This window comes from Streptomyces sp. NPDC002845 (assembly GCF_053591955.1).
Genome location: NZ_JBSFUU010000048.1, coordinates 1 through 54,496 on the forward strand (window position 1 = coordinate 1; position 54,496 = coordinate 54,496).

Sequence of the window (54,496 nt, forward strand, 5' to 3'; positions counted from 1 at the left end):
TGCCGTGCGGGCGCTCGGGGGTGCCCTCGGAACGCGGGAAGAACTCGTACCAGGAGCCGTACAACGCCCGCTCCCGCTCCACCAGCAGCGGCAACGTCTCCGAAGCCGTCACGAGATCCCGCAGCGGATACCGGGTGAGCACCGCGTCCACCCGCGGCATCAGCGCGGCGGCGAAACGGGCCGCGGGCGGCAGGGAGTCGTCGCGCATCGCCCGCACGGCGGCCAGCACCGTGTGGCGTGCCGCGCGCTCGGGCACGTGCGCGGCGGCCCGCTCGTACAGATCGGCGCCCTCCTCCAGGACCAGCCCGGTGTCGATGCCCGCCGGGATCTTGATGCCTGCCGTCCGGCGCCAGGTGGCCAGGGGGTCGCTCCAGGCCTCGACCCGGTATGTCCAGAGGCCCACCGCGCCCGGTGTGACCTCGGCGCCCCAGCGGTCGCTGCCCGGGGCCAGTTCGCGCATCGGTGTCCAGGGGCCGGGGCGGCCCTCGGGATCCTCCAGTACGACATTGGCGGCCACCGCGTCATGGCCCTCGCGGAAGACCGTGGCGGTGACCTGGAAGGACTCGCCCGGAACGGCCTTCGCCGGGCGTCTGCCGCACTCGACGGCCGGGCGGACATCCCGGACAGGAATGCGGCCGATGGCCGGTCTCGGGCTCATCGGGCTCATGGGTCTCACCTCTGCTGTTCTCGGGCCGGCGCTGGGCCGGCGGGTCACTGCCTCCCTCTCGTGGAACGCCGGCCCGGCGGCGGACCGCGTCGGGAGGCGCGGCTCTTGTGGACCTGGCGGCTCTCCTCCCGGAGGTAGGTGAGCAGGTTGGTCCGCAGATAGAGTTCGGCGGCCTCGACCGCCTCCCGCGCGCAGCGTTTCCCCATCAGGACGCACAAGGTGTAGCCCGAGTCCTCGAAGCCGTCCCTGGCCGTGCGGTCGTCCGGTGACGCGAGCATCACGCGTTCCCACGCCCGATACCGTTCCAGGTGCCGGGCGACCTCGGCTTTGGCGGGCAGCAGCATGGCGCTCGTCACCTTCTCGACGCTGTCGGTGGGGCACGCTCCCGGAACGGGGCGTGCACGAAGGAGGTATCGGCCCGTACGGGGGCCAGAGACCTTCACTCATGGTGCACGTGTGACGACCCAGCGTCCTGTTGGATCTTCAACTACCCGCCGACCGGCCGCGCTGAGCTGCCTCGATGAGCGCGGTCGCGCTCTCGTGTTGCACGAATGGACCAGCACTCCCACCCTGGAGCTGACTCAGAAGCGATCAGCGCTCACGCTTCGTGCTCGGGGCTCGGCCCGCTCGGACGACGATCCGCTCGGACGAGGAGGAGCGAGAGCTTCGCAGGTGAGGAGCCAACGACGATGAAGACCGCAGTGCCCTGCTACTACCACCTCGACGTGGAGGTCGGCCCCGAACGGGTCGGACAGGTCAGGCGCATCCTGGCCGCTTACCTCCGCCTCTGGGACCTGGAAACCCTCGTCGAACCCGTCTGCGCCAACGCCGAGCTGCTGCTGCGCGCGATCGACGAGCACACGACGGACAAGAACACGTCGATCGAGCTGTGGTGGAACGGACAGCACCTCATCACCGCCGTCGGGGAGAACGACCGGAACCTGCGCCCCGACCAGGACCTGCGCCCCTGCCTGACCCGCATCGCCGCGCTGAGCGACGGCTGGGGCTGCTGCGGGACGGAGAACGGCGGCAAGGTGATCTGGTTCTCCCAGCGCGCCCGTGCCGGCGAACGCGTCCCGCTGGTGCCGATCGCGCCCTCGCCGACGCTGCGGGAGGTGCTTCAGGTGCCCCGCGAGGTACCGGCCGCCGTCCTCGCCAGTACGCCGGACACCCGGTCGGGCGTACTGGAGGACACGCGGTGACCGTGCGGCCGCGCCGCAGAGGGGTGCCCGCCCGGAACGGGCACCCCTATCCGCTGGGCGCGTCCTTCGACGGCGAGGGCACCAACTTCGCGCTGTTCAGCGAGGTCGCCACACACGTCGACCTCGTCCTCGTCGATGACGACGGCCGCCACCACACCGTCCCGCTGACCGAGTACGACGGCTTCGTGTGGCACTGCTACCTCCCCGGCGTCGGACCGGGGCAGCGCTACGGCTACCGCGTGCACGGGCCCTGGGACCCGGCCGCCGGCCACCGGTGCAATCCGGCGAAGCTGCTCCTCGACCCGTACGCCACCGCCGTGGACGGGCAGATGGACAACCACGCCTCGCTCTACGAACGCGCGCCCACGGGGCCCGACCCGGCCGACAGCGCCGGCCACACCATGCTCGGCGTGGTCACCGACCCGGCCTTCGACTGGGGCGACGACCGCCCGCCCCGGCGGTCGTACGCCGACACCGTCATCTACGAGGCCCATGTCCGCGGCCTCACCCGCACCCACCCGGAGATCCCCGACGAACTCCGGGGCACCTACGCGGGGTTGGCCCACCCCGCGGCCGTCGAGCACCTGACCTCGCTGGGGGTGACCGCGGTCGAGCTGATGCCGGTGCACCAGTTCGTCCAGGACGGGGTGCTGCGCGACCGGGGGCTGTCCAACTACTGGGGCTACAACACGATCGGCTTCTTCGCGCCCCACAACGCCTACGCCGCCCACGGCACCCGCGGCGAACAGGTCACCGAGTTCAAGGCCATGGTCAAGGCGCTGCACGCGGCCGGGCTGGAAGTGATCCTCGACGTGGTCTACAACCACACCGCCGAGGGCAACGAGAAGGGCCCGACCCTCTCCTTCCGGGGCATCGACAACGCCTCGTACTACCGCCTGGTGGACGGCGACTGGGCCCACTACTACGACACCACCGGCACCGGGAACAGCCTGCTGATGCGGCACCCCTACGTGCTCCAGCTGATCATGGACTCGCTGCGGTACTGGGTCACCGAGATGCACGTGGACGGCTTCCGCTTCGACCTCGCGGCCACCCTGGCCCGGCAGTTCCACGAGGTGGACCGGCTGTCGGCGTTCTTCGACCTGATCCAGCAGGACCCGGTGATCAGCAGGGTCAAGCTCATCGCCGAACCGTGGGACGTCGGCGAGGGCGGCTACCAGGTGGGCAACTTCCCGCCGCTGTGGTCGGAGTGGAACGGCAGGTACCGTGACGCCGTACGGGACTTCTGGCGTGCCGGCGAGCACACGCTCGCCGAGTTCGCCTCCCGTCTGACCGGCTCCTCGGACCTGTACGAGCACAGCCGGCGCCGCCCGCGCGCCAGCGTCAACTTCGTCACCGCGCACGACGGTTTCACCCTGCGCGACCTGGTCTCGTACAACGACAAGCACAACGAGGCCAACGGTGAGCAGGGCCGGGACGGCGAGAGCGTCAACCGCTCCTGGAACTGCGGGGCCGAGGGCCCCACGCGCGATCGGCGCGTCCTCGCGCTGCGCGCCCGCCAGCAGCGCAACCTGCTGGCCACCCTGCTGCTGTCCCAGGGGATCCCCATGCTGTGCCACGGCGACGAGCTCGGCCGCACCCAGCGCGGCAACAACAACGCGTACTGCCAGGACAACGAGGTCTCCTGGATCGACTGGCGGCTGACCGGTGAGCAGCGCGAGCTGATGGACCTCACACGGCGCCTGATCGCCCTGCGCGCCGCCCACCCCGTACTGCGCCGCCGCCGCTTCTTCCGCGGCGAGACGGCGACGCACGCGGACCAGCCGCTGCCCGACCTGGTGTGGCTGCTGCCGGACGCGCGCGAGATGGCCGACCTGGACTGGCAGCGCTCCGACGCGCACGCCGTCGGCGTCTTCCTCAACGGCGACGCCATCGCGGAACCCGACCCGCGCGGCCGCCCGGTGGTCGACGACTCCTTCCTGCTCCTGCTGAACAGCTACTGGGAGCCGATGGTCTTCCGCCTGCCCGACGCCACGTACGGCGAGTGCTGGACGACCTGCATCGACACTGCCGAGCCGCACGGTGACCCGGACGAGTCGGAGCACAAGGCGGACACGGAGCTGTGTGTCGAGGCACGGAGCCTGGTGCTGCTGTCGCGGCCTTCCCGGCCCCGGCCGCACAGGACCAGGGCGTCGACCAAGCCGGCCAGGCAGACCAAGCCAACCAAGCAGACCGAGCCAGCCAAGTCGTCCAAGTCGTCCAGGACGGCTCGGAAAGCGTGACGACAGGGGAGCCGGTCAGTCCGCCGGACGCCAGGTCACCGTGAACTGGGCTCCGTCCGGGTCACGGAGCACGGCCTCGTCCTCGCTCTGCCGCAGGACGGTTCCCCCGTGGGCCTCGGCGGTCTTGGCGCAGGCCGCCACATCGGAGGTCGGGAAGTGGACCTGCCAGTGGGGCCGGATCGTCGGATCGGGCGCCGCCTCCAGCGCCCCGGAGCTGATCCGGGCCACGACGTCGCCCTCGCTGCGCAGCACGACCTCGTTGCCCTCGTAGTGGACCTCGCAGCAGCCGGGACGGTCCGAGGCCCACTCCAGGACCTCGCCGTAGAAGATGGCGGCGTCGAAGGCGTCGCGGGTGTGCAGCCGGATGAAGACCGGGGCGGCCCGCCGCCAGGCCTCCCAGTCGGTGAGGAGCTCCCCCTCCCAGATCCCGAAGGAGGCTCCGTCCCGGTCGGCCAGCAGGGCCGCACGGCCGGGCGGGAAGGAGATCGGCCCCACCGCTGCCGTACCCCCGCGCTCCCGGGCCCTGGCGGCGGCCTCGTCGGCGCTGGCCACGGCGAAGTACGGGGTCCAGGCGACCGCCATCTGCCACATGGAGGCCACCGCGGCGATCCCCGCGATGGGAGTTCCGTCCGACACGGCGATCCGGAAGTGGTCGCCGAGCTTGGCCGAGCGCCACTTCCAGCCCAGTACGGCCTGATAGAAGGCCTCGGCGGCATCGAGGTCGCGGGTGGTCAGACTCACCCAGCACGGGGCACCGAACACGGAATGGGTGGAGACGATGGTCTTCGCACCGCTGGGGGGTGTCATGTCGTGGTTCATGGCAGTCGCGTCCTGGTCTCGTCGGCCGACACACACACCGGTCGGACACCAGTGTCCAACCGGACCCGCGCCCCGTGCCTGTCGAGTACCCGGACGGCGCCCCCGAAACGGACGGCGGATCCGCGCCTCCGGCCCGCGAGGTCGCGCAGCCCCCGCACGGCCGTACGGGTGACGCCTGAGCCGGGCGGTCCCCGAAACGGCCACGCGGACTCCCCGCGCGAACGGATCGACGGGCCGGGTCGGTGAGGAGCCTCACGCCGAAGGGCGCCCGCCGTAAACCTCTCTCCGGCCGATCGGGATTTTCCTGAGGGCAGAACGCCGGTCCCTTCCCGTGGCGTTCCGCGATCCTAGGCTGAAGGGGTGAGCAATCAAGCGCCGAACGAAGCCCGCGTCATTCCCCTGCGCCCGGCGGCGAACGCCCCGGCCCCGACCCCCGCCGCCCCGGCCGCCAAGGAACCCCTCTGGCGCGACCTCGTCGGTGACGTGCTCCGGCGTGAACGGCTCGCACAGGAGCGGACGTTGAAGGACGTGGCCGGGGCGGCGCGGATCTCGATGCCGTACCTCTCGGAGCTGGAGCGGGGCCGCAAGGAGGCCTCCTCGGAGGTCCTCGCGGCCGCCGCCCGCGCCCTCGGTCTCGGCCTGGGCGATCTGCTGTCCCGGGCCCACGGCGATCTCACCCGGCGGCACGCGCAGCCGCGGACGACGACCTCGTCGCCGTACAACGGGCTGTGCCTGGCCGCGTAGCGGTCACACCCCCACGGGCCGTCGGCTGATCACCTCGTCGGCGAGCCCGTACGCGACGGCCTCCCGCGCGGTGAAGACCTTGTCGCGGTCCATGTCCGCGCGGAGGGCCGCCGTGTCGTGGTGCGTGTGCCGGGAGAGGACCTCCTCGATCTGGGCGCGGATGCGGACCATTTCCTTGGCCTGGAGCGAGAGGTCCGACACCGTGCCCTGGCGGCCGCTGCTCGCGGGCTGACCGAGCAGCACGCGAGCGTGCTCCAGGACGAAGCGACGGCCCGGGTCCCCGCCCGCCAGCAGCACCGCCGCCGTGGAGGCCGCCTGGCCCACGCAGAACGTCGCGATCGGCGCCTGCACGAAGGTCATCGTGTCGTAGATCGCCATGAGCGAAGAGATCGAGCCGCCGGGTGAGTTGATGTAGATGGCGATCTCGTTCTCCGGGGCCGACGACTCCAGATGGAGGAGCTGGGCGATGACGACATTGGCGACCCCGTCGTCGATCTCCGTGCCGAGGAAGATGATCCGCTCGGACAGCAGCCGGCTGAACACGTCGTACGACCGCTCGCCCTGCGGGGTGCGCTCGACGACGTTCGGAATCGTGTATGTCCCCATGGCTACAGTCCCATCCGTCGCCTTGACGAGGCCGGCCGCACGTCGTCGAGCGACTCGACGACCCGGTCGACCATCCCGTACTCGCGTGCCTGCTCGGCCGTGAACCACCGGTCGCGGTCGCCGTCCCGGGCGATCGTCTCGGGAGACTGCCCGGTGTGCTCGGCCGTGATCCGTTCGATCGCCTGCTTTGTGAACTCCAGGTTCTCCGCCTGGATCTCGATGTCGGCGGTGGTCCCGCCGATGCCCGCCGACGGCTGGTGCATCATGATCCGCGCGTTCGGCAGCGCGAACCGCTTGCCGTGCGTGCCCACACTGAGCAGGAACTGCCCCATGCTCGCGGCGAAGCCCATGGCGAGCGTCGACACGTCGTTGGGGATCAGCCGCATCGTGTCGTAGATCGCGAGCCCGGCCGTCACCGAACCGCCCGGGCTGTTGATGCAGAGACTGATGTCGGTGCGCGGGTCCTCCGCCGACAGCACCAGCAGCTGGGCGCAGACCCGGTTGGCCGACACCTCGTCGACCTGGGTGCCCAGGAAGACGATCCGCTGCGCGAGCAGTTGCGCGGCCAGATGGTCGTCGAACCGCGACGCCGGGGTGTCCCCCTCCTCGGCCCGCGGTGCCGGGCCTGCTGCCCAGCCGGTGATGAGTGGAGTCATCGGTCCTCCCAGTCGTTGACGCGGCGGTGGTCGCCGCGCACTCCACTCTTGCCCCGGAGCGGCTGTCACCTGGGCTTTCTCTGCCCGCGGCAGATCTGCCACGGGCAGACGGCGCTCAGGGACGGGCGGCCGGGCCCGCGTCCCGCAGCTGCCGGAAGAAGGCCCGTACGTCCCCGACCAGCAGGTCCGGCACCTCCAGGGCCGCGAAGTGCCCGCCCCGGTCGAACTCCGTCCAGCGCGCGATGAAGTTCGTACGGTCCGCGATGTGCCGCATCGGTATGAAGTTCTCGCGGGGGAAGACGGCCAGGGCGGTCGGCGTCGTCGACGGCTCGGGCGCGGCACCCCACCCGTCGGCGTGCGCCCGCTCGTAGTAGATGCGGGCGGACGATCCCGCGGTGCCGGTGAGCCAGTACAGCATCACGTTGGTGAGCAGCAGATCCCGGTCGACGGCGTCCTCCGGGCGGTCGGCGGAGTCCGTCCACTCCTTGAACTCCTCGGCGATCCAGGCGAGTTGGCCGACCGGCGAGTCCGCCAGCGCGTACGCGAGGGTCTGCGGCCGGGTGGACTGGAGCACACCGTAGCCCTGCTGTTCGCGCACCCACTCCTGCGTGCGCTCCCAGGAGGCCAGCGCCCGCTGGCGCTCGGCCGGGCTCAGGGCGGCCGGCTCCTCCTCGCTCGGCGGCGTGGTGACGGCCGCGTCGGGCAGCAGGTTCAGGTGGACGCCGATGACGTGCTCGGGGCGGGTGCGGCCCAGCTCGCGGGAGATGACCGCGCCCCAGTCCCCGCCCTGCGCGCCGTACCGCCGATAACCGAGCCGTTCCATCAGCTCGGCCCATGCCGAGGCCACCCGGCGGTACTCCCAGCCGGGCTCCCGCGTCGGCCCGGACAGACCGAACCCCGGAATGCTCGGTATCACCAGATGGAACGCGTCGGCGGGGTCCCCGCCGTGGGCCCGGGGGTTCGTCAACGGGCCGGCGATGTCGGTGAATTCGACGATCGAACCCGGCCAGCCGTGCGTGATGACCAGCGGGGTCGCGTCCGGTTCGGGGGACCGGACATGGGCGAAGTGCACGGTCGCGCCGTCGATCTCCGTGGTGAACTGCGGCCAGGAGTTCAGCCGCGCCTCGGCGGCACGCCAGTCGTAGTCGTGCCGCCAGTAGTGCACGAGGTCGCGCAGATGGCCGAGGGGGACGCCGTACGCCCAGCCCACGCCCGGCAGCTCGTCCGGCCAGCGGGTGCGGTCGAGGCGGGTGTGCAGGTCGTCGAGGTCGGCCTGGGGGATGTCGAGGCGGAACGGGCGGATTTCGTGCGGGTGCGTAGGGGCCATGTGCGCGGATGGTAGTTCCGGTGGGCGGTTCGGCATCCCCGGTTTTTCGGCCGCGCGGCATCCGGTGGGGTCCTGTGCGCGTGCCACCGATGAGTTTCGGGTCGAGGATCGGTCGATACAGGTGACGACACTCTCGCGACCGAGGAGGCACCCATGCCCGCGAACGGATTCACCACCTGTCTGTGGTTCGACGGCCAGGCCGAGGAAGCGGCCGCCTACTACGTCTCGGTCTTCAAGAACTCCCGGCTCGGCCGGATCAGCCGCTACACCGAGGCCGGGCCCGGCCCCGCCGGTTCCGTGGTCACCGCCGAGTTCGTGGCCAACGGCCAGAAATTCGTCGCCCTGAACGGCGGCCCGGAGTTCACCTTCAGCGAGGCCATCTCCTTCCAGATCCTCTGCGACGACCAGGACGAGGTCGACCACTACTGGAACCGGTTCATCGCGGACGGCGGCGAGGCCGGTCCCTGCGGCTGGCTCAAGGACAAGTACGGCCTGTCCTGGCAGGTCGTCCCCGCCAGGCTCATCGAACTGGTCAGCGACCCGGACCCGGAGAAGGCCGCCCGCGCCACCCGGGCCATGCTCTCCATGACCAAGCTCGACATCGCCGCCCTGGAGAAGGCGTACGCGGGCGAGTGACCCCCGGACCACGGCCGGGGCCGTCACCCCGTACCCGTACGGCCTCTTCGAGTCCATCCCCGCCATCCACGGGCTCACCCGGCTGCGCGCTGGGTGACGTGGTCCGCGATCGTCCGGGTGATCTCCCGGGCGATCCGCAGGATGCCGGGGGAGCGGACCGGGCACGGCTTCGGCTCGGACGTCGTGGGGGCCAGGCAGAAGCGGAGGTAGTCCTCGTCGTGGTGCAGGGCGGTGCGGCCCTGGTCCGGCTGGGTGCAGTACGCGGTGTGCTCGCGCTCGTACTCCGTGCACGGCAGGTACTGGGTCCAGGTGTAGCGCGCCGAGTCGGGGCTCACGGTGCTGCCCGCGTCCGCGACGAGGTCGCCCGAGGCCTTGGCCCGCTCCTTGCAGAGGGCGTTGACGCGGCGCACCCGGTCCGGGGTGATGGGGTCGGGACCCTGCAGTACCCACACGACGGTCGGCCGGTGCGAGCCGCCGGCGCCGGCGATCTGGTCCGTCAGCCGTTCGGCGTCGGCGGCGTACCGCGCGAAGTACCTGTCCTCGTCCTGGTCGTACGTGGTGCCGTCCATGCAGGGCGTGTAGTCCCAGGCGTTGCTCCGGAACTGCAGTACCACGTAGTCCGGGCGCAGCCGGTGGACCAGCGTGGCGGCCTTGTCCCGCGCCGGCGCGAGCGACCGGTCGGCGGTGTCCTCCAGGTAGTCGCAGAGCGTGGTGCCCGAGTAGGGGGCGCTGGTGTAGCGCGCGTTCAGGCCGGCCCGCAGCTGCTGCCCGAGGACGTTCTGGTTCTCCATGGCGAGGGAGTCGCCGAGGCAGAGCACCGTGGGCGCCTTCTTCGGGGCGGCCGAGGGGCTCGGGTAGGCGGCTGCCCGCTGACGTGTGGTCGCGGAGGGCTCGGGGGCCTCGCGCGTGGGTGCAGGCGCGGGTGTGGACTCCGGGCCCCCGCACGCGCCCAGCAGCAGCCCGGCCGGCGACGCCGCCATGACCACGTTCCGCGGCTTGCGCATGCGGCGCAACTCCCGCCCCGGTCACCGAAACGGCTCCCCAGGCAAGCAGAGGCGGCCTCAAGGGGGAAGACATGCGTCAGCCACGGGGGCGGGCGTCCGGCCGTACGCCGAGCAGGCGTGCGACCGGACGCCCCGAGGACTCAGGGGGTCATGCCCCCGGTGCACGCGGCACCCGGCTCCGGGGTCTGCTCGCCCTGCACGTACTTGTCCAGGAACTTCTGGACCCGCGCGTCCGACGCCGAGTCCACCTTCAGCTGGTTGCCCCAGGCGCTCAGCACGATCGGCGAGGACTGGTCCTCGTACGGGCTCATGAAGGTGTACGTCGTGTTGGTGACCAGCTCGGACAGGTCGTCGACGTCCGCCTTGGAGGCCTTGTCGTTGTATGTGACCCAGACGGCGCCGTGCTCCAGCGCGTGCACGGCGTTCTCGTTCGGCACGGCCTTCGTGTAGACCTGCGCGTCGCAGTTCACCCAGACCTGGTTGTGGTCGCCGCCGACGGGCGGGCTCATCGGGTAGTCGACGGTCTCGGCCACGTGGTTCTGGCTGAGGTCGGACCAGGTCTGCACGCCCTCGACCGGCGCGGCCTTCGCCTCCTCCTTCTCCTGGGCGGCGTCGACCAGGTACCAGCCGCCGCCGACCAGTCCGGCGAGGATCACGGCGGTGGCGCCGAGGGTGAGCAGGCGGTAGCGCCGCTCACGGGCCTGCTCGGCGCGGCGCAGCTCCTCGATGCGGGCGCGACGGGCCGCGCTCTGTGCCTTGGCGTTGGATTTGCCCATGGGAACGTCCTTCTCCCCGCCGTGTGTTCGGAGCACGGCGGTACTGCGTGTGGTGGTCGGGATCGGAAATGCGGTGAGGCGGGGCGGTGCGCGGCTGTCCGCCCTGGACCCGGACTAGACCCGGAGGAGCTGCAGTTCGTGGAGATCGGGAGGACGGGCCGCGCCAGGTTCCCGGGACGGGGCGAGCGCCGCGCGGGCGGGGGCGGCCGGGGGCTGTCCCGGGGCGCAGGCCCGGTCCGCGCCGAAGAGGGGCGTGTGGCCGAGTACGCCGTGGTGGCGTTGCGCGCCGTGGCAGTGGTGATCGCGCGGGCCCTTCTCGCACGGATCCCGGTCCGCGTGCTGCGGCACCCCGGCGTCCAGGCGTTCGTCCGCCGTCGCGGAGGGCGCCCGGGGCGCCGGCGTGACGGCGGACGTGGATGTGACCGCCGAGGGCTCGGCGGCCCGCGCCGGAGGAGCGCTCACACAGAACAGCGCGAAGGTCGCCGACCCCACCAGGAGCGCGAGGAACAGGCGCGCCCACCGGCCGCGGGCACGCGACAGCGTCGTACGCCTACGACGGAACCGCGGACCGGACATGAGGACGCCTGTCGACTCAAGGGATTCGGGACAGTGAGCGCCGCTGAAATTATCAGACCGACGGCGAACGGCTGTGCGCAGGATTGACACCGGCTCACTTTGTCGTGTTCTCGACATTGGCGTCCGGGGTCCGCCCAGGCCCCATGCCTGAGGGCGCCGTTCCGGTGTCCCCGTACGCCTCCGTTCTCACCTGCAAGGGGTGACGTCCGTGTTCAGAGGCGCCAAGGCACTCTGTGCCAGCTTCATATCCGTCACGCTGACCCTCGGCCTGTGCACACCAGCGGTGGCCGCCGACAGCGCCGACAGCACGGCACCGCCGCGCGGCTGGGTGGGCACCTGGGAGTCCCCGGCGGCGGTCGGCGCGAGCACCGACGAGCTCGCCCCGGGCGACTCCGTGCGCCAGGTCGTGCCCGTCGGCGTCGGCGGCCCTCGGGTCCGCGTGCGGCTCTCCCACGAGTTCGGCACCGCGCCGCTGCCGCTCGGCCGGGTGACCGTCGCCGTCCGGGGGGACCATCTGCACCCGAACGACGCGGGATGCGAGGCGATGGCGGCCGCGGTCGACCTGACGACCTTGTGACCGCCTCCCGTGAGGACCGGCGTCTCCGTGATCCGCCTACGGTGCGGGAGGGAAGCGCCGCTCCGTGAGGTCGTTGACCAGCACCGCCGCCCCGTCGAAGCGCCCCGCCTTGAGGTCCCGCAGGGCCTGCTGGGCCTGGGAGAGCGGGTAGGTGTGCGTGGTGGCGCGTATGCCGTGGCGGGCGGCCAGGGCGAGGAACTCGCGGCCGTCCTCGCGGGTGTTGGAGGTGACGCTGCGGACTTCCTTCTCGTAGAACAGGTCGGTCTCGTAGCGCAGCGGGGGCGTGTCGCTCAGGTGGATGCCGGCGATCGACAGGATTCCGCCGCGGTCGAGGGCGCGCAGGGCGACGGGGACGAGGTCGCCGACCGGGGCGAAGAGGATCGCGCTGTCCAGGGGCTCGGGCGGTGGGTCGTACGCGTCAGCCGCGGAGGCGCAGCCGAGGTCCAGCGCGAGCTGTCGCGCATCCGCGCCCCGGGTCATCACGTGCACGGTGGCGCCCTCGGCGAGGGCCAGCTGCGCGCACAGATGGGCGCTGCCGCCGAAGCCGTACAGGCCGAGCCGTCCGCCCGGCGGCAGTGACGCCCGCTTCAGCGCGCGGTAGCCGATGATGCCCGCGCAGAGCAGGGGTGCCACGGTCACGTCGCCGACGTCGCCGGGCAGGGGGTAGGCGAAAGCGGCCGGGACGGTCGTGTACTCGGCGTAGCCGCCGTCGGCGTCCCAGCCGGTGTACGCCGAATCGGGGCACAGGTTCTCGTTGCCACGCACGCAGTACGCGCAGGTGCCGTCGGCCCGCCGCAGCCAGGCCACGCCCACCCGGTCGCCGGGCGCGAAGCCGCGTACGTCCTCGCCCATGGCCGCGACCGTGCCGATGACCTCGTGCCCGGGTGTCACCCCCGGCCGGCGCACGGGCAGATCGCCCTCACTGACATGCAGATCGGTCCGGCACACGCCGCAGGCGCGGACATGCACCAGCAGTTCGTCGGCCCCCGGCACCGGCACCGGCTTCTCGGCGAACCGCAGGGGTCCGTCCTCGACCGGGCCCGGCCGGGTCACCTCCCACGCGCGCATCAGTGCGTGCTCCCGCGCCTGCGTCATCCCGTACCCCGTCCCGTCGACGACCGACCGTCCCCGGGCAACCAGTCTCGTACGGTCCGTCCCCTTCGGCGCGCGGCCGGGCGAAAGGCTGGCTAGCGTGAAACGGGGGCACACCACCCGTCGAATCGAGGAGAGCCGCAGCCATGGCCGCATTTCCCGAGGGATCGCCCTGCTGGGCCGACGCCATGTTCAGCGATGTCGAGGGGGCGAAGCGCTTCTACGGCGACGTCCTGGGCTGGACGTTCGGCGAGGCGTCGACCGACTACGGCAACTACACGCAGGCCTACGCGGATGGCAAGGCGGTCGCCGCCGTCGTACCGCCGATGCCGGGGCAGGAGGGCCAGTCCGCCTGGTGTCTGTACCTCGCCTCCCCGGACGCCACCGCCACCGCCGCCAAGATCCGTGCAGCCGGCGGCGAGGTGCTGATGGAGCCGATGCAGGTCGGCGAGTTCGGCACCATGCTGCTGGCCCGTGACCCGGGCGGCGTCGTCTTCGGGGTCTGGCAGGCGGGCGCCCACACGGGCTTCGAGGCGGTGGCCGAACCCGGCGCGTACTGCTGGGCCGAGGTCTTCACCCGCGAACCGGAGAAGTCCGACGCGTTCTTCCCGGCCGTCTTCCCGTACCGGAGCAAGCAGATGGAGGACCCCGAGAACCCCGAGATGGACTTCCGGGTCTACGAGGTGGGCGAGAACATCGCCCTCGGCCGCATGAAGATGACGGACGACTTCCCGCCCGAGGTACCGCCGTACATCAACGTCTACTTCACCGTCCCCGACTGCGACGAAGCGGTCACCACGGCCGCCGAACTCGGCGGCATCCTCCGGTTCGGCCCGATGGACACCCCCTTCGGCCGCTTCGCCGCCCTCACCGACCCCCAGGGCGCGCCGTTCTCCGTCATCGACGTCACGACGACGAAGGGCGAGATGCCGAAGATGACGGAGGCCTGAGCCCACGCTCCGGTCACGGCCGGGACGCGGGCCCCCGGAACCGCCCGCGTCCCCGTCCGTGGCATGATCGGGCACATGCTGGAACGCGTTGTGGCCGCCTGTGACGGGGCGTCGAAGGGAAATCCCGGACCCGCCGGATGGGCCTGGGTGGTCGCCGACACCGAGGAGACCCCCACCCGCTGGGAGGCCGGCCCGCTGGGCACGGCCACCAACAACGTCGCCGAACTCACCGCGCTGGAGCGGCTGCTGACGGCGATCGACCCCGCCGTACCGCTGGAGGTCCGGATGGACTCCCAGTACGCGATGAAGGCCGTCACCACCTGGCTGCCCGGCTGGAAGCGCAAGGGCTGGAAGACGGCCTCCGGCAAGCCCGTCGCCAACCAGGAGCTGGTCGCGCGCATCGACGAACTCCTCGACGGGCGCTCCGTCGAATTCCGCTACGTCCCCGCCCACCAGGTCGACGGCGACCGCCTCAACGACTTCGCCGACCGCGCCGCCAGCCAGGCGGCCACCGTCCAGCAGCCCGCGGGCAGCGACCTGGGCTCCCCGGTACCCCCGCCCTCACCCGACGTGGTCCCGGCCCGCAAGGCCGCCTCGAAGAAGCCCGCGCGCACGGGGAGCTCGTCGCGCACGATCAAGGCCAAGTTCCCCGGACGCTGCGTGTGCGGCCGCCCGTACGCGGCGGGGGAGCCCATCGCCAAGAACGCCGAGGGCTGGGGGCACCCGGAATGCCGTACGGCTCAGACGTCCGGGGTCTAGCGGAACGTCGGGGCGGGACCGGCCGGACCGCTCAGTCCGTGTCGAAGGTGTAGTGCGCCGTGTGGTCGAGCAGCGCCGCTGGCGTCGTGTCGTGCCACGGCTTCATCGTCTCGTGGAGGTCGACCACGTTCGGGGTGCCGGCGGCCGGAGCGTACGGGGAGCCGGGGTGGCGGCGCTGCCAGTCGGACCAGAGTTTGTCGACGTAGGCGTGGTGCAGCCAGAACACCGGGTCGTTGGGGGAGACGCCGGTGGCCATCTGGCCGCCCACCCAGACGTGCACACGATTGTGGAGGTTGACGCCCCGCCAGCCTTCGAGATGGTTGCGGAACCCGTCCGAGGCGCTGTTCCAGGGCGCCATGTCGTACGTGGACATCGCGAGCACGGACTCGACCTCGGCCCGGGTGGGCAGTTCCCGCACCGCTCCGCCGAGTGCGCGCCGCAGATACGTCCGGCCGTCGACCCGGACACTGACCGGCCAGTTCCCGGTGGCCGCCGCGAACGCCCCGTCCATCACCCGCCCGTCCCGGCTGCGCCCGGTGCCGCCGAGAAAGTCGGGCGCCCACAGGGAGGAACGTATCGAGCGGTCGGCGGTCCAGTCCCAGTACGGCAGTGCCACGTCGGGGTCGACGGCCTGCAGGGCCTGTTCGAACTCCAGGAGGAATCTGCGGTGCCAGGGCAGGAAGGAGGGCGAACGGTGGCCCGTCCGCTCGCCGTTGTCGGTGTCACTGAGGATGAACGCGTTGTGGGTCGTGACGAAGGCGTCGTAGCGGCCATCGCGCTTGAGCTCGATCAGCGCGTCGACGAAGCGGTGCTTCTCGGCGGCGGTCAGATGCGCCTGGTTCTTGCGTACGGTCATGGGTGTGCGGCTCGCCAATCTGCTTGCTGAAGCGGTGAGGTGAAGGCGGGTCAGTCGAACGGGAGGAGTGGAGCGCCCTGCAGCTCCACCACCGCGGCACGGGCGGCGGCGCGCGATGTCGGCACGGGGTCGTAGTGGCTGACGACGCTGATCCAGCTGCCGTCGGCGTTGCGCATCACGTGCAGTTCGACCCCGTCGATGAACACGGCGTACCCGGCGCCGTGATGGTGACCGCCCCCGTTCGCCGGGCGGCCCACGATGCGGCGGCCCCGGTAGACCTCGTCGAAGGCCTCGGGCCCGTCGTGCCGCCCGGTGGCGGACGACCGGGGTGCGACGACGGTCTCGGCGCCTGCCGCGGCGGTCAGCGCGGCCGCGGTCCCGAGGGCGCGGCGACGGGTGATTTCGGGCATGCGGAGTCCTCCTGCGGGACGGAGTGGCTGATGACTCGGCATGCCTATCGGCTCGGCGGAGAACGGGAGAAGTCGCGGATGTCCGGTTGGCCGTGATCAGGACAATTGGCCAAATGTCGTGCAAGTTTCAACGGCGATGATCTTGCTGTACCGGATCTTCACCGCTCGGCGGAGGCGGAAATTCCGCACCGAGTGCCGGGCTGGCGCCGATGATCTTGCGGTGCGACCCCGGGGCGAGTGGTCCGGCTCACGCCCGCAATGTGACGCGAAGTCCATGCGTCGCCTCGGCGGGAGGCGGCCGGGGCGCTGCTACCCTTCGTGCCCAATTGATCGCACTGCGCAACGAACGGGAGTGTGCGTGAGAATCGCATGCGTCGGCGGCGGACCCGCGAACCTGTACTTCTCGATCCTGATGAAGCGACAGGACCCGTCCCACGACATCACCGTCCACGAACGGAACCCGGCCGGATCGACGTACGGCTGGGGCGTGACCTACTGGGCCGCCCTGCTCGGTGAACTCCGCGCGAACGACCCCGAGTCCGCCCTCGCCATCAGTGAGAGCTCCCACTGCTGGAGCGACGGGGTCGCCCACGTCCGCGACCTCCGTACCGTGCACCACGGGGACGAGGGCTTCGGCATCGGCCGGCACCGGATGCTCGAACTGCTCGCCGAGCGTGCCGCGTCACTCGGTGTGCGCCTGGAGTTCGAGCACGAGGTCGAGCCCGACGCGATCCCGGACGCCGACCTGGTCGTCGCGGGCGACGGCGTCAACAGCCGGCTGCGCGAGCGGTACGCCGACCACTTCGGCACCGACATCAGGCTCGGCCGGAACCCCTACATCTGGCTCGGCACCACCAAGGTCTTCGACTCCTTCACCTTCTCCTTCCAGGAGACCGACCACGGCTGGATCTGGGCCTACGCGTACGGGTTCGGCGACGAACAGAGCACCTGTGTCGTCGAATGCGCCCCCGAGACCTGGACCGGCCTCGGGCTCGACCGGGCGAACGAGGCCGACGGGCTGGCCCTGCTGGAGAAGCTCTTCGACGGCATCCTCGACGGGCACCCGCTGATCGGCCGCGCCCAGGCCGACGGCAGCGCGCAGTGGCTGAACTTCCGCACCCTGACCAACCGCACATGGCACCGCGACAACCTCGTCCTGCTCGGCGACGCCGCCCACACCACGCACTACTCCATCGGCGCGGGCACCACCCTCGCCCTGGAGGACGCCATCAGCCTGGCCGGAGCCCTGCGCGACCACACCGAACTGCGGCCCGCCCTCGCCCGCTACGAGCGGGAGCGCAAGGCCGCCCTCCTGTCCGTCCAGAGCGCGGCCCGCTACAGCGCCCGGTGGTACGAGAACCTTCCGCGCTACATCGACCTGCCCCCGCACCAGATGTTCGCCCTGCTCGGCCAGCGGCACTCCCCGCTGCTCCCGTACGTCCCGCCCCGGCTCTACTACCGGATCGACCGCGCCGCCGGCCAATTGGAGGCGCTGCGCCGGTTCAAGCGCCGGCTGGGACCACGGCTCGCGCGCACGGCCCAGTCCCGCACGCTCGCGTCCCGCAAGGAGTAGGCCCCGGGCCTCAGTTCACGCCCCGCGGCCGGAACTGGACGCTGATGCGCGGTCCCGCCGCACGGGCCGTCTTGGGTACGGCGTGGTCCCAGGTGCGCTGGCAGGAGCCGCCCATCACGATCAGATCGCCGTGCCCGAGCGGGAACCGCAGGGTGTCGCCGCCGCGGTGCGGCCGCAGGGCCAGATCGCGGGGCGTGCCCATGGACAGGATGGCCACCATCGTGTCCTCCCGCGCACCCCGCCCGATCCGGTCACCGTGCCAGGCCACGCTGTCCCGGCCGTCCCGGTAGTGGCACAGCCCCGCCGTGACGAACGGTTCGCCCAGCTCGGCGGCGTAGTACGAGGAGAGCGCGGCGCGCGCCTCGTCGAGGACGGGGTGCGGCAGCTCCTCGCCGGCGCCGTAGTAGGCCAGCAGCCGGGGTACGTCCACGACGTGCTCGTACATCTGCCGCCGCTCGGCCCGCCAGGGCACGTGCTCGGCGAGGTGCGCGAAGAGCGCGTCGGCCCCGCCGAGCCAGCCGGGCAGCAGATCGATCCAGGCCCCGTCGCCGAGCTCGCGCCGGCGCACCCCGTCGAGCGTACGCAGACGCAGTTCGTCCGACTGGTCGAAGAGCGAGCCCTGGAGGTGCGTGGCCATGCGGCCAGCATACGCCGTATTCGAAAAATTGTTCGTACGGTGTAGGGTCCGCGAGTGGCCGTCAGCGCTGCTGCGGCTTCTGCGGTGTCGCCTCGCTCGGCCGTACGACCACCAGCCCCTCACCCTCCAGCTTCAGCTGTACGGCCTCCCCGGAGCCGCCGCGGATCATCGAGCCGAAGGACTGCGAACGGTGCAGCGAGGTGTGCAGATTCGCGGTCCAGCCCACCACGGCGTCGGTGTCCACGAACACGGGCATCTGCGGCGAGACCGGGATGACCAGCGGACTGCCCTCGCACATCAGCCCGAGCCTGCCGTGCCCGGTGAACACGCTGTTGAACAGGCCGCCGCCGGTCATGCCCGCACCCTTCACGGTCTTGATCTCGTACGCCAGGGTGGCATCGAAGCAGAGCACGTTCCGGCCGTTGACGGTGAACACGTCCCCGGGCTCGACATCGACGACGAAGACGTTCTGCGCCTCGTGCGCGAACCACGCCTCACCTTGCCCGCGCACCGCCATCAGCGGCAGCCCCTCCCCGGTGACCGCGCGCTTGAGCATGCCGCCCACGCCCTGGCCCTTGCGCTCGAACTGCAGGTTCCCGCGATGCGCGATCATCGCCCCCTGCCGCGCGAGCATCTCCCCGTTGACGGCGTACTTGATCGACTTGGAGTTCTGCACGCTCATCCCCGGCGCGTACGCCGGTTGCACCATGTGCTCGCTCGAAAAAAGATCACCCTTCATGCAGGCATGCTGTCCCGGATCGGCCGCTTCCGCCAAGCATCCGGTTCATCACGATCGCGGTGTCGCGACGCTTGAGTGCTCGCCGAAGCAAACCAGTCATTTGCCGGCTCGTTAAGGCGGTGTTTCGGGGGAGTTGGCGGATCGACGTCGGGCAGCGGTTAGGATCACGGCATGATTACGGCTCGGTCGTTCCGGCACCTGGTGCGGACTCGCGGTGCTGCGGCTCCGCTTCCGCGTGTGCTGGCCCTGGCCGTGCTGCTCTTCGGTGTCCTGTTCACGCACGGCGTGAACGTGGAGAGCGTGAAAGGGCACCTGGCGACGAGCGCCGTGGCGCCCACCGCGACGACGGCCGAGGGCGTGGGCGTACAGATTCCGCTTCTCGCCGTGACGGAACATGGCGGGCAGACGGAGAACCACCCGGCGCACTCCGCCGAGCACTGTGCCTCCGGACAGCCGTACCAGGGATCGCCGCTGACGGTGCCGTGCTTTGCAGCGTCGGTTCGTGAAGCGGTCGTGTCCGCGGATGCCGGGGCGAAGCGTGTCTCCGGCGCACCGGAACGCTCCGGGGCAGCGTCGGCGGACCTGAGAGCGTCCGTGGTCCGGCAGGTCTAGGACAGGGGGTTCTCCCACCCTTCTGTCCTGCCCCACCCATGCCTGCCGCTCCCGCCCCGGCCATGACCTCTGCCATGGCCGGGAGCAGAGGCGGCCGCACGGAGGACCTGTGCCCGCACACCCCCGCACGACCGCGCACGCCCGGCTGCGCCCGCTCGTTTTTCTTCTCCTCGGCTGCCTGCTGCCGTTCGCCGCCCTGTGCACCGTCGTGCACGAGACGCCCGAGGAGCCACGCCGGACGACCCTCTCGGTGACGGCGCCGACGGCGGAGCCGCACGGGCCTCATCAGCACCGCGGGCCCGCGGAATGCTCACACGGCGCCGTCGTTCGTACGGCGGCCGGGGCACCGGAGCACCCGCCGACGGGCCCGGCCACGGTTACGGCGACCGTCGCGGCGGCGGTCGCCGTGCCGCGGGGCCCGCGCGGGCGCCGTGCGCCCGGCAGACGTCGGAAAACACGCACCGGCCGGGCGGCGCTCGTCCGCACCTCCCGGTGGCGCATCTAGACCTCCCGCCCGCAGCCGGGCCCCGGCTGCCGCGCACCGGCCGTACGAGCACGGACTGACCTTCCGGCTCGCGGCCGTGGCGCGAGATGAGCACGTACCGCGCCATGCGGATGCATCGCGGATTCATCGAGCGAGAGCGAAAGAGATGCAGTCACTGACGAACACCTCTGTCACCCCCGGCCGTTCAGCGCTGCCGGCGCTGGTGGGGAACACGCCGCTGCTGCGGGTGTCGGAGCCGCTGACGCCGGTCGGCCACGGCTTCTGGGCGAAGCTGGAGGGCTTCAACCCCGGAGGCATCAAGGACCGGCCCGGCCTGTACATGGTCGAACGGGCGCGTGCCCGCGGCGAACTGCGCCCCGGGGGACGGATCATCGAGTCGACCAGCGGCACCCTCGGCCTCGGACTGGCGCTGGCCGGCCTGGTGCACGGCCACCCGGTCACCCTGGTCACCGACCCCGGCCTGGAGCCGTCCATGACCCGGCTGCTCGGCGTCTACGGAGCGCGCGTCGACATCGTCACCGACCCCCACCCCAGCGGCGGTTGGCAACAGGCGCGGCGCGACCGGGTCACCCAACTGCTCGCCGAGCACCCGGGAGCGTGGTGCCCGGACCAGTACAACAACCCGGACAACACCACCGCGTACACCCCACTGGCCCTCGAACTGGCCTCGGAACTGGGCCACATCGACGCCCTGGTGTGCAGTGTGGGCACCGGCGGCCACTCGGCCGGGGTGGGCCGCGTGCTGCGCCAGCTCTACCCGGACATCCGGATCGTCGGCGTCGACACTATCGGCTCGACCATCTTCGGACAGCCCGCGCGCACCCGGCTGATGCGCGGCCTGGGTTCCAGCATCCACCCGCGCAACGTGGCGTACGACTACTTCGACGAGGTCCACTGGGTCGCCCCGCACGAAGCGGTGTGGACCTGCCGCCGACTTGCCTCCTCCCACTACGCCACCGGCGGCTGGAGCGTGGGCGCGGTCGCGCTGGTGGCGGGCTGGCTGGCGCGGACGACACCGGCCGACACCCGCATCGCGGCGATCTTCCCCGACGGGCCGCAGCGCTACCTGGGCACGGTGTACGACGACGAGTACTGCGCCGCGCACGGGCTGCTGGACGGGCCGCCGCCCCTGGAACCCGAGGTGATCGGCCGGGCGGACGAGAAGGAAGTCGTCCGCTGGACCCGGTGCACCGAGGTCGTCGACCCGCTGACGCTGGAGGGTGCCCGGTGAAGGGGACCCTCGCGCAAGTACGGTCGTACGAGCGCAGCGTGCAGCTGTTGATGGTGAACCAGTTCACCATCAACCTCGGCTTCTACATGCTGATGCCCTACCTGGCCGCCCATCTGTCCGGCACGCTGGGGCTGGCCGGCTGGGTCGTCGGACTCGTCCTCGGCGTACGGAACTTCAGCCAGCAGGGCATGTTCCTGGTCGGCGGGACGCTCGCCGACCGCCTCGGCTACAAGCCCATGATCGTGGCCGGATGCGTGCTGCGCACCCTCGGTTTCGCGACACTCGGGCTCGTCGACTCGCTGCCCGCCCTGCTCGCCGCCTCGGCGGCCACCGGGCTGGCCGGGGCGCTGTTCAACCCGGCTGTCCGGGCGTATCTCGCGGCGGACGCAGGGGAGCGCAGGGTCGAGGCGTTCGCGCTGTTCAACGTCTTCTACCAGGCCGGGATTCTGCTCGGCCCGCTGGTGGGCATGGTGCTGACCGGCGTGGACTTCCGCGTCACCTGCCTGGTGTCGGCCGGGATCTTCGCGCTGCTCAGCGTCGTGCAGATCCGCGCCCTGCCCGCGCGGCGGAAGACGGACACCGGCGAGCGGCAGGGCGGCGAGGGCCGGGAGAGCGTGCTCGCCCAGTGGCGCGGCATCCTCGCCAACCGGCCGTTCCTGCTCTTCTCCGGCGCCATGATCGGCTCGTACGTCCTCTCCTTCCAGGTCTATCTGGCCCTGCCGCTCGAAGTGCGCAGGCTCGGTGGGGACGGGGAGTCCGGCACGGTCGCGGTGGCGCTGCTGTTCGCGGTCTCCGGGCTGAGTACGATCCTCGGTCAGACCCGGGTGACCGCGTGGTGCAGGGCCCGGCTCGAACCCGGTCAGGCGCTGATGCGTGGCCTGGTGGTCATGGGGCTGGCGTTCGTGCCCCTGCTGGTGGCCACCGCCGTGCCGGTACCGGGGTCCGGGGTGGGGCTGTGGCTGCTCGCGGCGGTGCCGCCGATGCTTGCCGCGCTGCTGCTGGCAATCGGCACGATGATCGCGTACCCGTTCGAGATGGACACCATCGTCCGGCTCTCCGGTGACCGGCTCGTCGCCACGCACTACGGGTTGTACAACACCATCTGCGGCATCGGCATCACCCTCGGGAACCTGCTGACCGGTGCCGCGCTGGACGCCGCCCGCTCGGCGGGCCTGCCCGCGCTGCCGTGGATCTCCCTGGTGGCGCTCGGCCTCGCCTGCGCCGCCGCCCTGTACGGCCTGCACCGCACCGGCCGCCTGGCGACCCCGGCGCCTCAGCCGCAGGCCGCGACCGCCTGACCTGCACGCCGACCCAGGGGCGGGCGCCGCACGGCGCCCGCCCCTTCTATGCGGGGTCCGGGCCGTAGTAGCTCAGGAACATGTCGACGCCGTGAGTGATGAGGCGGTCCGTGAGGTTCTCGTCGATGTGGGTGCCGTAGGTGCCGAAGACCATGTGGGGGAAGACCAGCAGCGCGTACAGCTGGACGATCGCGGCCTCCAGGTCCGGGATCACCAGCCGGCCCTGGTCGGCGAGCGTCCGCAGCGCGTTCGCCACGGCGGGATGGTGACCCTCCGGGCCGTGATGGCGCCAGGCGCGCCCGATCTCGGGGAAGCGGTGTCCCTCGGCGGCGACGAGGGTGCGCAGCGCGGCCACTTCGTCGTTGGTCCGCACGGAGTCCACCCACGACCGGGCGGCGTCGATGAAGGCGGAGCGGAGGTCATCGGCCTTGGTCAGTGCGTCGAGGGCGGCTGACGACTCCCCGGCGAGCGGTTCGTCCAGCGCGCCCGCGATGACCGCCGAGAACAGGGCCTCCTTGCTGCCGAAGTGGTTGTAGACGGTCACCTTGGACACGCCTGCCTCGGCCGCGATGGCGTCCATGCCGACACCGAAGCCCTCCCGCAGGAACAGCTCGCGGGCGGCCTTGACGATGGCCTGCCGCTTGAGCTCGGCACGGGGTCCGCTCGGCGGCTGCTTGACGTTCTCCACGCTCATGGGCCGAGCCTAGCATCCACCTGAACTGAACAGTTGAGTTCAGATGAACTGGCCGGTATAGTTCAGTTGGACTTCTCCTTTCCCGTCCCCTTCTCGTCGTTCTCGTCGTAAGGACCCCTGATGACTCATCCCGCAGCCGACGCGCCGCACGCGCCCGAGCGCCAGCACCCTCCGGCCGACCCACGACGCTGGGCAGCCCTCGCCCTGATCTGCCTGGCCCAGTTCATGCTGATCCTCGACGTCACGGTCATCAACGTCGCGCTGCCCGACATGGCCGCCGACCTCGACCTCGGCCGTACGACACTGACCTGGGCGGTCACCGCGTACACCCTCTGTTTCGGCGGGCTCATGCTGCTCGGGGGCCGACTCGCCGACGCCCTCGGCGCTCGCCGCACCCTGCTGGCCGGGCTCGCCGTCTTCACCGCGGCCTCGCTCGTGACCGGACTGGCCCAGGGCGCGCCGACGCTGCTCGGCGGACGCGTCGCCCAGGGTGTCGGCGCCGCCCTGCTCTCACCGGCCGCGCTGTCCATCGTCACGACCGGCTTCCACGGCCCCGAGCGGAACAAGGCGCTCGGCGTCTGGGCCGCGATCGGCGGCAGTGGCGCGGCGGCCGGTGTGCTGCTCGGCGGTGCGCTGACCGACGGCCCCGGCTGGCGGTGGGTCTTCTACATCAACGTGCCGGTCGGCCTCGCCGTCCTGGCCGCCCTGCCCGCGCTGGTCCCGGCCCGCCCGCCGCGGCCGACCCGGCTCGACGTACCCGGCGCGCTGCTGGTCACGGGCGGCACGGCCGCGCTCATCTACGGGCTGGTCGAAGCCGGGGGCTCCGGCTGGGCCGGCACGGGCACGCTGCTGCCGCTCGCCGCGGCGGTGGTGCTGTACGCGGTCTTCGCCGCCGTCGAACGCGCGAGCCGGGCCCCGCTGATGGACCTGCGCATGTTCACCCGGCGGCCGGTGGTGGCGGGCGCGTTCCTGATGCTGATCGCCACCGCCCTCCTGATCGCCTTCTTCTTCCTCGGCTCGGTCTATCTCCAGCATGTCCGCGACTTCGGCCCGCTCAGGACCGGCCTGGTCTTCCTCCCCGTGGCCGTCGCCACCGGCCTCGGCGCCCACCTCGGCTCCCGGCTCGTCGGACGGCTCGGCAGCCGCCCGACGGCGGTGGCGGGCATGGTGATCGCGGCCCTCGGCTGCGCCCCGCTGACCCGGCTGTCGGAGACAGGCAACGTGTACGCCGTCCTGCTGCCCGGCTTCGCGGTCGCCTCCCTCGGCCTCGGCGCGGTCTTCGTCACCGCCACCACCACCGCGCTCGCCATGGTGGACCACCATGAGGCGGGGCTCGCCTCCGGAGTCGTCAACACCTTCCACGAGGTGGGCGGTTCGGTCGGCGTGGCCGTCGTCTCCACGGTGGCCGCCGCGGGCATCGAGCGGGGCGCGATCGGAGGCTTCACCGACGCCTTCACCGTCAGCGCGGTGGCGGCCGCCGTCGGCGCGGTCGTCTCTCTGGGGCTCGTGCCTCGGATCAAGCCGCAGTCCACCGGGGGGCCGCACGTGCACTGAGCCGACGCCTGCTGCTACGTGCTGAGCGACCCCCCGTGCTCGTCCGCGAAGACGCGTCGGCACAGCCCGTGGCAGAAGCCGTACAGGGTCCCCTCGTGGACCAGGGTGGGAGTGGAGTCGTCGAGATCCACGCTCATCCCGCAGATCGGGTCGAGCAGCTTGCCCTGTGCCGGGCTCGGCGCGGGGCGTCCGGCGGCGTTGTCACGGTGGGCCCGCGTGAGGAGTTCCGCGATCTCCAGGGTGCCCATGGCCTTTCCGTGAATCCCGACGCCGCCCTCGGAGATGCCGTCCACCAGAATCACCGCGTGCGGTTCGCTCCGTACCCGCCCGGGGTCGCGGCCGGCGGCCCGTTCGGTCTCGGCCAGGGCGTCGGTGACGATCGGCATGACGTATCCGCTCATCTCCTTGCGCCACGCCGCCGGAACCGTGACCCGCACCAGATAGCGCGGCGGCTTTGCCGGGTCCGCCGAGGGCCGCTGGCCGAGAACCCAGGTGGCGGGCTCGTGCACCAGCACGTGTGTGAGCGTGCGCTGGGCGTCGAGGACCTCGATGGCGTGGCTGCCGTCCTCGACCAACAGTGTGTCGATGAGCCGGCGCCCGAGGGCTTGGCGCTCCTCTTCGCTCAACGCGCCCTTGGGTACGAAGACTTCGATCAGCAGCATCCCGCATTCACCCCTTACGACAGGCATCTTGAGATGCGGCCAACATACCTACGAGGGGTATAGGGGGAGTCGGGCGTCAGGACGACCTTTTCCTTACTCCCCCGGGAGTAGTCACTCCCGGCGGAGTAGTCGACGCGATGGGACTTCAGCGGCTGCGGGTCAGCGGGCGAGACCGCCGTCGAGCAGCGCGAGCACCGGACCTCCGGCCAGGCCCAGGACGACGGAGAGGGCGGCCGCGCCGTACGCGGTGACGGACGCTGCCCGTTCGACCTCGTAGGGCCTGTCGTCCCGGGCGGCGGAGACCGCGGGTGCGATCCAGCGCAGGTAATAGAAGAGGGACGCCACGGTGTTCACGGCGGCCAGCACCACGAGCCAGGCGTAGCCGCCGTCGAACGCGGCGCTGAAGGCCTCCAGCTTGCCGAGGAAGACGGCCGTCGGCGGGGTGCCGACCAGGCCGAGGAGACAGACGACCAGGGACGCGGCGAGCGCCGGACGTTCGCGTGCCAGACCCCGGTAGTCCTCGATCACTTGGCGTCCTGGCAGAGCGCAGACCACGGCGAAGGCCCCGAGGTTCGTCAGGGCGTAGGCGGCCAGGTAGAACAGCAGCGCCTGCTGGGCGAGGTCGGCGCGGCCGGCCACGGCCACCGGCATGAGCAGATAGCCGACCTGGCTGATCGTCGAGTAGGCGAGGAGGCGCTTGACGTCCCGCTGGAAGAAGGCCGCGAGGTTGCCCAACGTCATGGACGCGGCGGCGAGTACGGCGACGAGCGCGGCCCACGGCACGTCCGAGCCCGACAACGCCTCGGCGCCCAGACGGTACAGGGCGGCGAGGGCGCCGATCTTCGGGAGCGTGGTGAGGAACGCCGCCACCGGGGCCGCGCTGCCCTGCACCGCGTCCGGCACCCAGAAGTGGCCCGGCACACCCCCGGCCTTGAACAGTAGCCCGGCGAGCACCGCGACGACGCCGAGAGCCGTCAACCCGGCTGGCGCGTCGGGGAGTTCGGCCCGCAGCATCGGATACGAGGTCCCGCGCCCGGCGGCGTACAGGACGGTGACCCCGGCCAGCATGACCACACCGAGGAACGCGCCGACGACGTAGTACTTCAGCGCGGCCTCGGTCCCGTGGGCGTCCTTGCGGAAGCCGGCGAGGACGTACGAGGGGACGCTCGCGAGCAGGTAGGCGGCGGCCAGCAGAAGCAGGTCGTTCGCACCGGCGAGCATCAGCGCACCGAGGGCGGCGAGCTGGAGCAGGACGTAGAACTCGCTCTCGCGCGGGTGGGCACGCAGCGGTACGGCGCTCAGGGCCAGGACGAGCAGCGTGCCGCCGAGAATGACGATGCGGGCGGTGGCGGTGACCGGGTCGACGGCGAACGCCCCGCCGAAGGCGGTGGTGGTCGTCGCCACCGCCGCGGCCACGATCCCCGCCACGCACGCCCCGCCGGCCAGCGCCCCGACCAGCCACTGCCGGGCGCGCGGCAGCCAGGAGCCCAGCAGCAGTCCGAGTACGGCGGAGGCCGCGAGGAGGACCTCGGGCAGGAGGTCGAGGGGGTTCTCGTTCATCCCGGTCATCGCGCGAGCAGCTCCAGTACGCGCCGGGACGCGGGTTCGACGACGTCGAGCAGGAACCGCGGGGCGAGGCCGATCACCACGGCCAGCGCGAGCAACGGCACGACGGCGGCGCTCTCGTGGGCCCGGACGTCGGGGAACGGGCGGTCCGCGCCGGGCGCGGCGGCCGGGAGCCGCAGTGGTCGGAGGAAGATCTGCTGGAGGGCGCGGAGGAAGAGCCCGGCGGTGAGGAGGATGCCCAGCAGGGCCAGCGCGGTGGCGACCGGCCGCGGGCCCAGGCTGCCGGTGAGGATCTGGAACTCGGCGATGAAGCCGGAGAACCCGGGCAGCCCGAGCGAGGCGAAGGCCGCGACGCCGGTCAGTCCGGCGAAGACCGGCGCCCGTTCGGCCACCCCCGAGTACGCCGACATGTCGTACGTCCGGCCGCGCTCGTACAGCACGCCCGCGAGCAGGAACAGCGCCCCGGTGAGCAGGCCGTGGCTGACCATCTGCACCACGGCCCCGGTCACGGCGAGCTGCCGGGCCTCGTCCCGCCCGCCGCCGACGGCCCCCGCGGCACCGACGGCCAGGATGATGTAGCCCATGTGGTTGACCGACGTATAGGCGATCATCCGCTTGAAGTCGGTCTGGGCGAGCGCGACCAGCGCCCCGTAGAGCACGGAGACCACGCCGACCACGACGAAGACGAGGGCGTGGTCGCGCCAGGCCTCCGGAAGCATCGGCATCGCGATGCGCAGGAACCCGTACGTGCCCATCTTCAGCAGCACCCCGGCCAGGATCGCCGAACCGGCGGCGGGCGCCTCGGTGTGGGCGGGCGGCAGCCAGGTGTGGAAGGGGACGGTGGGCGTCTTCACCGCCAGCCCGACACCCAGCGTGAGCAGCACCAGGGCGCCATACAGGGAGCGGCCGGAGAGGGGGTTCTGTCGCGTGAGTTCGACGATGTCGAAGGTGTGCGGGTCGGCCGCGAGATACAGCCCGATGAAGCCGAGGAGCAGGGCGAGCGACCCGATGAACGTGTAGAGGAAGAACTTCAGGGCCGCGCGCGCCGCGCCCTTGTGCCCCCATCCGGCGATGACGAAGTACATCGCCACGAGGGACAGGTCGAAGAAGACGAAGAACAGGATCAGGTCGAGCGCCACGAACAGCCCGAGGCACGTGGTCTGCAGGAAGAGGAAGAGCGCGGCGAACTCCCTGACCCGGCGCGTCTCGCGCAGCGCGTACAGCGCGCAGGCCAGGAACAGCACACACGTCACCGCGACCAGCGGCAGCGACAGGCCGTCGACGCCCACGTGGTAGCTCACGCCCGCGCTGGGGATCCAGCGGACGCGGGCCTCGTACTGCATACCGCCGCCGGCCTCGTAGCCCGTCCACATCACCACGGCCAGGGCCAGTTCGACGGCTGTGGTCACCGCCCATGCCTGGAGGAACAGCCCGCGCGGCGCCGTGCGGGGCACGCACATCAGCAGCACCGCCACGGCGGTCGGCAGCAGGACGAGAACGGTGAGCACGGTGGTCACCTCATGGGGGCGAAAGCGGCGGCGGGGAGGGTGAGCACGGTGGTCACCTCATGGGGGCGAAAGCGGCGGCGGGGAGGGTGAGCACGGTGGTCACCTCATGGGGGCGAAAGCGGCAGGGGAGGGTGAGCACGGTGGTCACCTCACGAGGACGAAGACGACGGCGAGGACGGTGAAGGCCGCGACGGCCTGGGCGAGGTACTGGTGCAGCTGCCCGGTCTGCGGACGGCGCGCCCACCGGCCGAGCGTGCCCGTGGCCGACGCGACCCCCTCCACGGCACCGTCGACCCCCTGCTCCGTACGGCGGTCGGTCCGCACGGCCAGCCGGACGACCCCCCGGGCGGCGCCGTCGACACCCCGGTCGAGGACCCGGTCGTCGAACGCGGCCAGCGCGCGGGCGAGGCCGAGCACCGGACGTACGACGACGGCACGGGCCACGGCCTCCAGCCCTAGCCAGTCCCGGAACCAGCCGCGGACGGAGACGGGCAGCGGCACGGCACGCGATCCCCAGGCCCACGCGGCGGCGGACGCCAGCACGGCCAGCGCGCCGGAGAGGACGAACTCCCAGAGGTGCGGGGCGGGTGGGGCGCCGTATCCCACGATCCGGACGACCGCGTCCCGTACCGGCGGAAAGGCCGGTACCGACAGAGCCGCGCAGGCCACCGCGAGTGCCACGAGGGGCAGTCCGCCGAGGAGCGGAAGTCGGCTGGTGCCCGTGGCGCCGCGACCGTCGTACGGCCGCCACACGAACCACAACGCCTTCACGCTGTACGCCGCCGAGACGACAGCGGCGGCCAGCCCCGTCGCGTAGAGCCAGCCACTGTCCTCAAGCGCGGCGGCGAGGAGGAGGTCCTTGGCTGCCCAGAGCGACAGCGGCGGCAGTCCGGCCAGGGTCAGTGCCGCGACGGTGAAGGTGAGTCCGGCCGTACGGTGCCGTCGCGCGGCGCCCTGGAGAGCGGGCAGCGCCTTGGCGCCGAGCAGCGTCAGCCATGCCCCGGCGGCCAGGAAGGCCAGGCTCTTGGCGGCGGCGTGCGCCATGAGCTGGAGGGTGCCTCCGGCGATGCCGGACGCTCCGGCGGCCAGCACCATGAAGCCGATCTGGGCGCAACTGGACGCCGCGAGCAGCTGCTTGAGGTCGCTCTGCGCCACGGCGACCAGGCCGAGGAGGACGGCGGTTGCGGCCCCGGTCCAGGCGACGACCGGCCCGCCCCAGCCGGAGGCGGCGAGCAGGGGCTGGAGCCGCAGCAGCAGATACGCCCCGGCCACCACCATCGTCGCGGAGTGCAGCAGCGCCGAGACCGGGCTCGGTCCCTGCATGGCACGGGAGAGCCAGAAGCTGAGCGGGAGTTGGGCCGACTTGCCGAGCGCCGACACGATCACCCCCGCGGTGATCACGGACAGCCAGGGGTCGGCGGCCTCGTCGAGCCGGTCGAGCGCGAGCGATCCGGGCCGCCCGCCGGCCAGCGCGGCACCAGCTGCCAGATACAGGCCGAGATCGGCGGTACGGGTGGTCACGAACGCCGTGTCCGCCGCTCGTACCCGGTCCGGGTCGCGCCACCAGTAGCCGATCAGTGCCCAGGACGTGGCGCCCATGACCTCCCAGCCCATGAGCAGGACAAGGAGGTTGGCGGCGGTGACCGTCGCGAGCATCGAACCGCTGAACAGGAGCATCAGGCCGAAGAACCGGGCGCGGGCCTCGCCGGGCCCGATGTCCCAGACGCTGAAGGCCACCACCGCGGCGGTGACGGCGGTGACGGTCACCACGAGCAGCCCCGACAGCCCGTCGACCTGGAACCGGAACGGGGGCCCGGCGAGCAGCGGAGCCTCGGCGGTCGCGTGGTCGAAGGCGAGCAGGCAGGCGAGGACAAGACCGGCGACGGCCGCGGTGACGGCGACGACCGGGGCCGCGCGGTCGGCGGCCCGCCCCACGACGACGAGCCCCGCACCGGCCGCCAGGGGCAGGGCGACCAGCGCCCACAGCACCGCGCTCACTGCTTGCTCACCCCTCGCTCACCCTCGCTCACTCCTTCAACTCCGCCGCCATGTCGGTCATGTCGACCTCGCGCGTGCGGAAGAGCGCGGTGACGACGGCGAAGCCCACCGCCATCTCGACCGCCATGACGGTCACCGCGATGACGACCAGCACCTGCCCGTCCGCCGCGGCCGGGGCGATGTAGTGCCAGACGGCCGCCGCGCCGACGATCACCCCGCCCAGCATCAGTTCGAGCCCCATCATCAGCATCACGATGGACTGCTGGGTCAGCGCGCCGAACAGCCCGATGCTGAACAGCGCGGCCCCGAGCAGCAGAAGGAGTTCCAGGGTCATCGGCCGACCCCTCCCCGGGCGGGGTCCGCGGCACGGCGCGCGGCGAGGTCGTCGCCGAACCGGTCGTACCGCCCGCGCCCGGTGGCCAGGACGACGGTGCCCACGATGGTGGCGAACAGGGCCATGCCCAAGGTCATCATGGTGAGCATCTGCGGCCCCATGAGTGATATGCCCAGGGACTTGGTGGCGTCGCCGGGGGGCTCGCCCCGGCGTTCGGGCCAAGGAGTGAGCAGGATGCCGGCGGCGAGCGCTGCGAAGACGGCCACGCAGATCACGGCCGCGCCCTTGGTGTTGTGGACCATGGTCATCGGCATGAGCCCGGCCGGGTTCATCATGTACATCACCATGAAGACGGCCATGATGGCCATCTCGATCGTCATCATGAGCACGATCACGACGCCCAGGTAGTCGAGGCCCAGCAGCAGGACCTCACCTCCCACACAGAGCATCGAGGTGAGAAGCGCGTATGTCGCCCGGGCCATGGAGTCGAAGCGGAACACCATGACACCGGTGGCGACGGCGAGCACGGCCAGCACCCAGAAGATCACGTCCGTGAGCATGCGCGGCGGCCTCCGGTCTCAGCGGTTCTCTCCACGGTCAGCGGTTCAGTACGACAACGGCGACGACGAGCGCCTGTACGAGCACCAGCGGCACGAGCACGATCCACGCCAGCTCCATGTAGCGGTCCATCCGCAGCGCGGGCACCAGACGCCGGCCCGCGACGAGCACACCCAGCACCACCGCCGTCTTGACCAGCGTCCAGAGCCAGCCGGGCAGCAGCGGACCGTGCCCGCCCCCGAGGAACAGCGGGACACTGAACCCGGCGGTCACCACCAGCAGCACCCACCGGCCCCCGAGCAGCATCAGCCGGTCCACGCCGGACAGTTCGGCGGCCGCCCCGCCCGCGATGTCGCGCCCGGTCGGCTGGTCGAACGGCCCCCAGAACGACATGGCCAGCGCGCTCGCCAGGTAGACGAGGAACGCCACAGGCATCCACACCACGAACCACAGCCCCTGCTGGGCGTCGACCAGCTCACCCACCCGCAGCGACTCGGCGCCGAGCGCGGCGGTGGTGATGGCGAGCATGTGCGGCAGCTCGTACGCCAGCCCCTGGGCGAGGAACCGGTACCCGCCGATCAACGACAGCACCGAGTTCGGCCCCCACCCCGCCAGCCACACCGCGGCCCAGGCCAGCGCCTCCATGGCGTTGAACCACACGATCCCGACGTCGGGATCGCTCACCGAGGTGAAGCCCAGCGGCAGCACGACGGCGGCCAGGACGGCGGCGACGGGGACCAGGACGACGCCGGTCCTGCCGAGCGCGCGGTCGGCGGCGGTCGTACGCCTCGGCTGCTGGACGAGCAGACGCAGGGACTCGCGGAGCGGTTCGGCGGCGTGGGTCAGGAGACGCCGGGGCGAGGTGATCCGTCCCTGGTGCGCCGAGGAGGACAGGACGGCATCGAAGGCGGCGGTCACGAGGGCCGCGCCCGTCAGTGCCACGGGCAGCACGAGGACTGACCACAGGGGCGCGGTGTCAGCCATGCGTCACTCCCGGGGCCGGTACGGCGACCGCCAGCTCGTCGATGTCCGGATCGAGGCTCGCCACGATGAGCCGCGCGGTCGCGAACTCGGCGCCCCGCAGCAGCTCCACAAGCGCGTCGAGCAGGGCCGCGGACGGCGGACGCGGCCCGTCGACCCGGCCCCGCGGCCCCATCACGTCGCCGTCTCCCAGCGGTGCCGCGTCGTCGAACTCGCCCACGGACCGGGCCACTTCGTCGAGCCAGACACGCACCCGGTCGTGCACGTCACCGCCCGCGACGAGCCCCGGCCCCGAGATGCCCAACTCCTGGGCGCGGGCGGCGGGGAGGGGACCGAGCCCGACCGTGAGCCAGCGCAGTGTCCGTGAGCGCGACACCTGACGTACCAACCTGAGCAGGTCGTCGGAGGAGTACGGGTCTGTCACCCCGTCCGCCAGGACCAGGTCCCGCAGCCGTCGCGCGCGGGCCGCGGCGTCCCGCCAACCGGCCACGGCGAGGAACCGCCCGAGGCTGTCCAAGTGCGCCGCGCACCGGCGGCGGGCCGCCTCCCCGCGCGTCACGTCCTCGCCACGGGCAGCCCGCAGCCAGGGCTCGTTCCAGAACGGGGCACGCCCGGCGCGTACGGCGAGGTGATCGGCCTCTGCCTCCTGGATGACGTCGCCCTGCAGCGCCGTACGCAGGACCAGGCCGCACGGCCAGTCGTTGAGGGCGGGGCCGAGCGGCACATGGAGCAGGTCGAGGCGGAGCCCGTCGCGGTCGTCGGCGCGGTCGGCCATGGGGAGCCCGGCGACCTCCATGCCGCCCATGTCGTGTCCCGCATGGTCACCGGCGTGGTCGCCGTCCATGTCGTGCCCGGGGTGCTCGTCGTGGGATGCGTGACCGTGATGCTGGTGAGAGTCCCCCTCGGTGTCCCCCTCGGTATCCCGTGCGGAGGAGTGCCCCGGCGGCGGCGCGGGCGAGGCCAGGTGTGACGCGGCCGCGTCCAGTTGGCGCGCCATGCGCTCCGGTGCGTACAGGTCGACCCGCTCCCTGGGAGCCGGCATCTGCCCCCACACGGCCTCCAGCCACCCCGTGTCGGCGTCGGTGCCGGTGCCTGGCGCTCCCACGACGACCAACAGGTCGGCGGCGGCGGGCCCTTCGACCAGCGGCCACCCGCGGCGGCGCAGTTCGCGCTCGGCGGCCAGCCGGTCGGCACTCGCCCCGGGCCAGGTCACGAGCAGGACGCCCGGACGGGCCAGGGCCGTACGCCGCACAGCGTCTCTCAGGCCCATCGGAACGCGCCCTCGCGCCAGGCGTACGCCACACCCGCGAACAGGATCCCGAGGAACAGGAACATCTCGACGACGGCGCTGGTCCCGACCTCGGACACCACCCTCACCCACGGGTACATGAACAGCATCTCCATGTCGAAGGCGAGGAAGACCATGGTGACGGGGTACCAGCGCACATGGAAACGGGAGAAGGCATGTTCGCGCGGCGCCGAACCCCCGCTGAACGGTCCTGTCTCCAACACCTTCTGACCTGCGGTCAGCCACGCGCCCCACCCGTACAGGAGCGCGACCCCTCCGGCGAGCACTCCCAGGAGGATCAGCACCGGCTGCCATTCGTTCATCGGACCATGGTCCTTCCCCGGGAGGGTGAGGGCCCGCAGACGCGCCCGAACGGGCGGGGAGTCGGCAGCCGGCCGGTGACGCCGAGGGTGACGTGGCGATCGGAGACAATCGTGCCGCCCCGCATTACGGTGTGGACGACTCCGACGACCGCGGAGCCCACCCCGGAATCGCCCCCACGCGTCCACCGACGGAGCCCTCGCGGAGGCCCCAGCCGATGACCGTCACCACTCCGCCCACCCGGCCCTCCGTGATCGTCGTGCTCACCGATCAGCAGCGGTGGGACACGACGGGCGTGCACGGCAACCGGGCCGATGTGACACCGGAGTTCGACCGGATCGCCCACGAGGGCACGCACGTGGAACAGGCGATCACGCCCAACCCCGTCTGTGCGCCCGCACGTTCGTCCTTGCAGACCGGCAGGTACCCGACATCGACGGGGGTATTCCGCAACGGGCTCCCGCTGCGGACGGACATCCCCACGCTGGCCGGGGTGTTCGCGGAGGCGGGATATGTGACGGGCTACATCGGCAAGTGGCACCTGGCGGGCGGCGACCGGCCGCACGGCCCCGTGCCGCCCGAACTGCGTGGTGGCTACCAGGAGTGGCTCGCCTCCGACCGGCTGGAGTTCACCTCGGACGCGTACCGCACGGTGGTGTACGACGGTGCCGGGAAGCCGGTGCGGCTCCCGGGCTACCGCTCCGACGCCCTGGTCGACGCCGCGATCCGCTTCGTCGCCGATCACCACGGCCGCCCGTTCCTGCTGTTCCTCTCCCTCCTGGAGCCGCACCACCAGAACGCCACCGACGACTACCCGGCGCCCGACGGCTACCGCGAGCGCTACCAGGGCGGTTGGCTGCCCCCGGACCTGGCGGCCCTGAGCCCGAACGCACCGCAGGGCGGCGCCCACCGCCACCTGGGCGGCTACCTCGGCCAGATCAAACGCGTCGACGAAGGCGTCGGCCGACTGCGCGACGCGCTGCGCAGCCTCGGCATCACCGACGACACGGTGCTGGCCTGGACATCCGACCACGGCTCGCACTTCCGCACCCGCAACGACGAGTACAAGCGCTCCGCCCACGAGGCATCGGTACGCGTCCCGCTGGCCCTGACCGGGCCGGGCTTCACCGGCGGCGGCCGCATCCGCCACCCCGTCAGCACGGTCGACCTGGTCCCCACCCTGCTGGACGCCGCCGGCCTGCCCGTGCCCGACGGCGTACAGGGCCGCTCCTTCCTGCCACTGACCGGCGGCGGCACCGACCCCGGCCGCCCCGCCGGGGTCTACGTCCAGATCAGCGAGGACCACGTCGGCCGGGCGGTGCGCACGGACCGCTGGAAGTACGCCGTCACCGCACCCGACGCCGACGCCTGGGAGGAGCCCGGCGCGACCCGCTACGTGGAGACGGAACTGTACGACCTGCACGCCGACCCCTACGAGCTGGACAACCTCGCCGGCCGGACCTCCCACCGCGCCGTCGCCGACGAACTCCGCGAGGCCCTGCGGGCGTGGCTCAGACGCGCGGGCGAGGACGACGCGACCATCGAACCGGCACCCCGGCGCACCACCGCCCAGCGCAGGGCGGACGTGGTCGTCCCGTGGACTCGGGGCCGCTTCGGACATCAACCGGGGTAGCCCAGGTTGCGCACGTGCCACCACCGGATGGCCGATGCGGTTCCCCCCTGACGTCCGGCCGCGCGGGCACCACAACTGGTCGCAGGGGAGGTCCGGTTGATGACTGGCTGGATCGACACCCCTCCGCAGCGTGGGCAGGGGCATGCGTACGGCACACCGAACGGACGGGTCCCGCACTGCCCAGCGCATCTCGGCGGGCTCACCCGTCGACGGTGCCTGTCGCGACAACCGCGGCGCGATTCCCCCGTATCGAATGCGCCAGTTCCAGATCGGTGCATGTCCGCCTTGTTCGGCACTTCGGCACCCCTCAGCTTGTGCCGCTGCGCGGAGGCTGATGTGGCCGGACGCGTATCCGCTTTGGCATATTGGCACGTTGAGCCGGGCGCGCGAGTCCGCGCCGGTGATTGACGAGTCGACGGACACCCCACACCGAGGTTCACGGGGAGAGCGGTGCGCAGCAGGGCGAAGGAGATGCGGTACCTGATCGGCCGGCTCGCCGACGGGCTGAACCTGCCCGTCCCCGCGGACCCCGACGCGTTGTTCACCGCGCTGGTGGCCCAGGTCTCCGAGAGCAGGGGACGTGAAGTCGTCCTGCTCAAGGAGGAGTTCCCGCACCGGACCGCCACGGGCCTGTGGCTCGACCTGCCGGAGCGCGATGTCGTCGTCGTCGACAGGCGAGCGGCTCCCGTCCACCAGCTGGCGATCCTGTGCCACGAGATCTGGCACATGTTCAAGGGCGACTGCGGTCACCACGTCGAGGAGGCCAATGTCGCGGCACGGGTGCTGAGCCACCGGGCCGACCTGCGGCAGGCGGTGCGGGCCGTGGCCGCGCGCACCGAGTTCAACGAGCGCGCCGAACGGGACGCAGAGACCTTCGCCCTGCGGGCCGTGACGCACCTGAGAATCTGGCTGGAAGGGGAAGCCGGCAGCATCCCCGCCGACCGTACCCGGATCGCCGGCCGGATCGGCGTGTCACTGGGACACCGTCGGCCTCAGGGCTGAGCCATGGGCGACTGGACCTACTACCTGTCCGCCCTGGCCCTCTGGGTCGCCCTGGGCGTGAAACTGCCCGGACTGGCGAGGTCCTGGCGTGACCCGCTGGTCCGGCTGGTCTGCAGCGTGATCTTCTTCGGGGGCGCCGGGTTCTTCCTCGCCGCCCCGCCCACCGTCGCCGCGGTGAACCAGACGAGCGGCGTCCCGAACCTCGCGGCGCCCCTGACCTACGCCGTCATCAGCGCCTACAGCGCCTCCTGCCTGCTGCTGATCCTCCACTGGCGTGGGGGACCGGCCGATGACGTACACCGTCTCGCCCGACGCTGGAAGACCGGCTACGTCGTCGTGATCGCCCTGTTGATCACCCTCTTCGTGGTGGGGGACGCCCCCACCGAGCGGCGTACGGATCTCGACACCTACTACGCCACCACCCCGTGGATCGGGCAGATGGTCGTGCTGTACCTGCTCGGCCACATGACCGCCGCGGCCGCCGCCACGGCCCTGTGCTGGCGCTGGGCGTCGGAGGTCCACGGCTGGCTGCGGGCCGGTCTGCGGCTGCTCGTCCTCGGCTGGCTGCTGAACCTGTCCTTCAGCACCCTGAAACTGACCGCGGTGACGGCACGGTGGGCGGACAAGGACTGGGATGTGCTGAGCACTGTCCTGGCCCCGGGCCTCGTGGGCCTGGCCGCCGCCGTCGCCACCGTCGGCTTCACGCTGCCGCTGATCGGCCCGCGGCTCGTCGCGCTCTGGCGTGCCGCGGTGACCTGGAGACAGCTCGGCCCCCTGTGGCGCGAACTGAGCGGCGCCTCCCCGGACAGACCTCTGGCCGGGCCGATCCCCTGGTACTCCTCGTGCCAGGTCCGTCTCACCCGGCGGGAGGCGGGCATCCGGGACGGGCTGAACCTGGTCCGCCCGCATCTCGACGACCGGGTCCGCGACCACGCGCGGACAGCGGCCCTGGCCGCGGGCCACAGCGTCGAGGACGCCTCCCGCATCGGCCACGCGGCGATGATCGCCGCCGCCGTGCACGCCCACCGCGACGGCACCTCCGCACCACCCGCGGGCGCCCTGGACAGCACCGCCCGCCTCGCGGCGCGGGCCACCCTGGTGGGGGTGGCCCGCGTACTGAGTACGTCTCCCATCGTCGCCGCGGCCCGTGACGCCTCCGCGGTCCCCGTGGCCGCGGACGACGAAAGAACCCCGCTATGAGGCCCGCCGCCTCCCCACGGCGTGCCGCCCGCACGCCCACGCCCGCGACGGCCCCGGCCGGTGGCATCGAGGATGCCCGCCGCCGCGCCCCGACGGCGACGGCGCCTGTCCTGCCACGGCGCCCGCACCGGCCGTCACGCCGCCGAGACCGGCCCGCTCGTCCTGACGGGCTGCGGCTGGGCGGGCGGCACCGGACGACTCCCCTGAAGGCGGGCTGACGGCGTGGAGAGCGGCATCGTCTACTACATCCCCGGCGTCCTGCTCCTCCTCGCCGCCGTACTGAGGCTGTCGGCCGGCAGGGGAGTCTGGCGGGATCCCCTGGTCGCGGCGAGCAGCGCCATCCTGCTGATCGGCTCCGCCGTGTGTGTCCTGGCCGCCCCGCCCACGATCCGGCTGGTCAACGACGCGACCGGCGTCGCGAACGTCAGCGCCCCCCTGGTGTACGGGGGCATGACGGCGCTCAGCGCGGGCTACCTGATCCTGATGATCACCTGGAAGGGCGGGCCGCCGGAGCGCCAATGGCACGCCGCCCGGCTCGTGCTGGGCGTCTACGGGCTGGTCGTCGTGGGCATCTGGGTCCTGTTCGCGCTGGCAGACGTCCCCGTGGAACGGGCCCGGGACCTGGACACGTACTACGCCAACACGCCCTACATGCGCGAAATGATCGTGCTCTACCTGGTCGCGCACACCGCCGCCACCGTCGTCCTCGCCATCATGAGCGTGAGCTGGCTGCGGGAGGTGCACGGCGTGACCCGTGCCGGGCTGCTCCTGATCGTCGTCAGCCTCACGTTCGACGCGGGCTACCAGTTCGCCAAGTACGCGGCCATAGGCGCCCGTTGGACGGGCCACGACTGGGACGTCCTGTCCACCGACATCTCGCCGCCCCTGGTGATGGTCGCCGGGATCACCAGCGCCTGCGGATTCGCCCTTCCCCGCATCGGCCCCCCGGCCGTGGCCAACCTGCGTGCCTGGAGACGCTACCGGCAGCTGAGACCCCTCATGGCGGAACTGCACGCGCTGCGCGCACCGGCCACGGGGATCATCCGCTGGTGGGATCCGCCGGTCGTACGCCTGGCCCGGCAGGAGATCGCCATCTGGGACGGTGTCCTGGTCTGCTCGCCCTATCTCGACGACCAGGTGCGCACGACCGCGTACGCCAAGGCCTTGGCGCACCGTGCCACCGGTCGCGCGTCCGGCGTGCGATCGGCGGCCGGTACGGTCACGCGGTGGGTCCGCAAGGCGCCGCGGGCGTGCGCGGGGGACGACTCACCGCGGCACGTCGTGGACCACGCCACGGTGGTGGCCGAAGCGGCGATGCTGGCCGCGGCGGGTGTACGGGTGTCCCAGGACGCCGGCGCCGAGCCGCCCGCCGACGTGGGGACCCTGCGGTCCGTCTCGCAACCGCGGTTGATGGTGGGTCTGTCGCGAGCGCTGTCGTCGTCGCCGATCGTGGCGGAGGCGCGCCGGGAGGCTGCCCTGCGGATGGCGGTCAGCCGTGACTGACACCGGGGAAGGCGTCGTACCGCCGTAAGCACTGGTCAACTCCTCGGTCCGGCCTGAAGAATGGCCGCGTTGTGCCGGTTCACCGGCCGGTACGGCCTCGCAGACGAGTGGAGCGGTGACGCCTGCCGTCTGCCCCTCCCGCAACAGAAGAGAGTGCACCTGAATGTCGTCGTCCGACAGAACGGTTCCCCGCCGCAGCGCCGTTGTCATCGGAGGGGGCATGACGGGCATGCTCGCCGCGGCCACGCTCGCCGACCACGCCGACGTCACGGTCATCGAGCGCGACATGCTGCCCGACGGCCCGCAGCCCCGCAAGGGACTGCCGCAAGCCCGTCACGCGCACGTGCTGTGGTCCGGAGGCGTGAAGGCCCTGGAGGACCTCCTGCCCGGCATCGTCGACGAACTCGTCGGCCGCGGCGCGCTGAAAGCCCGCGTCATGACGGATCTCGTGTCCAAGGCGCCGTCCGGTCAGTGGTTCCGCAGGTTCACCCACGCCCGTCACACCAATCTCCTGTGCAGCCGCGACCTCCTCGACGCCGTGATCCGCGCCCGGATCCTGCGGGACCACCGCATCACCCTGCGCCAGCAGACCGAACTCGTCGCTCTGGAGGGCGGCGCGGACCGTGTCACCGGCGTCCGCGTCCGCACGGCACAGTCCGAGGCGTCCATCCCGGCCGCGCTGGTGATCGACGCGAGCGGTCGTGGCAGCCGAGCCCCCGTCTGGCTGCGGGAACTCGGTCTTCCGCCGGTCCAGGAGCGCACGGTCGACGCCGGCGTGGGCTACGCCAGCCGCGTGTACCGCGCCCCCGGCAGCGCCGCGGGCGGCTTTCCCATCGTCAATGTGCAGGCCGACCCCCGCCAGGCCCCCGGCCGCGGCGGCATCATCGTCCCGATCGAGGGCGGCCGCTGGCTCGTGACGCTCGCCGGCACCCGCGGCGGGCAACCCACCGGCGACAACGACGCGTTCGTACCGTTCGCCGAGAAACTTCCCCACCCCGTCATCGCCGAGCTGCTCGCGGGCGCCGAACCCGAAACCGATGTCGTCACCACCCGCAGCACCGCCAACAGACGGCGCTACTACGAGAAGGCCACCCGCTGGCCCGAGGGCTTCGCCGTCCTCGGCGACGCCGTCGCCGGCTACAACCCCGTCTACGGCCACGGGCTGAGCGCCATAGCCCAGAGCGTCATCGCCCTGCGCCGCATCCTGCGACGGCACGACCTCGGTGCACCCGGCACGTCCCGGAGCATCCAGCGGGCCGCGGCACGTCCCGTCGAGAACGCCTGGAGCCTGGCCGTGGGGCAGGACGTGTTCTACCCGGATGCCGGCGACCAGCCTCCGACCCGGCTGGAGAAGACCCTCGCCGCCTTCGTCGACAAAGCCGTCGACGCCGGCTCGCGCAACCCCCACGCCCTGCGCATCCTGCTGGACGTGATGAGCATGGAGAAGCCCCCGACCCGCCTGCTCATGCCCGACATGCTCGCCCTGGTCTACCTCGGCCGCAAGAAACCACTCCTGGACGGCCCGCCGCTGACGGAACACGAACGCCGGGCCGCCACAGCCTGAAGGTGACGCGGCCGACGCGTGAGAGGAACACGCGTGGGGGCAACGCGCGTGGGAGGAACGCCTGACATCGTCCGCATCGGAATGGTAAAAGCGATCATGACCAAGTTCCGCCATTTCCGCCCCCGTTCACGGCTCTGTTCCCGCCTGTGTTCCCGCCCGTGCTCTCGCACCGACCAGGCCCTCGCCCGATGACCGCGGGCATCGACACCCCGGACCGCCGCGGCCGTACCGGACTCGACCGCGTGGGCCGGGACCTCACCGGCAACCCGCGCGTCAAGGTGCGGGACGTCAGGCTCCTGTCCTGCCACTGGTACGTGGAGCGCAGCACGACCTTCGAGTTCCAGCACGCCGACGGCACCTGGAGCACCCAGGAGCGGGAGACCCACGACCGCGGCAACGGCGCCACTGTCCTCCTGTACGACACCGAGCGCGAAACCGTGCTGCTCACCCGGCAGTTCCGCTACCCGGTGTACGTCAACGGGCACCCCGACGGCATGCTGGTCGAGACACCGGGCGGGCTGCTCGACGACGAGGACGAGCACCCCGAGATCGCCGTCCGGCGCGAGGTGGTCGAGGAGACCGGACACACCATCGACGCGATCGAGCATGTCTTCGACGTCTATATGAGCCCCGGCTCCGTGACCGAGCGGGTGAGTTTCTACGCCGCCTCGTACGGCCCGTCGACCCGCACCCACGAGGGCGGGGGACTGGACGAGGAGGGCGAGGACATCGAGATCGTCGAACTGCCCTTCCGCCGGGCCCTGGAGATGGTCCGCACCGGCGAGATCGCCGACGCGAAGACCATCATGCTGTTGCAGTGGGCCGCCCTGGAAGGGCCGTTCAAGGCAGGGGGCGCCTGAGCCTCGATCAGTCAGGATGTGAGTGCCTCGGCCGCCACGGCGGCGACCGCTTCCGCGACGGCCGTGAGCGCGGGGGAGTCCAGCTTCCACTGCTGCCAGTACAGCGGAACGCGAACGTCCCGGTCCGGGGCGAGGCGGACGAGCCGGCCCGCGCCCAGCAGCGGCTCGGCCTGCACCGTGGGCACCATTCCCCAGCCCATCCCGCCGACGATGCACTCGACGAACGCTTCCGAGCTCGGTATGAAGTGCCGTACGGAGCTGGCCCGTTGCCCCCGTCTCAGCTTGCGGACGAACGCGTCCTGGAGGTCGTCCCGCCGGTCGAAGCACACGACCGGCGCATCGGCGATCACCTCCCGCAACGCGCCGCCGGACCCGACCCCGAGCCACCGCGCCGCGAAGGCGGGGGCGGCGACGGGGACGTACCGCATCCGCCCGAGCGCGCGGACCGAGCACCCGGCGACCGCGTCCGGCGACGAGGTGACCGCGGCCATCACCAGCCCCTCGCGCAGCAGCCGGGCCGTGTGGTCCTCGTCCTCGCGGTGCAGCTCGTAGCAGGGGCGCAGCTCCTGAGGCACACGGGTGAGGGCGGGCAGGAACCAGGTCGCCAGCGAGTCGGCGTTCACCGCGATCGACACACGCGTGCTCTCCTCGGAGCCGGTCATGCCGAGCGCGGAATGGGTGTCGTGTTCGAGGCGGGCCAGCTGGCGCGCGAACCGGACGATCACCTCTCCGGACTCGGTCGGCCGCACCGGTTTCGTACGGATGAGCAGCACGCGGCCGACACGCTGCTCCAGAGCCTTGACCCGCTGGCTGACCGCCGAGGGCGTCACATGCAGCGCACCGGCCGCCGCGTCGAACGTGCCCGCGTCCACCACGGCGAGCAGGGTACGCACCAGATCGAGCGGAAGCTGTGACATCACGAACGCTAATGATACGTAAGAATCTTTAGCTGTACTCGTGCCGCCGGAATTCCTAGCGTCGGTGGTGTGATCGACACAGTGACCGCCCTCGCCGCCGGCTTCGGTACCGGCCTCTCCCTCATCGTCGCCATCGGAGCCCAGAACGCGTTTGTGCTCCGCCAGGGCGTTCACCGGGACGCCGTCCTCCCGGTCGTGGGCATCTGCGCCGTCTCCGACGCCGTACTGATCATGCTTGGCGTCGGCGGGGTCGGTGCCGTCGTGGTGGCCTGGCCCGCGGCCCTGACCGCGGTGGGCCTTGCCGGGGGCGGCTTCCTCCTGGTCTACGGCGCCCTCGCCGCACGCCGGGTCCTGCGGCCGGGAGCCCTGCGGGTCGAGCCCGGCTCGGTCGGCTCACGGCGCGGCGCGGTCCTCACCTGCCTGGCGCTGACCTGGCTCAACCCCCACGTCTACCTCGACACCGTCTTCCTCCTCGGCTCCATCGCCGCCGACCGGGGTCCCCACCGCTGGACCTTCGGCCTCGGTGCCGCACTCGCCAGCCTGTGCTGGTTCGCCGCCCTGGGCCTCGGCGCCCGCCTGCTCAGCGGCTTCCTGGGCCGGCCGTCGTCGTGGCGGGTGCTGGACGGCCTGGTCGCCGTGACGATGCTCGTGCTCGGCGCCACGCTGATCGCCGGAGCGTAGGAGGGCCTACGACGGGCATCCCCGTCGGCGTCGCCATGGCAGCCAGGAGCGTTTCGGTGTCCGGTCCTCGGGTGGCAGCAGGTGCGGGGCATGGGCGCGGACCTCGTCCAGGACCTGGCGGACGCCGGGGTTGGTCAGCGGCCTGCCGGCGACGTCCACGGTGGGCACGGTCTCGTTGCCTGCGTTGACGGAGCGGACGTAGGCCGCGTCCTGTGTGTTCTCCCAGATGTTGTGCCACTGTACGGGCAGGCCCGTACGTTTCAGCCTGTGGCGCAGAGCCATGCAGTACGGGCAGCCCGGGCGCCAGTACACGTGGACGGCCGACGCTGTCGGCGTCGTCGAGGGGTCGGTCATGGTCGATGTCTCCCGTTCTCGTCAGGGCTCAGGAGGCGACGGCCTCTTCGAGCCCGCGTGCTGGGGCGGGTGTCCCGTACGCGGCGGCGATTTCGTCGATCTGCCGGTAGCCGGTGCGGAGCAGGAAGGTGTTCAGGCGGCCGTAGGACTTGGCGCCGAGGATGAAGAAGTCCGGTTCCGGGGTGCGGAGCCGGTCGATGCCGGGGGCGGGCTGGGCCAGGCAGTCGGCGCCGGAACCGGTGGCGGCGAGGAGGGCGGCGGAGAGGTTCATCGGGGCGCCGGTGGCGTAGCACTCGTGGACCTGGAGCTGGCGGTAGAGGGTGTGTTCTCCGGTGTAGCCGGTGAGAGAGACGATGTGGTCGGCGAGGAGATCGGTCGGGCCGGCGGCGGTGGCCAGGCGGGCGCGGATGCGGTCGCCCTCCGCCCGGAACGCCTGGACGTGGGCGCCGGTGTGGACGGTGACCCGGTCGTGGGTGCCGTCGGCCAACTCCTGTGAGATGTCGACGAGTTCCTGGCGCGCGGGCAGCGTGTCGTCGGGGACGGCGCCCCAGTCGGGGGCCGGGCTGCGGACGGCCCAGATCAGCCGGGTGCGGGGGAGAGCGGCGAGGTCGCGGGCCGTGGTCTGGGCGGACTTGCCGGCGCCGACGAGGAGGACGGTGCCCTGCCAGCGCTCCGGCTCGGCCGGGTCGGGGATGGTACGGGTGATGCGGTGGTCGAGGCCGCGTTCGCCGGGGGCGGGGATGCCGCCGTCGCCGAGGGTGTTCGGGTGGGCGTAGGTGCCGGTGCAGTCCAGAACAAGGGTGGCCTCGACTGTCTCCTCACCGTCTGCGGTGTCCAGGAGCAGGGTGAAGGGCGCGGAGGCGCGGGCCGTGGTGCCGATCTGTTCGTGCTTGAGCAGACCGGTGCGGGCGATCGCGGTGACCCGCGTGCCGTAGCGGATGCGGCCTTCCAGGGCGGGGAGTTCGGCGACCGGTCGCAGCAGCCGGGCGACGAGTTCGGTTCCGGTGGGGCAGACGCTGTCCTGCGGTACGCCGGTGAGGTGGGCGCGCATCCGGTGGGAGACGTTCAGCTCCCAGGGGGTGAAGAGGCGGACGTGTCCCCAGGCGCGGACGTGCGCGCCGACGGCGTCGGCGGCTTCGTAGACGGTGAACGGCCAGCCGGCGTCGGCACAGGCGAGGGCGGCGTCGAGGCCGATGGGTCCGGCGCCGAGGATCGCGACGTGCGGGGTGGCGGGCATGAGTCGGGTCCTCCCGGAGGGTGGTCAGACGGCGCAGTGGACGGGGCGGGGCAGGCTGCCGTCGGCGAGGCGGGCGGCGAAGAAGCGCTCGGTCACCAGTTGTCTACCCCGTTCCAGCGCGGTGCCGGCAGGGACGAGGTGCATGTCGGGGCTGGTGGTGGCGTCGGCTCCGGCGGGGTGCCAGTGCAGCCCGTCCGCGGTGACCGTCAGTTCCGGGATCGCGGAGTCCTCGCCGATCTCGACACCGGTGTCGGCGAAGCCGCGGCGCAGCAGCGGGCGGACGGCGAAGTGGTCGGCGGGCAGACCGAGTTCGGCCAGGAGCGTGGCCACGGCGGGGATCTCGCCGCTGTTCTCCGGAGTTTCGGTGAGCGCGACGCGCGGGGGCAGGCCCAGGTCGATCAGGTGCCGGATGCCGTCGAGAGTGCGCCGCCAGGAGCCCGGGCCGCGGTGCAGATCGTGGGTGGCTGCCGTGGCCCCGTCCAGGGAGGTCTGGACGGTGAGCTTGCGGCCCGCGAGGGCGGCCAGGCCGTCTGCGCGTCGGCCGCGCAGCAGCATGGCGTTGGTCATCACCACGGTGGGCAACTGCGCGGAGGCGTAGTCCAGCAGGCCCACGATGTCGGGGTGCAGGAAGGGTTCGCCGCCGGTGACGTACAGCTCGGTGAAGCCGGATGCCACCGCCTCGTCGACCAGGTCGCGGAACTCGGCGGTGAGCAGGGTGCGCGGGGCGGCCCCGGGCGAGGAGGCCACGGCGCAGTAGTCACAGGCCAGGTTGCAGTGGAAGTTGGTGTAGATCCACAGACGGGAGGGGAAGTACGGGCTGCCGAACAGCGGCACCACCGGGCGGTCACTGCCGATCGCCGCGCTCTCTGTCCCGCCCCAACCGTCGTCGGCGGGGCGGAAGGCGGTGGGCAGGGTGGAGCGGTAGAGGTGGTAGCGGCCGCGGGCGCGTTCGCCGGGCGGCAGGATCTCCAGGCAGGTGGTCCACCAGCCGGTCTCGATGGTCTCCACGAAGACCTCCGGCAGCCCGGCGGCGCGCATGGAGGAGGCCTGGGCCCGCCAGTCGTACGCCAGCGGCACCAGCTCTGCGGTCGCCCGTCCGCCGTCCAGGTCGAGGAGCGCGTACCAGACCTCGCGTCGGCCGTCGTTGGCGGGCTTGCCCAGTACTCCGACGTTCACGACGAGGGCGCCGTCGACGCGCCGCTGCCAGGGCAGGCCGCTGTGGGTGCACAGGATCACGTCCGCGCCGGAGGCCGCCACCCGCTGCTTGTGCTGCTCCGCGGGCAGGGACTCCCACCAGAAGTCGTTCAGGGCGAGCGTGGAGCCGTGCACCATGTGGACGTCGCAGCCGTCGACCGACTCCCGGCGCTCGGTGGGCAGTTCACCCATCCAGGCGGCGAAGGCGCGGCCGGTGGTGGCGAGGGTGTGGTCGTAGATGAGCTGGGCGAACTCGTTGTCCTTCGGGTCCCGGTAGCCGCAGCCGCAGTCGGTGTCGCCGCGGGCGACGGCCACGTCGTAGTTGCCCGCCACACAGGTGATGTCGTTGCCGGTCAGGATCGGCCACAGGGCGTCGACCTCGGCGCCGAAACCGCCCAGATCGCCCAGGCAGTACAGCCGCTCGGCGCCACGGGCGCGGGCGTCGTCGACGAAGGCCTGCAGGGCGTAGGGGTTGCCGTAGGGGCCGCCGCATACCGCGATGCGCATGTCAGAGATCTCCAGGGTGGTGCGGGGGCTCGGGCGGGGGCGTCATGGACTGGAAACCCGGTGGGGCGCGGATGCCTTCCGCCGGTGCCTGCCGCGCAGGAGACGGGGAGGCCCGGCCGCGTAACGGCGGCGGATGCGTTCGGGATCGACTCCGGCGAAGTACAGCAGTTTCAGGTACTGCATGAAGACGATCATCCGCCAGACGCCGTGCTCGACCAGGCGACGGGCGGAGGCCGTGGACGTGGCGGACAGCACCGCCAGGGGCCCGCACCGGCCGAGGCGGCGGGACATCTCCAGGTCCTCCATGATGGCCAGCTCGGGGAAGCCACCGAGCTCGTCGAAGACGCCGCGTCGGACGAACATCGCCTGGTCGCCGAAGATGTGCCGCAAGCGGCGGGCGCGGGCGTTGGAGGTGTACGCGAGGTAGTTCAGGCCCGGGCCGCGCCGGTCGAAGCGCAGGGTCAGGCCGCCGCCCACCACCGCCGGGTCGGACATGGCGGCGCGGATCTGGGCGAGGGCGGCGGGGTCGATCTCGGTGTCGGCGTGGACGAACCACACCACCTCGCCCGTGCAGCGCCGGGCGCCCGCGTTCATCTGCTTCGCCCGGCCCCGCTCGCTGTGGACCATGGTGGCGTGCTGGGAGGCGATCTCGACGGTGGCGTCGGTGGAACCTCCGTCGACCACGACGAGTTCGCAGTCGGGGAAGTCGCGGCACAGACGACCCAACGCCGTCTGGACGGTGGCCTCCTCGTTCAGCACGGGCACGACGATCGAAACCGGCAGGGCGATGGATGTCATACGCGCTCCGACGGGTGCAGCAGAGCCGCGATGCGCGGTGGCAGCAGCGGGTCCGCCAGGAACGCGGCGGCGTCCTGCGCTGTGTCCAGATCCCGCAGCGGAGGACGGAGCCGTGTCTGCAGACCCATGTCCTCGGCGAGGGCGGAGGCCAGGTGATCCCTGGTCAGGGTGGGCACGTCGGTGCCGATCACGAGGACCGGCCCCGCGCCGTGGGCGAAGACGTCGGTGACGGCGGCGGTCGGCCGCCGCCCGGGGTCCGCACCGCGCTCAACGACCGGACGAGCACCGGCGGATGCGGATGCCGGGGCGCATCCGCTGTCCGGGGCGCGTTCTGCCGCGTACGCCGGACAGGTGTGGAGCCCGCCACCGGACGCCGTCTCCAGGGTGTGGCGGACGAGTTCGGCCTGCAGAGCCTCGCACCCCTGCGGGCCGAGCAGCGGGTGCAGCCGGTTCTTGACGGCGCCGGGCCGGGACGCCTTCGCCATGATCAGCACGGCGGGAGCCGAGGCCGACCTCATGAGCCGAACCGATAGACGAACCCGGCGGGCGCCACGCTCTCCAGCCCCGCCACCGCGTGTCCGACCAGCTCGGTGAAGACGTTCTTGCTGGCCGCCATGCGCTCCACCAGCGCCTCCACCGGTTCCGGTTCGGGGGCGATTCCGTTGGCGTGGTCGGTGACGAACCCGACCAGGGCCAGGGGCAGTTCGGCTTCCCCTGCCAGCACGGCCTCCGGGCCTGCGGTCTGGCTGACGGCGGTGACACCGACGGCACGCAGCGCGGCGATCTCGCTTCGGCTGTTGAACCGTGGTCCGTCCACATGCCCGTACACACCCCGGGGGAGGACCGGTACGCCGGTCTGCTCCGCGGCGGTGATCAGGACCTGGCGCAGCGGCTCGCTGAACGGTCGGTCGAAGATCCAGTGGCCGCGGCCCGCCTCGCCGGGGGTGTCGTACCAGGTGCAGGGGGAGGCGTCGGGCAGCCGGTTGGAGGGGAAGTACAGGTCGTCGAAGACGACCAGCGAGCCGGGCGCGGCGGCCGGATCGACGGCCCCGCACACGGTCAGGGAGATCACCGCGTCCACGGAACAGGCCCGCAGCGCCGCCAGGTTGGCCTTGTGCTCGACCTGGTGCGACAGGCGCCGGTGACCGGCGCCGTGGCGGGACAGCTGCACGATGTCGGTCCCCTTCACCCGGCCCTGGGTGACCTGGACCTGGCCGTACCCGGTGGTGACGGTCAGTGCGGACGCCCCTTCGAGATGCGGCCAGTCGTAGCTGCCCGAGCCGGTGATGACGCCGAAGCGCATCCGGATTCCTCCCCTTTATTTCCTTGCCGATGTGCGGACTTCGACGATCGGCAGCAGCCTGCGCAACTCGGCGTTCTCCACCGGGTCCAGGACCGAGTGCTGCACGCAGGCCGGTACCAGGGTGCCGTTCTCCGGGTGGGCCATGGAGTACTGGCAGGCGGCCAGGCGCTCCTGCGTCTCGCGCAGCTTGGGGTCGTCGCTGGTCTCGCCGCGCTGCATCAGCTCCCAGGCCGGGGCGACGTCCTCGGCGTCCATGAACATGTGCATCACGAACGTCACCGGCCGGATGCGGAAACCGTGCCACAGCAGTCGGCCGACGCCGACCCGCTGGACGGTACGGGCCAGCCAGCTCAGCGCGACGGCGACGGTGCGCGGGTGGCGGGCGACGACCCGCAGCACCCTGGCGGCGAGCAGCACAGGCGGCGTGCCGGTGAAGTTGACCTTGCCCAGGTAACGGAAGAAGGCGTCCCGCACGGCGAGGTCGCGTATGTCGCCGCCGTCGAGGAACGGGAACCAGCGGCGGCCGACGTAGAAGCCGTAGGCGGTGCGGTTGCAGCGCACGTCGCCATTGTGGAACACGTTGAAGTCCAGGCGGGTTCCAGCGCCGCGCTCGATCTGCGCCCACACCGCGTCCGGGGTGGCCGCCCGGTAGTGCTCCTTCCAGCGGCGCTCGTCGCCGAGGAACGCGGCGGGCTGGAAGGAGAACATGCCGTATCCGGCCGCGTGGTTGGCGCGGATGACGTCGGCGACCTCGTCGAGGTTGCCGGGGGTGACCGTCATGTTGTGGGCGAGGAAGTACCGCACCCCGTGGTCGTGCTTGAGCTTGCGGAACATGGCGGCGAACCGTCTGCGGTAGGGGTTGAGCGCCCGTTCGCCGGGCGGGCGTTCCATGCCGCGCCGTCCGTACATGAACTGGTCGAAGTGCGCGGCGAAGGAGAGCCGGTCGAAGCGTCGTCGGCCGTCCGGGCCGAGGGCGAGTTGCTTGAGGTAGGGGTAGTCGAAGTCGCCATGGGTGAAGCTCATGGGTTCGCGGCCGTGCTCGCGCATGATGGTCAGGGCGGCGGCGTGGTCGTCCGGCGGGAGCAGGCTCACCTCGCCGCCGATGAGCTGGGTGTGGGCGCGTGGTCCGCGCAGTCTGCGCAGCAGTCCCATCTGGGCGGCGACCTGCTCGCGGGTGTGGGGGCCGTCGACGCGGACGGCGTTGGCGTCGCGGGAGTGGTAGCAGGGGGTGCACTTCAGGTTGCACTTGGGGAAGACGCCGTGGGTCCCCTCGCAGCCCACCCCGTGCTGCCCGATGATCTGCGCCGGGGTCTTCACCCCGTCCGGGAGCTCGGCCCAGCGCCGCTCCATGGCGGCGACGAACTCGGGGTCGTAGGGGCGGGTGGCGCATTCCAGGGCACGCAGGGTCGCCACGAATCGCATCGGTTGCATTCCTGCTTTCCAAGGGGGAGGGGGAGTGCGGACGGTACGCAGTACGGCGAGGACGAGCCGGAGAGTCATCGCCGCAACCTCCGGCGCAGCCCCAGCAGGCCACCGATCGCACCCCGGTTGCGGGCGAGCCGGTCGTAGACGTCGAGGAGCGCGGCGTGCCAGGGCCCGTCCGCGTACGTCGGATACGGGTGCACCGTCTTCGCGTACCGCGAGGGCGTCCAGCCCAACCGGACCGCGGTCGCCAGGTGCGCGATGGTCTCCCCGGCGCGTGGCGCGACCACCGTGGCGCCGGCGATGCGGCCGCGCAGGTCCAGCACCAGGGTGGTGAAGCCGCCGGTGCGGCCGTCGGCCACCGCCCGGTCCACCCGGTCGTGCTCCAGCGTGTGGACGCGGGCCTTCTCGCCGTACCGGGCGTGGGCCTCCTCGGTCGTCAGCCCGACCCGGGCGACCTCCGGATCGGTGAACGTCACCCACGGCACCGCGGTGTAGTCGATGCGCCGCCGCACACCGAGCAGGGCGTCGGTGGCGGCGGCCCCGCCCTGCACGCCGCCCAGATGGGTGAAGGCGGAGGTGCCGGTGACGTCCCCGGCGGCGTAGATCCGGCGGTTGCTGGTCCGCAGCCGGTCGTCCACCCGGACGTGGCCGCGCTCGTCCGACCGCACCCCGGCGGCCTTCAGGCCGAGCCCGGTGGTGTTGGCGCGGCGGCCGGTGACTGCCAGCAGCGCGTCGTGAGGAACCGCGCCGCCGGGACCGTACAGCGTGCCGTCGGCCACCTTCTCCGCCCGGTATCCGGTCAGGACTGTGACGCCCTCCGCCTCCAGCCGCTCGCGCACCACCTGCGAGGCCCGCGGCTCCTCGCGCGGCAGCAGCCGGTCCAGTGCCTCGACGAGCGTCACCCGCGAGCCGAGCCGGGCGAACGCCTGCCCCAGCTCGCAGCCGATCGGCCCGCCGCCCAGCACCACCAGCCGCTCCGGCAGTTCGGCCAGGTCCCAGACGGTGTCGCTGGTCAGCGGGTCCGCCTCGGCGAGGCCCGGCACGGGTACCAGGGACGGTGACGATCCGGTCGCGATCACGGCGTACCGGAAGGACACCTCGCGCTCACTCGTGCTGAGCGTGCGCGGTCCATTGAAGACGGCCGGACCGTACGCCACCTCCACGCCGAGTGGACGGAGCGCCTCGGCCGAGTCGTGCGGCTCGATCACCGCTGTCGCTTCCTCGACATGCCGCATCACCGCCGCCAAGTCGGCGGGGCCGGTGGGCGCGTCCAGGCCGTACCGCCCGCTGCCGTGCGCCGCCCGCACCTCGGCCGCCGCGTGCAGCAGCGCCTTGCTGGGTACGCACCCGGTCCACAGGCAGTCCCCGCCCAGCCTGTCCCGCTCCACCAGCAGCGTCCGGGCGCCGAACCGTCCGGCGGTACGCGCCGCCGTCAGCCCCGCGCTCCCGCCACCGACGACCACCAGGTCGTACGCGTTCATCGATCCGGTTCCTTCTCCAGCTCTCTCGGGCGGCCTTGCCCAGGGGCGCCGCACCTCGTCCTGGTCGGTCTTGGCCGGCGGCACGGAAAGGGAACCCGCCGCGGCGGCTGTGGCTTCCACCCGTGGACAGTCTTTCGACGGCGGGGTTGCCGGGCCCGGCTCCTCGACGGGTCGGCGTGTCCCCGGCAGGGGCACCGCGCGAGGGGAATGTTCTTCCTGGCACAGCGGGTTCCCGTCGCGCCGCGTCGCACTCGGCGTCGCCGACGACGATGCGACTGCGCCCATCACCGGAGAACAGAGGGAGAAGAGCCGTGGCGGTTGACACGTCGGACATGCCCGTCCCGTTCGTCGAGGAGACGGTCAAGGAGTACTACGGAAGGGTGCTCGCGTCGTCGGCGGATCTGAAGACCTCGGCGTGCTGCACGGACGCGGCACCTCCGCCGTACATCGCCGCCGCGCTGGGCCGCGTCCACGAGGAGGTCATGGACCGCTTCTACGGCTGCGGTTCCCCGATCCCGCCCGCGCTGGAGGGGGCCACCGTGCTGGACCTCGGCTGCGGCAGCGGGCGCGACGCGTATGTGCTGGCCCAGCTGGTCGGCCCGGCCGGCCGGGTGATCGGCGTCGACATGACCGCCGAGCAACTGGCCGTCGCCCGGCGGCACCAGGACTGGCACGCGGAGCGGTTCGGCTACGCCAACGTGGAGTTCCGCCAGGGCCACATCGAGGATCTGGCCGCCGCCGGGATCGCGGACGCCTCCGTCGACGTGGTGGTCTCCAACTGCGTGGTGAACCTGTCCCCGGACAAGCCGCGCGTCCTCGCCGAGGTCTTCCGGGTGCTGAAGCCCGGCGGCGAGCTGTACTTCTCCGACATCTTCGCCGACCGGCGCCTGCCCGCCGCGCTGCTCGCGGACCCGGTCCTGGTCGGCGAGTGCCTCGCCGGAGCCCTGTACACGGAGGACTTCCGCCGCCTGCTTCAGCGCACCGGCTGCGCGGACGCCCGTACGGTGACGTCCTCGCCGGTGACGCTCGACGACCGGGAGGTCGAGCGGAAGATCGGCTTCGCCGCCTTCACCTCGCGTACCGTACGCGCCTTCAGGCTGCCGCTGGAGGACCGCTGCGAGGACTACGGCCAGGTCGCCGTCTACCACGGCACGCTCGACGAACACCCGCACACCTTCGACCTGGACGACCACCACCGCTTCCACACCGGCAAGCCGCAGCTGGTGTGCGGCAACACCGCGGACATGCTCTCCGCGACCCGCTACGCGCCCCACTTCACCGTCACCGGCGAGAGGACGACGCACTTCGGCCTGTTCCCGTGCGCGCCGACCGAGCAGACCGGTGGAGACGTGACGAGTTCGGGAAGCGGCTGCTGCTGAGAGCAGGCCCTGAGGTACGGCGGGATCACGGAGACGGAGGACCGGCCGGGCGCCTCAAGGCCTCTGGTGCCCGGTCCCCGCCCTCGCCGTCCCCTCCGTGCCGGAGCAGCGCCTCACCGAATCCGCGCAGCCGGTCCACCGCGTCCGCGTCCGGCTGCTCGCGTCGGGCTGGCGCCTCCTTGATCGCCCGGTAGGTGCTCGCCTCCAGGCCACAGCGGAGGCAGTCCTCAAGGTGCGCCGCCACCCGGCGCGCGGTGACCTCGTCGGTCTCCCCGTCGAGGTAGGCCTGCAGCACCCGGATCACCCGCATACAGTTCATCCGCCGCTCGGCCGGATGCCGCCGCCTCGGCCACGCGTTCATCGTCCACCTGGCCCCGGCACCAGACCGGTTGCCGTGAGCCGGACACGGATCCGCTTGCGCGCCCGGTGCAGCCTGCTCGTCACGGTTCTCTCCGGCACCCCCAGCAGCCCAGCCGCCTCCGCGTACGACAGCCCGTCGACGTCCACCAGGCGCACCACTTGCCGGTGCGCCTGCGGCAGCACCTCCAGAGCCGCGTCCACCTCCGCGTCGAATGCCTCGCCGACCACCAGTGATTCCGGGGACTCGGGCACTTCGACGGACGCCGTTCGGTCGAGGCCGGTGTCGGGGCCGTCGAGGAGGCGGGGCTTGCGGCGGCGGTGCCGGTTGATCTCCGCGCGGCGCATGATGGTCAGCAGCCAGGCACGCGGGTGCTTGCCGTCGAACCGGTCGATGGCGCGGTAGGCGCGCAGGAGGGTGTCCTGGACCAGGTCCTCGGCGTCGGCGGGCCGCGCGGTCAGCGTCATCGCCACCCGCAGCAGCACCTCCACCTCGGGCAGCACGTAGGCGGCGAACGCGTTCCCCCGTGCCGCCTCGGAGCTCGGCAGTCGTTCTTCCACGGTGACGGAACCCTCCGATCTCGACTCCGCATTCCACTTTCTCCCGGGAGAGACGAGCCCGCTCGGTCGCAGCGGAGGACGCGTCCCACATGTCCGGGTACGCTTGACCTAGGTGGTTTTTGTTTCAACAGCATTCCACCCCCTGGAGGTCACCATGGACGTCCTGGTGCTCATCGGCCGCATCCTCTTCGCGGCGCTCTTCCTCGGCTCTGCCCTCGGCCACCTCACCCAGCCCAAAGGGATGGCCGGATACGCCACATCCCGGGGCGTGCCCGCCGCCGTGCCGGCAATCATCGGCAGCGGCGTGCTGCTCCTCGTCGGCGGGCTGAGCGTGCTGCTCGGCATCTGGGCCGATCTGGGAGCACTTCTGCTCGTCGTCTTCCTGGTCCCGACCGCGGTGCTGATGCACGCGTTCTGGAAGGAGAGCGACGCCCAGGCCCGGCAACAGGAAATGATCCAGTTCCAGAAGGACCTGGCGCTCGCCGGAGCCGCGCTGATGCTGTTCGCGCTCATCGCCCACGCAGGCTCCGACCTGGGCTTGACGATCACCGGACCGCTCTTCGACATCGGCTGACGCACCG

Annotated in this window: 58 protein-coding genes; 23 read left to right on the plus strand and 35 right to left on the minus strand. The window is 71.9% G+C overall.

Translation table 11 applies throughout. From position 1 onward, the window contains the following. Both ACWD3C_RS29895 and ACWD3C_RS29900 read right to left on the minus strand, forming a co-directional pair. Positions 1–658: maltotransferase domain-containing protein (locus tag ACWD3C_RS29895; protein WP_451149351.1), on the minus strand; the 658-nt coding region annotated here is incomplete at its 3' end. Positions 659–711: 53 nt separating this feature from the next. Then, positions 712–1,011 (minus strand): DUF5133 domain-containing protein, encoded by a 300-nt coding sequence (locus ACWD3C_RS29900; RefSeq protein ID WP_451149352.1) that lies wholly within the window; start codon positions 1,009–1,011, stop codon positions 712–714. A 345-nt stretch (positions 1,012–1,356) separates the two neighbouring features. On the opposite strand from ACWD3C_RS29900, the gene ACWD3C_RS29905 reads away from it, so the two are divergent. Both ACWD3C_RS29905 and glgX read left to right on the plus strand, forming a co-directional pair. Beyond that, entirely contained in the window at positions 1,357–1,869 is a 513-nt protein-coding gene (locus ACWD3C_RS29905) for a pep a2 (protein ID WP_451149277.1), read from the plus strand. After that, on the plus strand, positions 1,866–4,112 hold the full coding sequence (glgX, locus tag ACWD3C_RS29910) for a glycogen debranching protein GlgX (RefSeq protein WP_451149278.1): 2,247 nt from the start codon (positions 1,866–1,868) through the stop codon (positions 4,110–4,112). The genes ACWD3C_RS29905 and glgX overlap by 4 nt, the downstream gene beginning before the upstream one ends. 15 nt (positions 4,113–4,127) lie before the next feature. Here the strand turns inward: glgX and ACWD3C_RS29915 are convergent, their stop codons facing one another. Continuing rightward, positions 4,128–4,931, minus strand: a complete 804-nt coding sequence (locus tag ACWD3C_RS29915; RefSeq protein ID WP_451149279.1) for a VOC family protein — start codon at positions 4,929–4,931, stop codon at positions 4,128–4,130. A gap of 360 nt (positions 4,932–5,291) precedes the next feature. Between ACWD3C_RS29915 and ACWD3C_RS29920 the strand changes: the two genes are divergently transcribed. After that, complete coding sequence (locus ACWD3C_RS29920; RefSeq protein WP_451149280.1) at positions 5,292–5,675, plus strand: helix-turn-helix domain-containing protein; 384 nt, start codon at positions 5,292–5,294, stop codon at positions 5,673–5,675. A gap of 3 nt (positions 5,676–5,678) precedes the next feature. On the opposite strand, the gene ACWD3C_RS29925 is transcribed toward ACWD3C_RS29920, so the two are convergent. The 3 genes from ACWD3C_RS29925 to ACWD3C_RS29935 all read right to left on the minus strand — a co-directional run bounded on the left by ACWD3C_RS29925 (position 5,679) and on the right by ACWD3C_RS29935 (position 8,264). After that, complete coding sequence (locus tag ACWD3C_RS29925; protein ID WP_451149281.1) at positions 5,679–6,281, minus strand: ClpP family protease; 603 nt, start codon at positions 6,279–6,281, stop codon at positions 5,679–5,681. Positions 6,282–6,283: 2 nt separating this feature from the next. Beyond that, positions 6,284–6,937 (minus strand): ATP-dependent Clp protease proteolytic subunit, encoded by a 654-nt coding sequence (locus ACWD3C_RS29930; protein ID WP_451149282.1) that lies wholly within the window; start codon positions 6,935–6,937, stop codon positions 6,284–6,286. Positions 6,938–7,052: 115 nt separating this feature from the next. Further along, positions 7,053–8,264 carry an epoxide hydrolase family protein gene (locus tag ACWD3C_RS29935; RefSeq protein ID WP_451149283.1) on the minus strand — a complete coding sequence of 404 codons (1,212 nt, stop codon included), beginning with the start codon at positions 8,262–8,264 and terminating at the stop codon, positions 7,053–7,055. A gap of 153 nt (positions 8,265–8,417) precedes the next feature. On the opposite strand from ACWD3C_RS29935, the gene ACWD3C_RS29940 reads away from it, so the two are divergent. Then, complete coding sequence (locus ACWD3C_RS29940) at positions 8,418–8,900, plus strand: VOC family protein (RefSeq protein WP_451149284.1); 483 nt, start codon at positions 8,418–8,420, stop codon at positions 8,898–8,900. Positions 8,901–8,974: 74 nt separating this feature from the next. Here ACWD3C_RS29940 and ACWD3C_RS29945 read toward each other — a convergent pair whose 3' ends face one another. From ACWD3C_RS29945 to ACWD3C_RS29955, 3 genes are all read right to left on the minus strand, one after another. Beyond that, complete coding sequence (locus ACWD3C_RS29945; RefSeq protein WP_451149285.1) at positions 8,975–9,904, minus strand: SGNH/GDSL hydrolase family protein; 930 nt, start codon at positions 9,902–9,904, stop codon at positions 8,975–8,977. Positions 9,905–10,044: 140 nt separating this feature from the next. Then, positions 10,045–10,680: a DUF3105 domain-containing protein gene (locus ACWD3C_RS29950; protein WP_451149286.1), complete on the minus strand. Its 636-nt coding sequence runs from the start codon at positions 10,678–10,680 to the stop codon at positions 10,045–10,047. 114 nt (positions 10,681–10,794) lie between these two features. After that, on the minus strand, positions 10,795–11,256 hold the full coding sequence (locus ACWD3C_RS29955; protein ID WP_451149287.1) for a hypothetical protein: 462 nt from the start codon (positions 11,254–11,256) through the stop codon (positions 10,795–10,797). 208 nt (positions 11,257–11,464) lie between these two features. On the opposite strand from ACWD3C_RS29955, the gene ACWD3C_RS29960 reads away from it, so the two are divergent. Then, positions 11,465–11,833 (plus strand): hypothetical protein, encoded by a 369-nt coding sequence (locus tag ACWD3C_RS29960; RefSeq protein ID WP_451149288.1) that lies wholly within the window; start codon positions 11,465–11,467, stop codon positions 11,831–11,833. Positions 11,834–11,869: 36 nt separating this feature from the next. Here the strand turns inward: ACWD3C_RS29960 and ACWD3C_RS29965 are convergent, their stop codons facing one another. Continuing rightward, the gene (locus ACWD3C_RS29965) at positions 11,870–12,901 is read right to left on the minus strand and encodes a zinc-binding alcohol dehydrogenase family protein (RefSeq protein WP_451149353.1); all 1,032 of its coding nucleotides are present in this window, start codon (positions 12,899–12,901) and stop codon (positions 11,870–11,872) included. A 170-nt stretch (positions 12,902–13,071) separates the two neighbouring features. On the opposite strand from ACWD3C_RS29965, the gene ACWD3C_RS29970 reads away from it, so the two are divergent. Together ACWD3C_RS29970 and ACWD3C_RS29975 are read left to right on the plus strand one after the other, a co-directional pair. Further along, complete coding sequence (locus ACWD3C_RS29970) at positions 13,072–13,875, plus strand: VOC family protein (protein ID WP_451149289.1); 804 nt, start codon at positions 13,072–13,074, stop codon at positions 13,873–13,875. Between the two features lie 63 nt (positions 13,876–13,938). After that, complete coding sequence (locus tag ACWD3C_RS29975) at positions 13,939–14,634, plus strand: ribonuclease H family protein (RefSeq protein ID WP_451149290.1); 696 nt, start codon at positions 13,939–13,941, stop codon at positions 14,632–14,634. Positions 14,635–14,665: 31 nt separating this feature from the next. On the opposite strand, the gene melC2 is transcribed toward ACWD3C_RS29975, so the two are convergent. After that, complete coding sequence (gene melC2 / locus ACWD3C_RS29980; RefSeq protein WP_451149291.1) at positions 14,666–15,490, minus strand: tyrosinase MelC2; 825 nt, start codon at positions 15,488–15,490, stop codon at positions 14,666–14,668. 50 nt (positions 15,491–15,540) lie between these two features. Further along, a complete protein-coding gene (melC1, locus tag ACWD3C_RS29985) occupies positions 15,541–15,900 on the minus strand; it encodes an apotyrosinase chaperone MelC1 (protein WP_451149292.1) in 360 nt (119 codons plus the stop codon). 358 nt (positions 15,901–16,258) lie between these two features. Here melC1 and ACWD3C_RS29990 point away from each other — a divergent pair, with 358 nt between their 5' ends. Continuing rightward, on the plus strand, positions 16,259–17,473 hold the full coding sequence (locus tag ACWD3C_RS29990) for an FAD-dependent monooxygenase (RefSeq protein WP_451149293.1): 1,215 nt from the start codon (positions 16,259–16,261) through the stop codon (positions 17,471–17,473). Positions 17,474–17,483: 10 nt separating this feature from the next. On the opposite strand, the gene ACWD3C_RS29995 is transcribed toward ACWD3C_RS29990, so the two are convergent. Together ACWD3C_RS29995 and ACWD3C_RS30000 are read right to left on the minus strand one after the other, a co-directional pair. Beyond that, on the minus strand, positions 17,484–18,110 hold the full coding sequence (locus ACWD3C_RS29995) for an alpha-ketoglutarate-dependent dioxygenase AlkB (protein WP_451149294.1): 627 nt from the start codon (positions 18,108–18,110) through the stop codon (positions 17,484–17,486). Positions 18,111–18,171: 61 nt separating this feature from the next. After that, positions 18,172–18,849, minus strand: a complete 678-nt coding sequence (locus tag ACWD3C_RS30000; RefSeq protein WP_451149295.1) for an AIM24 family protein — start codon at positions 18,847–18,849, stop codon at positions 18,172–18,174. 171 nt (positions 18,850–19,020) lie between these two features. On the opposite strand from ACWD3C_RS30000, the gene ACWD3C_RS30005 reads away from it, so the two are divergent. From ACWD3C_RS30005 to ACWD3C_RS30020, 4 genes are all read left to right on the plus strand, one after another. After that, the gene (locus ACWD3C_RS30005) at positions 19,021–19,461 is read left to right on the plus strand and encodes a hypothetical protein (RefSeq protein ID WP_451149296.1); all 441 of its coding nucleotides are present in this window, start codon (positions 19,021–19,023) and stop codon (positions 19,459–19,461) included. A 109-nt stretch (positions 19,462–19,570) separates the two neighbouring features. Further along, positions 19,571–19,966, plus strand: a complete 396-nt coding sequence (locus ACWD3C_RS30010) for a hypothetical protein (protein ID WP_451149297.1) — start codon at positions 19,571–19,573, stop codon at positions 19,964–19,966. 145 nt (positions 19,967–20,111) lie between these two features. Continuing rightward, positions 20,112–21,197, plus strand: a complete 1,086-nt coding sequence (locus tag ACWD3C_RS30015; protein ID WP_451149298.1) for a PLP-dependent cysteine synthase family protein — start codon at positions 20,112–20,114, stop codon at positions 21,195–21,197. Next, complete coding sequence (locus ACWD3C_RS30020; protein ID WP_451149299.1) at positions 21,194–22,495, plus strand: MFS transporter; 1,302 nt, start codon at positions 21,194–21,196, stop codon at positions 22,493–22,495. Before ACWD3C_RS30015 ends, ACWD3C_RS30020 begins: the two co-directional genes overlap by 4 nt. 46 nt (positions 22,496–22,541) lie before the next feature. On the opposite strand, the gene ACWD3C_RS30025 is transcribed toward ACWD3C_RS30020, so the two are convergent. Further along, positions 22,542–23,189, minus strand: coding sequence for a TetR/AcrR family transcriptional regulator (locus tag ACWD3C_RS30025; protein WP_451149300.1), 648 nt, complete (start codon positions 23,187–23,189; stop codon positions 22,542–22,544). Positions 23,190–23,309: 120 nt separating this feature from the next. Here ACWD3C_RS30025 and ACWD3C_RS30030 point away from each other — a divergent pair, with 120 nt between their 5' ends. After that, on the plus strand, positions 23,310–24,743 hold the full coding sequence (locus ACWD3C_RS30030) for an MFS transporter (RefSeq protein WP_451149301.1): 1,434 nt from the start codon (positions 23,310–23,312) through the stop codon (positions 24,741–24,743). Between the two features lie 14 nt (positions 24,744–24,757). On the opposite strand, the gene ACWD3C_RS30035 is transcribed toward ACWD3C_RS30030, so the two are convergent. The 9 genes from ACWD3C_RS30035 to ACWD3C_RS30075 form a co-directional block, all read right to left on the minus strand. Beyond that, positions 24,758–25,405, minus strand: coding sequence for a hypothetical protein (locus ACWD3C_RS30035; RefSeq protein WP_451149302.1), 648 nt, complete (start codon positions 25,403–25,405; stop codon positions 24,758–24,760). Positions 25,406–25,564: 159 nt separating this feature from the next. Beyond that, a complete protein-coding gene (locus ACWD3C_RS30040; RefSeq protein WP_451149303.1) occupies positions 25,565–26,974 on the minus strand; it encodes an NADH-quinone oxidoreductase subunit N in 1,410 nt (469 codons plus the stop codon). After that, on the minus strand, positions 26,971–28,479 hold the full coding sequence (locus tag ACWD3C_RS30045) for a complex I subunit 4 family protein (RefSeq protein ID WP_451149304.1): 1,509 nt from the start codon (positions 28,477–28,479) through the stop codon (positions 26,971–26,973). Before ACWD3C_RS30045 ends, ACWD3C_RS30040 begins: the two co-directional genes overlap by 4 nt. Positions 28,480–28,623: 144 nt before the next feature. Continuing rightward, positions 28,624–30,477 carry a proton-conducting transporter transmembrane domain-containing protein gene (locus ACWD3C_RS30050; protein ID WP_451149305.1) on the minus strand — a complete coding sequence of 618 codons (1,854 nt, stop codon included), beginning with the start codon at positions 30,475–30,477 and terminating at the stop codon, positions 28,624–28,626. A 28-nt stretch (positions 30,478–30,505) separates the two neighbouring features. After that, positions 30,506–30,811, minus strand: coding sequence for an NADH-quinone oxidoreductase subunit NuoK (nuoK, locus tag ACWD3C_RS30055; RefSeq protein ID WP_451149306.1), 306 nt, complete (start codon positions 30,809–30,811; stop codon positions 30,506–30,508). Further along, the gene (locus ACWD3C_RS30060) at positions 30,808–31,371 is read right to left on the minus strand and encodes an NADH-quinone oxidoreductase subunit J (protein ID WP_451149307.1); all 564 of its coding nucleotides are present in this window, start codon (positions 31,369–31,371) and stop codon (positions 30,808–30,810) included. The genes nuoK and ACWD3C_RS30060 overlap by 4 nt, the downstream gene beginning before the upstream one ends. Before the next feature lie 37 nt (positions 31,372–31,408). Further along, the gene (locus tag ACWD3C_RS30065; RefSeq protein WP_451149308.1) at positions 31,409–32,353 is read right to left on the minus strand and encodes an NADH-quinone oxidoreductase subunit H; all 945 of its coding nucleotides are present in this window, start codon (positions 32,351–32,353) and stop codon (positions 31,409–31,411) included. Continuing rightward, positions 32,346–33,620 (minus strand): hypothetical protein, encoded by a 1,275-nt coding sequence (locus ACWD3C_RS30070; protein ID WP_451149309.1) that lies wholly within the window; start codon positions 33,618–33,620, stop codon positions 32,346–32,348. The genes ACWD3C_RS30065 and ACWD3C_RS30070 overlap by 8 nt, the downstream gene beginning before the upstream one ends. Further along, on the minus strand, positions 33,611–33,961 hold the full coding sequence (locus ACWD3C_RS30075; protein ID WP_451149310.1) for an NADH-quinone oxidoreductase subunit A: 351 nt from the start codon (positions 33,959–33,961) through the stop codon (positions 33,611–33,613). The genes ACWD3C_RS30070 and ACWD3C_RS30075 overlap by 10 nt, the downstream gene beginning before the upstream one ends. Before the next feature lie 215 nt (positions 33,962–34,176). On the opposite strand from ACWD3C_RS30075, the gene ACWD3C_RS30080 reads away from it, so the two are divergent. The 7 genes from ACWD3C_RS30080 to ACWD3C_RS30110 all read left to right on the plus strand — a co-directional run bounded on the left by ACWD3C_RS30080 (position 34,177) and on the right by ACWD3C_RS30110 (position 41,721). Then, a complete protein-coding gene (locus ACWD3C_RS30080) occupies positions 34,177–35,592 on the plus strand; it encodes a sulfatase-like hydrolase/transferase (protein ID WP_451149311.1) in 1,416 nt (471 codons plus the stop codon). Between the two features lie 450 nt (positions 35,593–36,042). Beyond that, complete coding sequence (locus ACWD3C_RS30085) at positions 36,043–36,594, plus strand: toxin-antitoxin system, toxin component (RefSeq protein ID WP_451149312.1); 552 nt, start codon at positions 36,043–36,045, stop codon at positions 36,592–36,594. 3 nt (positions 36,595–36,597) lie between these two features. Next, the gene (locus ACWD3C_RS30090; protein ID WP_451149313.1) at positions 36,598–37,794 is read left to right on the plus strand and encodes an MAB_1171c family putative transporter; all 1,197 of its coding nucleotides are present in this window, start codon (positions 36,598–36,600) and stop codon (positions 37,792–37,794) included. A gap of 72 nt (positions 37,795–37,866) precedes the next feature. Then, positions 37,867–38,001 (plus strand): hypothetical protein, encoded by a 135-nt coding sequence (locus ACWD3C_RS30095; protein ID WP_451149314.1) that lies wholly within the window; start codon positions 37,867–37,869, stop codon positions 37,999–38,001. Positions 38,002–38,016: 15 nt separating this feature from the next. Next, positions 38,017–39,297 carry an MAB_1171c family putative transporter gene (locus ACWD3C_RS30100; protein WP_451149315.1) on the plus strand — a complete coding sequence of 427 codons (1,281 nt, stop codon included), beginning with the start codon at positions 38,017–38,019 and terminating at the stop codon, positions 39,295–39,297. 163 nt (positions 39,298–39,460) lie between these two features. Continuing rightward, positions 39,461–40,861, plus strand: a complete 1,401-nt coding sequence (locus tag ACWD3C_RS30105; RefSeq protein ID WP_451149316.1) for an FAD-dependent oxidoreductase — start codon at positions 39,461–39,463, stop codon at positions 40,859–40,861. A 188-nt stretch (positions 40,862–41,049) separates the two neighbouring features. After that, positions 41,050–41,721, plus strand: a complete 672-nt coding sequence (locus ACWD3C_RS30110; RefSeq protein ID WP_451149317.1) for an NUDIX domain-containing protein — start codon at positions 41,050–41,052, stop codon at positions 41,719–41,721. An 11-nt stretch (positions 41,722–41,732) separates the two neighbouring features. Here ACWD3C_RS30110 and ACWD3C_RS30115 read toward each other — a convergent pair whose 3' ends face one another. After that, a complete protein-coding gene (locus ACWD3C_RS30115) occupies positions 41,733–42,641 on the minus strand; it encodes a LysR family transcriptional regulator ArgP (protein WP_451149318.1) in 909 nt (302 codons plus the stop codon). 66 nt (positions 42,642–42,707) lie between these two features. Here ACWD3C_RS30115 and ACWD3C_RS30120 point away from each other — a divergent pair, with 66 nt between their 5' ends. Further along, on the plus strand, positions 42,708–43,319 hold the full coding sequence (locus tag ACWD3C_RS30120; RefSeq protein WP_451149319.1) for a LysE/ArgO family amino acid transporter: 612 nt from the start codon (positions 42,708–42,710) through the stop codon (positions 43,317–43,319). 6 nt (positions 43,320–43,325) lie between these two features. Here ACWD3C_RS30120 and ACWD3C_RS30125 read toward each other — a convergent pair whose 3' ends face one another. The 8 genes from ACWD3C_RS30125 to ACWD3C_RS30160 form a co-directional block, all read right to left on the minus strand. Continuing rightward, on the minus strand, positions 43,326–43,673 hold the full coding sequence (locus tag ACWD3C_RS30125) for a mycoredoxin (RefSeq protein WP_451149320.1): 348 nt from the start codon (positions 43,671–43,673) through the stop codon (positions 43,326–43,328). 28 nt (positions 43,674–43,701) lie between these two features. Next, positions 43,702–44,910 carry an NAD(P)-binding domain-containing protein gene (locus tag ACWD3C_RS30130; protein ID WP_451149321.1) on the minus strand — a complete coding sequence of 403 codons (1,209 nt, stop codon included), beginning with the start codon at positions 44,908–44,910 and terminating at the stop codon, positions 43,702–43,704. A gap of 24 nt (positions 44,911–44,934) precedes the next feature. Beyond that, on the minus strand, positions 44,935–46,611 hold the full coding sequence (locus tag ACWD3C_RS30135; protein ID WP_451149322.1) for a radical SAM protein: 1,677 nt from the start codon (positions 46,609–46,611) through the stop codon (positions 44,935–44,937). Positions 46,612–46,653: 42 nt separating this feature from the next. Next, complete coding sequence (locus ACWD3C_RS30140; RefSeq protein WP_451149323.1) at positions 46,654–47,409, minus strand: TIGR04283 family arsenosugar biosynthesis glycosyltransferase; 756 nt, start codon at positions 47,407–47,409, stop codon at positions 46,654–46,656. After that, complete coding sequence (locus ACWD3C_RS30145; RefSeq protein ID WP_451149324.1) at positions 47,406–47,927, minus strand: DUF2064 domain-containing protein; 522 nt, start codon at positions 47,925–47,927, stop codon at positions 47,406–47,408. The genes ACWD3C_RS30140 and ACWD3C_RS30145 overlap by 4 nt, the downstream gene beginning before the upstream one ends. Further along, the gene (locus ACWD3C_RS30150) at positions 47,924–48,712 is read right to left on the minus strand and encodes an MTAP family purine nucleoside phosphorylase (protein WP_451149325.1); all 789 of its coding nucleotides are present in this window, start codon (positions 48,710–48,712) and stop codon (positions 47,924–47,926) included. Before ACWD3C_RS30150 ends, ACWD3C_RS30145 begins: the two co-directional genes overlap by 4 nt. A 15-nt stretch (positions 48,713–48,727) precedes the next feature. Continuing rightward, complete coding sequence (locus ACWD3C_RS30155; protein ID WP_451149326.1) at positions 48,728–50,134, minus strand: radical SAM domain-containing protein; 1,407 nt, start codon at positions 50,132–50,134, stop codon at positions 48,728–48,730. Between the two features lie 74 nt (positions 50,135–50,208). After that, positions 50,209–51,618: a dihydrolipoyl dehydrogenase family protein gene (locus ACWD3C_RS30160; protein WP_451149327.1), complete on the minus strand. Its 1,410-nt coding sequence runs from the start codon at positions 51,616–51,618 to the stop codon at positions 50,209–50,211. A gap of 311 nt (positions 51,619–51,929) precedes the next feature. Between ACWD3C_RS30160 and ACWD3C_RS30165 the strand changes: the two genes are divergently transcribed. Continuing rightward, on the plus strand, positions 51,930–52,997 hold the full coding sequence (locus ACWD3C_RS30165; RefSeq protein ID WP_451149328.1) for a methyltransferase domain-containing protein: 1,068 nt from the start codon (positions 51,930–51,932) through the stop codon (positions 52,995–52,997). 25 nt (positions 52,998–53,022) lie between these two features. Here the strand turns inward: ACWD3C_RS30165 and ACWD3C_RS30170 are convergent, their stop codons facing one another. Both ACWD3C_RS30170 and ACWD3C_RS30175 read right to left on the minus strand, forming a co-directional pair. Beyond that, positions 53,023–53,358 carry an anti-sigma factor family protein gene (locus ACWD3C_RS30170; RefSeq protein ID WP_451149329.1) on the minus strand — a complete coding sequence of 112 codons (336 nt, stop codon included), beginning with the start codon at positions 53,356–53,358 and terminating at the stop codon, positions 53,023–53,025. Next, a complete protein-coding gene (locus ACWD3C_RS30175; protein ID WP_451149330.1) occupies positions 53,355–53,915 on the minus strand; it encodes an RNA polymerase sigma factor in 561 nt (186 codons plus the stop codon). Before ACWD3C_RS30175 ends, ACWD3C_RS30170 begins: the two co-directional genes overlap by 4 nt. Before the next feature lie 154 nt (positions 53,916–54,069). Here ACWD3C_RS30175 and ACWD3C_RS30180 point away from each other — a divergent pair, with 154 nt between their 5' ends. Next, a complete protein-coding gene (locus tag ACWD3C_RS30180) occupies positions 54,070–54,489 on the plus strand; it encodes a DoxX family protein (protein ID WP_451149354.1) in 420 nt (139 codons plus the stop codon). The last annotated feature ends 7 nt before the right edge of the window (positions 54,490–54,496 follow it).

Excerpts from the sequence above, each read along its gene's own strand:
- ACWD3C_RS29900 (WP_451149352.1), bottom strand. The coding sequence starts at position 1,011 with ATGCTGCTGCCCGCCAAAGCCGAGGTCGCCCGGCACCTGGAACGGTAT.
- ACWD3C_RS29905 (WP_451149277.1), top strand. The coding sequence starts at position 1,357 with ATGAAGACCGCAGTGCCCTGCTACTACCACCTCGACGTGGAGGTCGGC.
- ACWD3C_RS29915 (WP_451149279.1), bottom strand. The coding sequence starts at position 4,931 with ATGAACCACGACATGACACCCCCCAGCGGTGCGAAGACCATCGTCTCC.
- ACWD3C_RS29925 (WP_451149281.1), bottom strand. The coding sequence starts at position 6,281 with ATGGGGACATACACGATTCCGAACGTCGTCGAGCGCACCCCGCAGGGC.
- ACWD3C_RS29930 (WP_451149282.1), bottom strand. The coding sequence starts at position 6,937 with ATGACTCCACTCATCACCGGCTGGGCAGCAGGCCCGGCACCGCGGGCC.
- ACWD3C_RS29935 (WP_451149283.1), bottom strand. The coding sequence starts at position 8,264 with ATGGCCCCTACGCACCCGCACGAAATCCGCCCGTTCCGCCTCGACATC.
- ACWD3C_RS29940 (WP_451149284.1), top strand. The coding sequence starts at position 8,418 with ATGCCCGCGAACGGATTCACCACCTGTCTGTGGTTCGACGGCCAGGCC.
- ACWD3C_RS29945 (WP_451149285.1), bottom strand. The coding sequence starts at position 9,904 with ATGCGCAAGCCGCGGAACGTGGTCATGGCGGCGTCGCCGGCCGGGCTG.
- ACWD3C_RS29950 (WP_451149286.1), bottom strand. The coding sequence starts at position 10,680 with ATGGGCAAATCCAACGCCAAGGCACAGAGCGCGGCCCGTCGCGCCCGC.
- ACWD3C_RS29955 (WP_451149287.1), bottom strand. The coding sequence starts at position 11,256 with ATGTCCGGTCCGCGGTTCCGTCGTAGGCGTACGACGCTGTCGCGTGCC.
- ACWD3C_RS29965 (WP_451149353.1), bottom strand. The coding sequence starts at position 12,901 with ATGCGCGCGTGGGAGGTGACCCGGCCGGGCCCGGTCGAGGACGGACCC.
- ACWD3C_RS29970 (WP_451149289.1), top strand. The coding sequence starts at position 13,072 with ATGGCCGCATTTCCCGAGGGATCGCCCTGCTGGGCCGACGCCATGTTC.
- ACWD3C_RS29975 (WP_451149290.1), top strand. The coding sequence starts at position 13,939 with ATGATCGGGCACATGCTGGAACGCGTTGTGGCCGCCTGTGACGGGGCG.
- melC2 (WP_451149291.1), bottom strand. The coding sequence starts at position 15,490 with ATGACCGTACGCAAGAACCAGGCGCATCTGACCGCCGCCGAGAAGCAC.
- melC1 (WP_451149292.1), bottom strand. The coding sequence starts at position 15,900 with ATGCCCGAAATCACCCGTCGCCGCGCCCTCGGGACCGCGGCCGCGCTG.
- ACWD3C_RS29995 (WP_451149294.1), bottom strand. The coding sequence starts at position 18,110 with ATGGCCACGCACCTCCAGGGCTCGCTCTTCGACCAGTCGGACGAACTG.
- ACWD3C_RS30000 (WP_451149295.1), bottom strand. The coding sequence starts at position 18,849 with ATGAAGGGTGATCTTTTTTCGAGCGAGCACATGGTGCAACCGGCGTAC.
- ACWD3C_RS30005 (WP_451149296.1), top strand. The coding sequence starts at position 19,021 with ATGATTACGGCTCGGTCGTTCCGGCACCTGGTGCGGACTCGCGGTGCT.
- ACWD3C_RS30015 (WP_451149298.1), top strand. The coding sequence starts at position 20,112 with ATGCAGTCACTGACGAACACCTCTGTCACCCCCGGCCGTTCAGCGCTG.
- ACWD3C_RS30025 (WP_451149300.1), bottom strand. The coding sequence starts at position 23,189 with ATGAGCGTGGAGAACGTCAAGCAGCCGCCGAGCGGACCCCGTGCCGAG.
- ACWD3C_RS30030 (WP_451149301.1), top strand. The coding sequence starts at position 23,310 with ATGACTCATCCCGCAGCCGACGCGCCGCACGCGCCCGAGCGCCAGCAC.
- ACWD3C_RS30035 (WP_451149302.1), bottom strand. The coding sequence starts at position 25,405 with ATGCTGCTGATCGAAGTCTTCGTACCCAAGGGCGCGTTGAGCGAAGAG.
- ACWD3C_RS30040 (WP_451149303.1), bottom strand. The coding sequence starts at position 26,974 with ATGACCGGGATGAACGAGAACCCCCTCGACCTCCTGCCCGAGGTCCTC.
- nuoK (WP_451149306.1), bottom strand. The coding sequence starts at position 30,811 with ATGACCCTGGAACTCCTTCTGCTGCTCGGGGCCGCGCTGTTCAGCATC.
- ACWD3C_RS30060 (WP_451149307.1), bottom strand. The coding sequence starts at position 31,371 with ATGCTCACGGACGTGATCTTCTGGGTGCTGGCCGTGCTCGCCGTCGCC.
- ACWD3C_RS30065 (WP_451149308.1), bottom strand. The coding sequence starts at position 32,353 with ATGGCTGACACCGCGCCCCTGTGGTCAGTCCTCGTGCTGCCCGTGGCA.
- ACWD3C_RS30070 (WP_451149309.1), bottom strand. The coding sequence starts at position 33,620 with ATGGGCCTGAGAGACGCTGTGCGGCGTACGGCCCTGGCCCGTCCGGGC.
- ACWD3C_RS30075 (WP_451149310.1), bottom strand. The coding sequence starts at position 33,961 with ATGAACGAATGGCAGCCGGTGCTGATCCTCCTGGGAGTGCTCGCCGGA.
- ACWD3C_RS30080 (WP_451149311.1), top strand. The coding sequence starts at position 34,177 with ATGACCGTCACCACTCCGCCCACCCGGCCCTCCGTGATCGTCGTGCTC.
- ACWD3C_RS30090 (WP_451149313.1), top strand. The coding sequence starts at position 36,598 with ATGGGCGACTGGACCTACTACCTGTCCGCCCTGGCCCTCTGGGTCGCC.
- ACWD3C_RS30095 (WP_451149314.1), top strand. The coding sequence starts at position 37,867 with ATGCCCGCCGCCGCGCCCCGACGGCGACGGCGCCTGTCCTGCCACGGC.
- ACWD3C_RS30105 (WP_451149316.1), top strand. The coding sequence starts at position 39,461 with ATGTCGTCGTCCGACAGAACGGTTCCCCGCCGCAGCGCCGTTGTCATC.
- ACWD3C_RS30110 (WP_451149317.1), top strand. The coding sequence starts at position 41,050 with ATGACCGCGGGCATCGACACCCCGGACCGCCGCGGCCGTACCGGACTC.
- ACWD3C_RS30125 (WP_451149320.1), bottom strand. The coding sequence starts at position 43,673 with ATGACCGACCCCTCGACGACGCCGACAGCGTCGGCCGTCCACGTGTAC.
- ACWD3C_RS30130 (WP_451149321.1), bottom strand. The coding sequence starts at position 44,910 with ATGCCCGCCACCCCGCACGTCGCGATCCTCGGCGCCGGACCCATCGGC.
- ACWD3C_RS30135 (WP_451149322.1), bottom strand. The coding sequence starts at position 46,611 with ATGCGCATCGCGGTATGCGGCGGCCCCTACGGCAACCCCTACGCCCTG.
- ACWD3C_RS30140 (WP_451149323.1), bottom strand. The coding sequence starts at position 47,409 with ATGACATCCATCGCCCTGCCGGTTTCGATCGTCGTGCCCGTGCTGAAC.
- ACWD3C_RS30145 (WP_451149324.1), bottom strand. The coding sequence starts at position 47,927 with ATGAGGTCGGCCTCGGCTCCCGCCGTGCTGATCATGGCGAAGGCGTCC.
- ACWD3C_RS30150 (WP_451149325.1), bottom strand. The coding sequence starts at position 48,712 with ATGCGCTTCGGCGTCATCACCGGCTCGGGCAGCTACGACTGGCCGCAT.
- ACWD3C_RS30155 (WP_451149326.1), bottom strand. The coding sequence starts at position 50,134 with ATGCGATTCGTGGCGACCCTGCGTGCCCTGGAATGCGCCACCCGCCCC.
- ACWD3C_RS30160 (WP_451149327.1), bottom strand. The coding sequence starts at position 51,618 with ATGAACGCGTACGACCTGGTGGTCGTCGGTGGCGGGAGCGCGGGGCTG.
- ACWD3C_RS30170 (WP_451149329.1), bottom strand. The coding sequence starts at position 53,358 with ATGAACGCGTGGCCGAGGCGGCGGCATCCGGCCGAGCGGCGGATGAAC.
- ACWD3C_RS30180 (WP_451149354.1), top strand. The coding sequence starts at position 54,070 with ATGGACGTCCTGGTGCTCATCGGCCGCATCCTCTTCGCGGCGCTCTTC.